This is a genomic window from Actinophytocola xanthii (genome assembly GCF_001921205.1).
GTDB lineage: Bacteria > Actinomycetota > Actinomycetes > Mycobacteriales > Pseudonocardiaceae > Actinophytocola > Actinophytocola xanthii.
The window spans coordinates 1-57,671 of record NZ_MSIE01000030.1 but is presented as its reverse complement, the minus strand read 5'-3'; the positions used below and the strand labels follow the sequence as shown (position 1 = coordinate 57,671).

Annotated in this window: 50 protein-coding genes and 1 pseudogene (1 of these 51 running past the window's edge); 18 read left to right on the top strand and 33 right to left on the bottom strand. The window is 72.4% G+C overall.

What is annotated here, in order from left to right; translation table 11 throughout:
* The 5 genes from BU204_RS17190 to ovoA form a co-directional block, all read left to right on the top strand.
* On the top strand, window positions 1–385 hold the 3' portion of the coding sequence (locus BU204_RS17190) for an erythromycin esterase family protein (RefSeq protein WP_075126700.1). 911 nt of this gene lie to the left of the window's left edge; only the last 385 of its 1,296 coding nucleotides appear in the window; its start codon lies beyond the left edge, outside the window; the stop codon is at window positions 383–385.
* Window positions 382–696: a hypothetical protein gene (locus BU204_RS39155; RefSeq protein ID WP_075126699.1), complete on the top strand. Its 315-nt coding sequence runs from the start codon at window positions 382–384 to the stop codon at window positions 694–696. Before BU204_RS17190 ends, BU204_RS39155 begins: the two co-directional genes overlap by 4 nt.
* Before the next feature lie 46 nt (window positions 697–742).
* Entirely contained in the window at window positions 743–1,141 is a 399-nt protein-coding gene (locus tag BU204_RS17180; RefSeq protein ID WP_233160377.1) for an MmcQ/YjbR family DNA-binding protein, read from the top strand.
* Window positions 1,142–1,425: 284 nt separating this feature from the next.
* Entirely contained in the window at window positions 1,426–4,515 is a 3,090-nt protein-coding gene (locus BU204_RS17175) for a DUF7507 domain-containing protein (RefSeq protein WP_075126698.1), read from the top strand.
* Window positions 4,516–4,741: 226 nt separating this feature from the next.
* Window positions 4,742–7,105: a 5-histidylcysteine sulfoxide synthase gene (gene ovoA / locus BU204_RS17170; protein WP_233160376.1), complete on the top strand. Its 2,364-nt coding sequence runs from the start codon at window positions 4,742–4,744 to the stop codon at window positions 7,103–7,105.
* A gap of 108 nt (window positions 7,106–7,213) precedes the next feature.
* On the opposite strand, the gene BU204_RS17165 is transcribed toward ovoA, so the two are convergent.
* The gene (locus BU204_RS17165) at window positions 7,214–7,732 is read right to left on the bottom strand and encodes a hypothetical protein (RefSeq protein WP_075126696.1); all 519 of its coding nucleotides are present in this window, start codon (window positions 7,730–7,732) and stop codon (window positions 7,214–7,216) included.
* Window positions 7,733–7,889: 157 nt separating this feature from the next.
* Between BU204_RS17165 and BU204_RS17160 the strand changes: the two genes are divergently transcribed.
* Together BU204_RS17160 and BU204_RS17155 are read left to right on the top strand one after the other, a co-directional pair.
* Window positions 7,890–9,809, top strand: coding sequence for a hypothetical protein (locus BU204_RS17160; RefSeq protein WP_075126695.1), 1,920 nt, complete (start codon window positions 7,890–7,892; stop codon window positions 9,807–9,809).
* Window positions 9,809–11,218 carry a pyridoxal phosphate-dependent decarboxylase family protein gene (locus BU204_RS17155; protein WP_075126694.1) on the top strand — a complete coding sequence of 470 codons (1,410 nt, stop codon included), beginning with the start codon at window positions 9,809–9,811 and terminating at the stop codon, window positions 11,216–11,218. The genes BU204_RS17160 and BU204_RS17155 overlap by 1 nt, the downstream gene beginning before the upstream one ends.
* A 12-nt stretch (window positions 11,219–11,230) precedes the next feature.
* Here BU204_RS17155 and BU204_RS17150 read toward each other — a convergent pair whose 3' ends face one another.
* The 10 genes from BU204_RS17150 to BU204_RS17110 form a co-directional block, all read right to left on the bottom strand.
* Window positions 11,231–14,536, bottom strand: coding sequence for a substrate-binding domain-containing protein (locus BU204_RS17150; protein WP_083661386.1), 3,306 nt, complete (start codon window positions 14,534–14,536; stop codon window positions 11,231–11,233).
* Between the two features lie 129 nt (window positions 14,537–14,665).
* Window positions 14,666–15,610 (bottom strand): pectate lyase family protein, encoded by a 945-nt coding sequence (locus BU204_RS17145; protein ID WP_075126692.1) that lies wholly within the window; start codon window positions 15,608–15,610, stop codon window positions 14,666–14,668.
* Window positions 15,611–15,793: 183 nt separating this feature from the next.
* On the bottom strand, window positions 15,794–16,549 hold the full coding sequence (locus BU204_RS40765; protein ID WP_233160384.1) for a pectate lyase family protein: 756 nt from the start codon (window positions 16,547–16,549) through the stop codon (window positions 15,794–15,796).
* Complete coding sequence (locus BU204_RS41320; RefSeq protein ID WP_233160375.1) at window positions 16,444–17,109, bottom strand: hypothetical protein; 666 nt, start codon at window positions 17,107–17,109, stop codon at window positions 16,444–16,446. The genes BU204_RS40765 and BU204_RS41320 overlap by 106 nt, the downstream gene beginning before the upstream one ends.
* Window positions 17,110–17,274: 165 nt before the next feature.
* On the bottom strand, window positions 17,275–18,573 hold the full coding sequence (locus tag BU204_RS17135) for an ABC transporter substrate-binding protein (protein ID WP_075126691.1): 1,299 nt from the start codon (window positions 18,571–18,573) through the stop codon (window positions 17,275–17,277).
* A 6-nt stretch (window positions 18,574–18,579) separates the two neighbouring features.
* Window positions 18,580–20,562, bottom strand: coding sequence for a DUF6807 family protein (locus tag BU204_RS17130; protein WP_075126690.1), 1,983 nt, complete (start codon window positions 20,560–20,562; stop codon window positions 18,580–18,582).
* Window positions 20,559–21,455 (bottom strand): carbohydrate ABC transporter permease, encoded by an 897-nt coding sequence (locus tag BU204_RS17125; protein ID WP_075126689.1) that lies wholly within the window; start codon window positions 21,453–21,455, stop codon window positions 20,559–20,561. The genes BU204_RS17130 and BU204_RS17125 overlap by 4 nt, the downstream gene beginning before the upstream one ends.
* The gene (locus BU204_RS17120; RefSeq protein ID WP_075126688.1) at window positions 21,452–22,369 is read right to left on the bottom strand and encodes a carbohydrate ABC transporter permease; all 918 of its coding nucleotides are present in this window, start codon (window positions 22,367–22,369) and stop codon (window positions 21,452–21,454) included. The genes BU204_RS17125 and BU204_RS17120 overlap by 4 nt, the downstream gene beginning before the upstream one ends.
* 143 nt (window positions 22,370–22,512) lie before the next feature.
* The gene (locus tag BU204_RS17115; protein ID WP_075126687.1) at window positions 22,513–23,802 is read right to left on the bottom strand and encodes a cation:proton antiporter; all 1,290 of its coding nucleotides are present in this window, start codon (window positions 23,800–23,802) and stop codon (window positions 22,513–22,515) included.
* A 72-nt stretch (window positions 23,803–23,874) separates the two neighbouring features.
* Window positions 23,875–25,182 (bottom strand): SGNH/GDSL hydrolase family protein, encoded by a 1,308-nt coding sequence (locus BU204_RS17110; RefSeq protein WP_075126686.1) that lies wholly within the window; start codon window positions 25,180–25,182, stop codon window positions 23,875–23,877.
* A gap of 168 nt (window positions 25,183–25,350) precedes the next feature.
* Between BU204_RS17110 and BU204_RS17105 the strand changes: the two genes are divergently transcribed.
* Entirely contained in the window at window positions 25,351–26,070 is a 720-nt protein-coding gene (locus BU204_RS17105) for a methyltransferase domain-containing protein (protein WP_075126685.1), read from the top strand.
* Window positions 26,071–26,095: 25 nt separating this feature from the next.
* On the opposite strand, the gene BU204_RS17100 is transcribed toward BU204_RS17105, so the two are convergent.
* Genes BU204_RS17100 through BU204_RS17090 form a run of 3 tightly spaced genes read right to left on the bottom strand, consistent with a single transcriptional unit; the run spans window position 26,096 to window position 28,493 of the window.
* A complete protein-coding gene (locus tag BU204_RS17100; protein ID WP_233160374.1) occupies window positions 26,096–27,205 on the bottom strand; it encodes a glycosyltransferase family 9 protein in 1,110 nt (369 codons plus the stop codon).
* The gene (locus BU204_RS17095) at window positions 27,202–27,582 is read right to left on the bottom strand and encodes a VOC family protein (RefSeq protein WP_075126683.1); all 381 of its coding nucleotides are present in this window, start codon (window positions 27,580–27,582) and stop codon (window positions 27,202–27,204) included. Before BU204_RS17095 ends, BU204_RS17100 begins: the two co-directional genes overlap by 4 nt.
* Before the next feature lie 11 nt (window positions 27,583–27,593).
* Window positions 27,594–28,493 (bottom strand): SDR family oxidoreductase, encoded by a 900-nt coding sequence (locus tag BU204_RS17090; RefSeq protein WP_075126682.1) that lies wholly within the window; start codon window positions 28,491–28,493, stop codon window positions 27,594–27,596.
* 186 nt (window positions 28,494–28,679) lie between these two features.
* Here BU204_RS17090 and BU204_RS17085 point away from each other — a divergent pair, with 186 nt between their 5' ends.
* Window positions 28,680–30,722, top strand: a complete 2,043-nt coding sequence (locus BU204_RS17085) for a hypothetical protein (RefSeq protein ID WP_143229549.1) — start codon at window positions 28,680–28,682, stop codon at window positions 30,720–30,722.
* 67 nt (window positions 30,723–30,789) lie between these two features.
* Here the strand turns inward: BU204_RS17085 and BU204_RS17080 are convergent, their stop codons facing one another.
* Window positions 30,790–31,275: a DUF1360 domain-containing protein gene (locus BU204_RS17080; RefSeq protein WP_083661385.1), complete on the bottom strand. Its 486-nt coding sequence runs from the start codon at window positions 31,273–31,275 to the stop codon at window positions 30,790–30,792.
* A gap of 137 nt (window positions 31,276–31,412) precedes the next feature.
* Here BU204_RS17080 and BU204_RS17075 point away from each other — a divergent pair, with 137 nt between their 5' ends.
* On the top strand, window positions 31,413–32,684 hold the full coding sequence (locus BU204_RS17075; protein ID WP_158073474.1) for a cytochrome P450: 1,272 nt from the start codon (window positions 31,413–31,415) through the stop codon (window positions 32,682–32,684).
* Window positions 32,685–32,713: 29 nt separating this feature from the next.
* Here the strand turns inward: BU204_RS17075 and BU204_RS17070 are convergent, their stop codons facing one another.
* From BU204_RS17070 to BU204_RS17055, 4 genes are read right to left on the bottom strand one after another with little or no spacing between them, the layout of a single operon-like run.
* A complete protein-coding gene (locus BU204_RS17070) occupies window positions 32,714–33,208 on the bottom strand; it encodes a nuclear transport factor 2 family protein (RefSeq protein ID WP_075126680.1) in 495 nt (164 codons plus the stop codon).
* 45 nt (window positions 33,209–33,253) lie between these two features.
* Window positions 33,254–34,042, bottom strand: a complete 789-nt coding sequence (locus tag BU204_RS17065; protein ID WP_075126679.1) for an MBL fold metallo-hydrolase — start codon at window positions 34,040–34,042, stop codon at window positions 33,254–33,256.
* Window positions 34,043–34,050: 8 nt separating this feature from the next.
* Entirely contained in the window at window positions 34,051–34,779 is a 729-nt protein-coding gene (locus tag BU204_RS17060) for a catalase family protein (RefSeq protein WP_075126678.1), read from the bottom strand.
* A 4-nt stretch (window positions 34,780–34,783) separates the two neighbouring features.
* Window positions 34,784–35,323 carry a DUF2231 domain-containing protein gene (locus BU204_RS17055; RefSeq protein ID WP_075126677.1) on the bottom strand — a complete coding sequence of 180 codons (540 nt, stop codon included), beginning with the start codon at window positions 35,321–35,323 and terminating at the stop codon, window positions 34,784–34,786.
* Between the two features lie 160 nt (window positions 35,324–35,483).
* Here BU204_RS17055 and BU204_RS17050 point away from each other — a divergent pair, with 160 nt between their 5' ends.
* Entirely contained in the window at window positions 35,484–35,723 is a 240-nt protein-coding gene (locus BU204_RS17050) for a hypothetical protein (RefSeq protein ID WP_075126676.1), read from the top strand.
* Between the two features lie 15 nt (window positions 35,724–35,738).
* Here BU204_RS17050 and BU204_RS17045 read toward each other — a convergent pair whose 3' ends face one another.
* The 8 genes from BU204_RS17045 to BU204_RS17010 form a co-directional block, all read right to left on the bottom strand.
* Window positions 35,739–36,782 (bottom strand): hypothetical protein, encoded by a 1,044-nt coding sequence (locus BU204_RS17045; protein ID WP_075126675.1) that lies wholly within the window; start codon window positions 36,780–36,782, stop codon window positions 35,739–35,741.
* Window positions 36,782–37,090 (bottom strand): hypothetical protein, encoded by a 309-nt coding sequence (locus BU204_RS17040; RefSeq protein ID WP_075126674.1) that lies wholly within the window; start codon window positions 37,088–37,090, stop codon window positions 36,782–36,784. The genes BU204_RS17045 and BU204_RS17040 overlap by 1 nt, the downstream gene beginning before the upstream one ends.
* A gap of 1 nt (window position 37,091) precedes the next feature.
* On the bottom strand, window positions 37,092–37,616 hold the full coding sequence (locus BU204_RS17035) for a YbaB/EbfC family nucleoid-associated protein (RefSeq protein ID WP_233160373.1): 525 nt from the start codon (window positions 37,614–37,616) through the stop codon (window positions 37,092–37,094).
* Complete coding sequence (locus tag BU204_RS17030) at window positions 37,613–38,632, bottom strand: DUF6346 domain-containing protein (protein WP_075126673.1); 1,020 nt, start codon at window positions 38,630–38,632, stop codon at window positions 37,613–37,615. The genes BU204_RS17035 and BU204_RS17030 overlap by 4 nt, the downstream gene beginning before the upstream one ends.
* 21 nt (window positions 38,633–38,653) lie before the next feature.
* The gene (locus BU204_RS17025) at window positions 38,654–39,403 is read right to left on the bottom strand and encodes a GAF and ANTAR domain-containing protein (RefSeq protein ID WP_075126759.1); all 750 of its coding nucleotides are present in this window, start codon (window positions 39,401–39,403) and stop codon (window positions 38,654–38,656) included.
* A gap of 257 nt (window positions 39,404–39,660) precedes the next feature.
* Window positions 39,661–42,171, bottom strand: coding sequence for an NPCBM/NEW2 domain-containing protein (locus BU204_RS17020; protein ID WP_143229548.1), 2,511 nt, complete (start codon window positions 42,169–42,171; stop codon window positions 39,661–39,663).
* 134 nt (window positions 42,172–42,305) lie between these two features.
* Window positions 42,306–43,289 carry an aldo/keto reductase gene (locus BU204_RS17015; RefSeq protein WP_075126671.1) on the bottom strand — a complete coding sequence of 328 codons (984 nt, stop codon included), beginning with the start codon at window positions 43,287–43,289 and terminating at the stop codon, window positions 42,306–42,308.
* Window positions 43,290–43,298: 9 nt separating this feature from the next.
* The gene (locus tag BU204_RS17010; RefSeq protein ID WP_233160372.1) at window positions 43,299–44,501 is read right to left on the bottom strand and encodes a PucR family transcriptional regulator; all 1,203 of its coding nucleotides are present in this window, start codon (window positions 44,499–44,501) and stop codon (window positions 43,299–43,301) included.
* A gap of 199 nt (window positions 44,502–44,700) precedes the next feature.
* Between BU204_RS17010 and BU204_RS17005 the strand changes: the two genes are divergently transcribed.
* A complete protein-coding gene (locus tag BU204_RS17005) occupies window positions 44,701–45,936 on the top strand; it encodes a YncE family protein (RefSeq protein WP_075126757.1) in 1,236 nt (411 codons plus the stop codon).
* Between the two features lie 30 nt (window positions 45,937–45,966).
* Here BU204_RS17005 and BU204_RS17000 read toward each other — a convergent pair whose 3' ends face one another.
* Window positions 45,967–46,602, bottom strand: coding sequence for a nucleotidyl cyclase domain-containing protein (locus BU204_RS17000; RefSeq protein ID WP_075126670.1), 636 nt, complete (start codon window positions 46,600–46,602; stop codon window positions 45,967–45,969).
* A gap of 300 nt (window positions 46,603–46,902) precedes the next feature.
* On the opposite strand from BU204_RS17000, the gene BU204_RS16995 reads away from it, so the two are divergent.
* Both BU204_RS16995 and BU204_RS16990 read left to right on the top strand, forming a co-directional pair.
* The gene (locus BU204_RS16995) at window positions 46,903–48,006 is read left to right on the top strand and encodes a helix-turn-helix domain-containing protein (protein ID WP_075126669.1); all 1,104 of its coding nucleotides are present in this window, start codon (window positions 46,903–46,905) and stop codon (window positions 48,004–48,006) included.
* Window positions 47,978–49,201 carry a hypothetical protein gene (locus BU204_RS16990; RefSeq protein WP_075126668.1) on the top strand — a complete coding sequence of 408 codons (1,224 nt, stop codon included), beginning with the start codon at window positions 47,978–47,980 and terminating at the stop codon, window positions 49,199–49,201. The genes BU204_RS16995 and BU204_RS16990 overlap by 29 nt, the downstream gene beginning before the upstream one ends.
* On the opposite strand, the gene BU204_RS16985 is transcribed toward BU204_RS16990, so the two are convergent.
* The 3 genes from BU204_RS16985 to BU204_RS16975 form a co-directional block, all read right to left on the bottom strand.
* Window positions 49,124–49,579 (bottom strand): GNAT family N-acetyltransferase, encoded by a 456-nt coding sequence (locus BU204_RS16985; RefSeq protein ID WP_143229547.1) that lies wholly within the window; start codon window positions 49,577–49,579, stop codon window positions 49,124–49,126. The genes BU204_RS16990 and BU204_RS16985 overlap by 78 nt on opposite strands.
* A 65-nt stretch (window positions 49,580–49,644) precedes the next feature.
* Window positions 49,645–50,916, bottom strand: a complete 1,272-nt coding sequence (locus BU204_RS16980) for an SGNH/GDSL hydrolase family protein (RefSeq protein ID WP_075126667.1) — start codon at window positions 50,914–50,916, stop codon at window positions 49,645–49,647.
* A 209-nt stretch (window positions 50,917–51,125) separates the two neighbouring features.
* On the bottom strand, window positions 51,126–52,166 hold the full coding sequence (locus BU204_RS16975; protein WP_075126666.1) for a diguanylate cyclase: 1,041 nt from the start codon (window positions 52,164–52,166) through the stop codon (window positions 51,126–51,128).
* Between the two features lie 178 nt (window positions 52,167–52,344).
* Between BU204_RS16975 and BU204_RS16970 the strand changes: the two genes are divergently transcribed.
* The 3 genes from BU204_RS16970 to BU204_RS16960 all read left to right on the top strand — a co-directional run bounded on the left by BU204_RS16970 (window position 52,345) and on the right by BU204_RS16960 (window position 54,612).
* On the top strand, window positions 52,345–52,806 hold the full coding sequence (locus BU204_RS16970) for a helix-turn-helix domain-containing protein (protein WP_075126665.1): 462 nt from the start codon (window positions 52,345–52,347) through the stop codon (window positions 52,804–52,806).
* A 97-nt stretch (window positions 52,807–52,903) separates the two neighbouring features.
* The gene (locus BU204_RS16965) at window positions 52,904–53,458 is read left to right on the top strand and encodes a hypothetical protein (RefSeq protein ID WP_075126664.1); all 555 of its coding nucleotides are present in this window, start codon (window positions 52,904–52,906) and stop codon (window positions 53,456–53,458) included.
* Window positions 53,449–54,612: an MAB_1171c family putative transporter gene (locus BU204_RS16960; RefSeq protein WP_233160371.1), complete on the top strand. Its 1,164-nt coding sequence runs from the start codon at window positions 53,449–53,451 to the stop codon at window positions 54,610–54,612. Before BU204_RS16965 ends, BU204_RS16960 begins: the two co-directional genes overlap by 10 nt.
* A 109-nt stretch (window positions 54,613–54,721) precedes the next feature.
* Here the strand turns inward: BU204_RS16960 and BU204_RS41315 are convergent.
* Window positions 54,722–55,936, bottom strand: a pseudogene (locus BU204_RS41315) (MFS transporter); the annotation flags it as partial.
* Between the two features lie 47 nt (window positions 55,937–55,983).
* Between BU204_RS41315 and BU204_RS41310 the strand changes: the two are divergent.
* Entirely contained in the window at window positions 55,984–56,622 is a 639-nt protein-coding gene (locus BU204_RS41310) for a CGNR zinc finger domain-containing protein (protein ID WP_143229546.1), read from the top strand.
* A 167-nt stretch (window positions 56,623–56,789) separates the two neighbouring features.
* Here BU204_RS41310 and BU204_RS16945 read toward each other — a convergent pair whose 3' ends face one another.
* Window positions 56,790–57,584, bottom strand: a complete 795-nt coding sequence (locus BU204_RS16945) for a DNA-formamidopyrimidine glycosylase family protein (protein ID WP_075126660.1) — start codon at window positions 57,582–57,584, stop codon at window positions 56,790–56,792.
* Window positions 57,585–57,671: the final 87 nt, after the last annotated feature.

The window sequence follows — 57,671 nt, the reverse complement described above, 5'->3', positions numbered from 1 at the left end:
CCAGGTCGCGCTCGTCGGCTTCGGGAGCCACCGCGGCACGGTCCTCGCCGCCGGCGCCTGGGGCGCGCCGGTGCGGGAGCTGCCGGTGCCGCCCGGCCGGCGGGGGTCGGTCGAGGACGTGCTGCACGACGCCGCCCCGGCCCAGGCGCTGCTCACCTTCCCCCGCGGGGACCGGCCGGACCTGCTCGCCGACCGGCTGGACCACCGGGCGATCGGCGTCGTCTATCACCCCGACCGCGAGCCGTGGAGCAACTACGTGCCCACCGTCCTCGGCGACCGCTACGACGCCTTCCTCTGGTTCGACGAGTCCGGGGCGCTGAACCCGCTGCACGCCGGCCGCGAGCCGTTTCGCCCGGCCGTGGGTCGGGCACACCTAGTGCCATGACCGAACTCAGCGCCTTCGTCCTCGAGCGGCTCGACGACGACGAGCGCCGCTTCACCGCCGGCGAGCTGCCGTTCATCGACGAGGCCGAGCGGCGGGGGCGGATCCGGGTGATGCGGACCGACGACGGCGCCGGGCTGCTGGTCGCCGCGGACCCGGTACAGACCCCCGACGAGCGGGTGCCGGTGCCGTTCCCCGAGAAGGCCGAGCTCATCCGGCGGGAGGCGCGCGAAGGGCAGGACGAGGACGTGCTCGGGCTGGTCGCCTCGGTCTACGACGCCCACCCGGACTGGCGCGAGGACTGGCGCCCCTGAGCCACCCCCTTTCCCGGCGACCCCCGTCGTCGGCGAGAATGATCGAGTGGCTGTGGCCGATGCGCGGTTCCTCCGGATCGTGGACGCACTCGCCGAGGTGGAGCGCACCCGGGGGCGGGACTACACGTCCTTCAGCGTCCTCGGCCGGCGGTTCGGCTACCACTGGCCGCGCACGAGCACGACCGGCCTGAAGCAGACCCTGTCCGAGCAGCTCGCGCTCGTCTCCGAGCGGCCGGACGTCTTCGAGGTCCAGTTCACCGCGGGCGGGTTCGGCTGGGTCGTCGTCCACCTGCCCCGGATCGGGGTCGACGAGCTTACCGAGCTGGTCTACGAGGCCTGGCGGCTGTCCGCCCCGGAGTCCCTCGTCGAGCAGCACCCCAATCACCTCGCTCTGCTGTCCACTGCGGACACGCCGACCGCCTCCGGTCCACAAGGGATCTCCTGACCGCACGGAGAGGCGACGCCCGGATCTCCTGGGTCACCGAATTGCCCCCCCGAACGGATCAGCACCACACTTCCGGGTAGGAACTGACCGGCAAGCGCTTTTCCCGACCCTCTTCCCTCTAGGGTCCAAAGTTGTCCTCAAATGCGACAGGTCGGGGAGAGACGTGTTGAGGTGAACAACCGATGAGAAATCCTAGAAACTCGCCGGAAGCCACTGTATTCAACCGGTACCCGCACCGAAGGGCCGCGGCGCGAGCCGCAGCCAGCATTTTACTGACCGCCCTCGTGTTCCTCGCGGTGGGAATACCGGCCGCCGCGGTCGACGACGTCCCCGTCGCGGACCCGGCGGCAGTGCCGGTCGCGAGCTCCTCGCCCGAGGCTCCGGCCGTCGAGGCGGAGCAACCGGAGAATTCCGAAAATACTTCGGAAACGCCGGTGGAAACCCCGTCCGAGCCCGCCGAGGAACCGCAGTCCGAACCGGCCGGTGAACCGGCTGAGGAACCCGCCGAGGAACCGGCTCCCGGTGAGAGCGAGACGGTGACGGGCGAGTCCGGCACCGAGCCGGACACGGACGCCGAGCCGGCCGAGACCGAGGAGTCGGCGCAACCGTCCACCCCGGACTCGAAGGAGCCGGCCGAGGCACCGGCCGCCACCGAGAACAGGCTGGCCGCGAGCGCGGACCTGGCCGTCACGAAGTCCGGCCCGGAGGCCGCCGCCCCCGCGTCGGCGATCACCTGGCAGATCACGGTCACCAACAACGGACCGGAGACCGCGGGGTCGTTCACCCTCGTCGACAACGTTCCCGCCGTCGTGACCGGGGTGGTGAGCACCACGCCGGGCTGTTCGGTCGTGGGCAACGCCGTCACGTGTACCGGCGGTCCACTGGCCTCCGGTCAGCAGGCGACGATCCAGATCACCGGCACGACGCCGGCGAACTTCACGTTCCCCCTGATCAACACGGCCACGGCGAGCGTGGGACCGGGTGACACCGACCCGAACACGGCGAACAACAGCGGCACCGCGATCACCACGACCGCGACGCCCGCGCCCTCGCTCGGCCTGGTCGCCCTTGCCCTGCTGCAGGACACCAACCACGACGACTACGGCACCCTGGGCGAGACGGTCCGCTACACGGTCACCGTGACCAACACGGGCAACGTGACATTGACCAACCTGGAGGTCAGGCACAACGGCGAGGTGATCACCTGTGCCGCCACCGTGCTGCCGGTCCGCCAGGGGACGACCTGCACCGTCCCGAACCACGTGATCACGGCCGAGGACGTGGAGGCGGGCCAGGTCGTGACGACGACGAGAGCGACCGCGACCGCGCCGAACGGCCAGGCCGTGCAGTCGCCGGAGTCGGTGACGAACATCCCCGTCTTCCAGCCCATCCATCGGCTCGGGCTGGTCAAGCGGGCGGCCCTGGTCGACGCCAACGGCAACGGCGTCGCCGACATCGGCGAGGCAATCAACTACTCGTTCACGGTCAACAACTTCGGCAACGTGACGCTGACCGGCCTGCGGGTCGTGGATCCCTCGCTGACCGGGGTGACCTGCCAGCAGGCCTCGATCGTTCCGGGAACCCCGGTTCGCTGCACGTCCGACGCCCCGCACATCACCGACGCCGACGACGTGGCCGAAGGTCAGGTCGTCAACTCGGCATTCGCGCAGGCGGCCGCCCCGGGCGGGGCGGAGGTCGTCTCGCACCCCTCGGCGACGAACACGCCGACGATCTCGGCCACCCCGGGCCTCGCGCTGGACAAGATCGCCGACCTCGACGACGACAACGGCAACGGGCTCGCCGACCTCGGCGAGTTCATCAGGTGGACGTTCGTCGTGGTCAACAACGGCAACGTTCGACTGGTCGACGTGCGGGTCGAGGACCCGACCGCCGGCGTCGTGAACTGCCCGGAGACCGAGCTCGAGCCGCTGCAGCCGACGACGTGTGAGGCCGCGCAGCCGCGCCGGGTGACCGAGGCGGACATCCTCGCCGGCGAGATCACCAACACGGCGGTGGCACACGCCAACACCGACCCCGGTGGGGCTCCGGTCGTGTCGCCGCCCGACTCCACCACCACGCCGACCGCGCCGGCCGCGCCGGCGCTGACGCTGGACAAGGTCGCCACGCTGAACGACCTCAACGACAACGACCTGGCCGACCTGGGCGAGACGATCGACTACTCGTTCGTGATCGTCAACACCGGCAACGTGACGCTGACCAACATCGAGGTCACCGACCCGAAGGTCGGTCCGGTTACCTGTCCGTTGACGATCCTCGCCCCGAGTTCCGCGGTGACCTGCAGCTCGGAGCTGTACACCGTGACCCAGGCCGACATCGACGCCGGCGTCGTCCGCAACACCGCCGTCGCCAGGGGCACACCCCCGCAGGGACCCCCGGTGGAGACCCCGCCGGACAGTGCCGAGGTGCCGGTCGCGGACCCGGGTCTGACGATCACCAAGGACGCGGATCTCAACGACACCGACGGTGACGCGCTCGCCGACGTCGGGGAGACGATCGACTACTCGTTCGTCCTCACCAACACCGGCAACGTGCCGCTGACCAACGTCCAGGTCAACGACCCCAAGGCCGGCGACGTGACCTGCCCGGCCGGCCCGCTGGCCCCCGGCGACTCGGTGACCTGCACGGCCCCGCCGTACACGGTGACCGACGCCGACATCGACGCGGGCGTGGTGCGGAACGTGGCGACCGGCTCCGGCCAGCCGCCGGGTACCGGCCCGCCGATCGTCACCCCGCCGGTGACCGTCGACGTGCCCGTGGACGAGGGCTCCGGCGGCGGCGGTGGCGGCGCGGGCGGCGACCAGCCGAGCCTCGAGCTCATCAAGCGCGCCGACCTGGCCGACCAGGACGGTGACGGGCTGGCCGACGCCGGCGAGGAGGTCACCTACACGTTCGCGGTGACCAACACCGGCGACGTGGAGCTGATCGACATCATCGTCAACGACCCGAAGATCAGCGACATCACCTGCCCGCAGAGCACGCTGGAGCCAGGTGCGTCGATGATCTGCACGGCGCCCGTCTACGTGGTGACCGAGGCCGACGTCGAGTCGGGTCGGGTCTACAACGTGGCGACCGCGACGGGGACCCCCGGCGAGGGTGGCGAACCGGTCGAGTCGCCGCCGTCCTCGGTCAGCATCCCGGTCGACGAGGAGGACGGGGCCAGCGGCGGCGGCCCGAGCACTGCCGGTGGCGGCGGCGCTAGCACCGCCGGCGGGGACGGAGACGGGGACGGCGGCCTCGCCTACACCGGCGTGGGAACGCCGGCCGCGATCCTCGGCTGGGCCCTGCTGTTCATCACGAGCGGCGCCACGCTGCTCGCCGCCTCCCGCCGGACGCGGGTGACCCGAACGAGGTAGCACCGACCCCGTCGGATGATCTGGCGGCCGCGAGGACCCACGTCTCCTCGCGGCCGCCTCTCGTTGTGCGGAGCCCGTCGACCGCAACGCGGGAGATGAACGAGTTTCAGACCGGATGTCACGCTGTCGACAGATTCCGACGCCAGAGATTCCGACGCCGGGAGCCCGCGGGCACTCCGGCGAGAGACACGAGGGCCAGGACATGACGGCTACGGCAGAACCGGCAATGTGGGAAACGAACGCCACCGAGCACGCCGACGAACGGCTGACCGGCAGGCGCGACCCGGGCTGGTGGTTCACCGGCCAACGACCCGACCGCGGAACGTGCCCGGGTGTCGGTCCGGACGGGCGGCTGACCTCGCTGCCCATGCCGGACCTGTCGGTGTGCGGTCGCGACGAGGTCGTCGACTACTTCAACAACTCCTGGACGCTGCAGGAGACCCTGTTCGCGGGCCTGCAGACGTCCGAGGCGTTCTACCGGCCACCGGACCACGGGCTGCGCCACCCGATGATCTTCTACTACGGCCACCCGGCGGCGCTCTACGTCAACAAGCTCCGGGTCAGCGGCCTGCTCGAAGCGCCGGTCGACGCCTATCTCGAGGACGTCCTGGAGACCGGCGTCGACGAGATGTCCTGGGACGACATGTCCAAGAACGAGATGCGCTGGCCCTCCGTCGCCGCCGTGCGGGAGTACCGGGCGACGGTCTACCGGACCATGCTCCAGGTGATCGAGTCGACGCCGTTCGCCCCGGACCTCGGTCGCCCGGTGACCATGGACGACCAGGCCTGGGCGCTGTTCCTCGCGTTCGAGCACGACCGCGTCCACCTCGAGACCAGCTCGGTCCTGATCCGGGAGCTGCCGCGGCGGTTGGTGCGCCAGCCCGAGGAATGGCCGCTGCCGACGCCGATCGGCCGGGTCACCGAGAGCGGACGGCCGTCCACCGAGTCCTATCCGGACAACGACCTGGTCACCATCCCCGCCGGCACCGCCCGGCTGGGAAAGCCGTGGGACTTCCCGTCGTTCGGTTGGGACAACGAGTACGGCACCCGAGAGCAGGAGGTGTCCGAGTTCGACACAGCTCGCTTCCTGGTCAGCAACGGGGAGTTCCACGAGTTCGTCGTGGACGGCGGCTACCGCCGACCTGAGCTGTGGTCGGAGGAGGGCGAGCGCTGGCGCCGGTTCCGCAACGCGAAGTGGCCGCGCTGGTGGGTGCAGGCCGGTCCGACCGGGCTGCACACCTTTCGACTGCGCACCACCTTCGACGAGATCGACATGCCGTGGGACTGGCCGGTCTGCGTGAACTACCACGAGGCGAAGGCGTTCTGCGCCTGGCGGTCCCAGAAGGACGATCGGACCTACCGGCTGCCCACCGAGTTCGAGTTCAACCGGCTGCGTGACCTGCCGGCGAAGCCGACCGCCGACGACGACCGCGTGCTGCGGGCGGCCGGCGACGACCTGCGCGCACGGGGGGTCAACCTGAACCTCGCGTGGGGTTCGGAGAGCCCGGTCGACCACTCCCCCGCCACCGGCCACGGCGTGCACGACGTCGGGGGCAATCTCTGGACGTGGTCGGAGGACGTGGCCAACCCGCTGGAGGGGTTCACCGTCCACCCCTACTACGAGGACTTCTCGGTGCCGTGCTTCGACGGCCAGCACCAGATGATCCTCGGCGGCTGCTTCGTGAGCACCGGCGACCAGGCCAGCATCTGGGCCCGCTACCACTTCCGCCCGCACTTCCTGCAGCAGGCCGGCATTCGGCTGGTCAGCGCCGCCGAACCGGCGGCGAGTGCGGCACCGCCGGCGCAGGCCGCGGCGCCGGACCGGGAGGAGGACCGGTACGAACGGCACGAGGTGCTCGACCGGTACCTGCTGATGCACTTCGGCGACGAGCAGGACACGTTCGGCCGGCCCGACCACCCGCTTGCCGCCGCGCACGGCTACCCAGCCCGGGTGGCCGAGCTCCTGGTGCGGGCCGCCGCACGGGCCGGTACGCCGCTGCACCGGGTGCTGGACGTCGGCAGCTCGGTCGGCGGGGTGGCGTTCGAGATCGCCTCCCGGGTACCCGCCGAGGTCGTCGGGATCGACCGGAGCACCCAGTTCGTCGACACGGCCAACGCGCTCGCCGCCGGGAAGACCGTGCCCTACGAGCGGCCGGAGCAGGCGGAGCGCAGCACCCTGCTGTTCGCCAGGGCCCCGCGCCCGGTCGCCGGCGGCGGTGTCGAGTTCCGCACCGGGGACGCCGCCGCGCTGTCCCCCGAACTCGGCTCGTTCACCGCGGTCGTGCTCGCCAACCTGCTCGACCGGCTCGACGACCCGCTCGGGTGCCTGCGCCAGTTCATCGACTCGACGGCGTTGTTGCGACCGGGCGGCCTGCTGGTCGTCGGCAGCCCGTGGAGCTGGCAGCCGGCCTTCACCGACCGGCAACGGTGGATCGGCGGCGCCGACCAGAGCAGCGAGCAGGCACTGCGCCGACTGCTCACCGAGTCCTTCGACCTGGTAGCCGAGTCGAACGAGGCCGGCGTCATGCGCGACCACCGCCGCCACTACGAGTTCTTCGACGCCGACGTCACGGTATGGCGGAAGTGTTAGGAGATAGCGTTTGATGGTCGCCGAAGCAGGGCGGTGGTGGGCCAAGGCCCACCACCGCCCCGGTTGTCGCGCCGGTTGTCTCGCCGGCTGTCGCGCCGGTTGTCGCCGTCAGGCGGCCGGTGGGCGGGTGCGGTGGCGGTAGAGCAGGGCGGTGATGGCCGCCGGGCGGGGGCGGCGCCAGGAGGCCAGCGCCGAGCGGTCGCACCACGTTCCGTCGAACGGGAAGTGGCCGCTCTCGATCGCCGACAGCAGCGGCTCGGTGTCCGGGTCGCCACCCGTCGCGGCGCCGGTCCGGAACCAGCGCAGGTCGGGCGTGACGTCGATGCCGCCGGTACCGCGGTCCACCACGGTGATCCCGGCGACCCCGCGGGCGCCCCACGGCGTGGCCGACTCGTACAGCGCGACGTGCCATCCGGTGAAGGCGCGGCGGGTGAACCGCCACCACACGGCGTGGGTGGCCCCCGGCGGGAGGAGTACCAGGCGGTCGGTGTCGGCCCGGCCGGGGGCGCCGAGGACGCGCAGCAGCAGACCGCGTTCCTCGTCGCACACCACCGTGCAGGCGCGGTCGCTCGTGCCGTCCGCGCCGCGCTCGCGCAGAACGATCGTCTGTCCGGCCATGTAGATCATCGCTACCAACTCCGGTTTTCTCCGGCTCGACCTGTCCCCCAGGCCAGTCTCCGCCCGCGTCCGGGGCGGGACATGTCCGAGAGTGCCCTGTCCCGCACGGGCCGGGTCCGCACGCAGGAAGACGCGGGCGAGGCTGCCCGCGACGGAGACTGGGGCCATGAGCCAGAACGACGGAGGACGTCGGTGGGGGCGCGAGCTCGCCGCCCGCGCGCGGCGGCTGGCGTGGTCGGCGCGCGACCGAGCCGCCCGCAGGCCGGCACACGGTGAGCTGGACGAGGTGTGCGCGAACCCGCACGCGAACCAGGACGACGTGACCGGCGCCAGGGATCCCGACTTCCTGGCGCTCGGTCTGGGCGGCACCAACATGATGGCGATGCTCTGGACGGTGGCGATGGGCCGCCGCGCCGTCGGCGTGGACATCAGGAGCTGCCCGTCCCTTGGCGTGCACTGGAACATCCGTGAGGAGTTCTACCACCACCTCGGCGTGATCGACGAGCTGATGCTCGAGCGCTACGGCGAGGAGGGCGTGCCCAAGCGCGGAGACGGCCAGGTGTTCCGGTTGGCGGAGAGCCTGTACCGGCCGGACTGGCCGGCCGGACCGGTCGCCGCCGACGACGTGGTCACCGGGTTCCTCGGGTCGATGGGGTTGGAGACCCGCATCGCGGGCACCATCCACCACACCGAGTTCATCGACGACCGGTGGAAGGACGGCAGGCCGAACCGGGTCGTCACCGAGCTCGACGCGCCTGTCCCGCCGACGACGGTCGACCCGGCCCAGCTGAACACCGGCATGTACGACGTGCTGGACGGCCCGTCCACGCTCCAGGCACGCGCCGCGGACGTGCTGATCCTGCTCCGCCGCTACCTCGAGGCCATCGAGGAGATGGACCTGGCGGGCGGCACCGACCAGCCCAGGGTGCGCGTGTTCAGCAGCCACCGCGTGGTGTCCGCGCCCCGCCCGCGCGGGTTACGCCGGCGCCGGTCGGGCGAGAGCCCGGGCTTCGGCACCGCGTCCGACGGACGCACCAGCGTGGCGATCGAGCGGATCCGCGAGCTGGACTACGGCGGAGGGTTCCGCCGGGTGCGGGCGCCGGGCACCGGGGTCATCGACCTCGGCGTGCCCGAGGTGTTCATGGTCGCCCAGGGTTTCGACAGCAGCGACGCGGCCCGGCTCGGGTTCACCCAGCACGACGTGCTCGTCGACCACGAGGACGGCCGGGGTCCGGTCGTCGCGCAGGCCGACTACCTCGCCGGGCTGCTCGACGTGCTCGTCGACGGGCGGCTGCGGCGCCGGATCGCCTCGGCGTTCGACAACGAGGGCACCGAGTACTGGGTCCGCCAGATCGCGGTGGGCCACGAGGGCGACCCCGCGGTGGGCTGGGTGCTGGTCCAGGTACCGGACTTCAAGACGTTCGACCCGGTCCTCGCCGGGATCGTGCCCAGCGGCACCGACCGCGAGTCGGCCGAGTTCGTCGCGGGCTACCACCACCTGCTGCGTGAGTTCTACCTCGAGCAGGCCGGGCACATCCTGGAGATCCCGAAGGAGGAGCTCCAGGGCGTGATGATGACCTACGGCCCCAAGCTGTTCAGCGTGGTGGAGCGGGTCGGCGACGACGCGCTGGTCACCCCCAACGGGGTGGTCGGCGGCGACTCGTTCGGCAACGGCCACTTCATGACCAGCGGTGGGGCGATGACCGGCGCGATCGGCCACGGGTCCCGGCTGCGCCGCTACTGGACCGCGCGGGACGCGGGCGCGAGCCCGGCGCGGGCCATCCGCGAGCTCGCCGACGGCATCAAGGCCGACACCGAGGACTGGCTGCGGTTCAGCGCCCAGGAGTTCAGCCAGGCCGCACCGATCAACTTCGGCGCCGACCGGATCGAGCGCATCTCGGCGGCCAGCGGCAAGGACCCCCGGACGCGGGCCGCGGCGATCGACGCGACCCACCGGCACCGGCACTCGCTGATCCCGCTGGACTCCTCGGACTGGCGGCGGCCGGTGATGTACCCAGGACGGCGCTACGCCTACCCGCTGCCACCGCTGGCCACGTCGCACCCGGCGGCGCGCAGGGCGAGCTGATGCACTATCCGCTCGAGCCGACCCCTGGCCAGGTCGGCTCGATGATGGCCGCCGCCGAGGAGTTCGTCGCCGACTTCCTGGCCGGCGAGCAGGCCGGCGGGCGGGCCTGGATGCACGCCGGGATGCCCCGGCCGACCGGGCTCGCCGACCCGCCGGCCGAGACGCCGGGCGAGCTCGACCACCTGCTGGGCGTCGTCCGCTCGGCGGTGGCCAGGGCCGACGACACGACCTCCCCGCGGTGCTTCGCCTACTTCCCCGGCGGCGGTCTGGTCTCGGCCGCCGTCGCCGAGCTGCTGGCCAGGGTGACCAACCGGTACACCGGGAGCGGGGCGATGGCCGAGGACCTGGTGGCCATGGAGCACGGCGTGATCCGCTGGCTGGCCGCGGAGTTCGGCCTGCCGACCGAGGCCACCGGGCTCACCACGACCGGGTCCTCGACCGGCACCCTGTCCGCGGTCGTCGCGGCCCGCCACCGGGTGCTCGGCGGCCCGGGCCGGCTCGGGACCCTCTACGTCACCGAGCACACCCACCACAGCGTGGCCAAGGCCGCACGGCTGGCCGGGTTCCCCACCGAGCTGGTCCGCACCGTGCCGGTGGACCGGCAGCTGCGGATGGACGCGCGGGCCGTCGCGGAGCTGGTCGCCGCCGACCACGCGGCCGGCCGGCGGCCGTTCCTGCTCGTGGGCACCGCGGGCACCACCAACACCGGCACCGTCGACCCGCTGGCCGAGCTGGCCGCGACCGCCCGCCGGTGGGGTCTGTGGTTCCACGTCGACGCGGCCTACGGCGGCGGCTTCCAGCTCACCGAGCGCGGACGTCGGCGGCTGACCGGGATCGAGGCCGCCGACTCCATCGTGCTCGACCTGCACAAGTCGCTGTTCCTGCCCTACACGACCGGAGTGCTGCTGGTCCGCGACCCGCTGGCGCTGCGCGACTCCCACGCCGCGGACGCGGAGTACCTGCAGGACCTCGAGCTCGACGAGTCGCTGCCCAACTACGCCGACCTCGGCGTCGAGCTGAGCCGCGAGTACCGCGGCCTGCGGGTCTGGCTGCCGCTGCACCTGCACGGCGTGGCCGCGTTCCGGGCCGCGCTGGACGAGAAGCTGGACCTCTCCGAGGCGCTGCACGAGGGGCTGAGCGCCATCCCCGGCGTCGAGACCACCAGGCCGGACCTCACCGTGCACACCTTCCGCGTGGCGGGCGGCGAGGACGCCAACCGCCGGCTGCTGGCAGCCGTGAACGGCTCCGGCCGCGCGCGGATCACCAGCACCCGGATCGGCGGGCGGACCACCCTGCGGATGTGCGTGCTCAACCACCGCACCCGCGAACAGCACGTCGCCGAGGCGGTCGCGGCCGTCCGCGACGCCGTCCCCGACGCCCTCCGAGCCGCCACCCGGGCGGCGGCCTGAGCGGCCCCGGGGTCACCCCCCGGGCCGGTGGTTGGGCGCCCAGGACTCGCGGTAGGACTGCGGGGGCATCCCGGTGAGCTTGCGGAACATCCGGCTGAAGTAGGCCCGGTCGTGGAAGCCCACCCGCCGCGCCACGACCTGGATGCTGTCGTCGCTCTCCCGCAGGCGTTCCTTGGCCCGCTGGATGCGCAGCCGGTTGAGGTACTCCCAGGGCGAGATGCACAGCTCCCGGTGGAAGGTCCGGCTCAGATAGTCCTCGCTCATCCCGGCCGCCTGCGCGACCTGCCTGCGGGTGATCTGGTGGTGGTAGTGCTGGTGCAGGAACGCCACCGCGTGCTTGACCAGCACGCTGCTCCGCTGCGGCCCCGGGTTGCGCGACCGGGAGAGCCGGGCGAGCAGCGCGGCCGTCTCCCCCTCGCTCAGGATTCCCTTGCCGAGCAGCACCGAGCGGCCGTAGGGCTCGGCACGCTGGATGTCCTCGACCGTGATCGTCCGTCCACTGAGGATCAGAACGGGCACGTTGGGCAGCCGCGCGTCGCCGTGCAGCCGGTCGAGCACGTCGAACCCGTCCATGTCCGGCAGCGTCTGGGACACGATGACCAGGCTCGGGACGTCCTCGTCGAGCGCGGCGAGCGCCGTCGCCCCGTCCGAGGCCACCACGACGTGGTGACCGGGGCGGACCTGCGCGACGAGGCGGTGGTAGGTGGCCTGGGTGTCCGGGTCGACGTCGGCGATCACGACCGGGCCGGTCAGCTCGGCCGGTCGCCGCGCGGTGACCAGCTCGTCGAGGTCCCGGCCGGCCGGCGCGCCGAAGACCACGAACGGCACCCGGCGCAGCAGCGGGTGGTCGTGCAGGTACCGCACGACCGGCCAGTCCTCCGGTGCGGCGCCCGGGACGTCCCAGACCACGGCCGCCGGCCGGGTGTCGGCGAGCACGGCCGACAGGTCGTCCCCCACGTGCAGCTGCCGCACCGGACGCTCGCCCAGCGCGCCGAGGCCGGCGGGGGGACCGTCCCCCCCGACGAGGAGCACGCAGTCCGCCGAGTCGGGGACCACCGGCCGCCCCTGGGGGCAGGGCAGCGGGAGCGTCACGTCGACGGTGACCCCGTCCGGTGCGGAGTCGAACCGCAAGGAGCCGTTGTGCAGGGTGATCAGCCGTCTGGTGATCGGCAGGGCGAGCGCGGAGTCCGGCGCGTCGCCACCCCCGGCCCGGCCGGGACCGGTACCGCGCCGGCAGAAGCGGATCCGCAGGTTCGGGGCCAGCACGTCCGCCTCCACGGCCACCGCCCCGGCGCCTCCGGCCAGCCGCTCGGCGCACCCGTAGAGGCTCACCAGGGCCTGCCGCAGCCGGCGGCGGTCGGCCAGGATCAGCGGCAGCCGCCCCGGCAGCGGCTGGCGGGCCACCTCCTCCAGCAACGCCGCGGGGTCCACCAGCTCGGGAGCGAGGTCGAGCGTGTCGATCTCGGCCTTGGACAGGTCGAGCAGGTCGCTGAGCACGCCCAGCTGCTGCTCGACGCTCACCTGGATCTCCTTGAGCTCCTCGACCAGCCGCGGCGGTGCCCCGGTGAGGTGCTCGACCAGCCGCAACGCGTCGTCCACGCGCCGCCGGATGTCCTGTACGGGCGCCCGCAGCTCGTCGTTGACGCTGCTGAGCAGCGTCGACTTCACCCGGTCCGCCTGCTCGGCGAGGTCGCGGGTGGCGCGCACGTCGTCGAACAGCCGGATCTCCTTGATGCTGGCCCCGATCTGGTCGGCCAGCGCGCGGTAGAGAGCACCGGACCGCGGCCCCACCTCGAACAGGCCGAAGCCGAGCAGCTCGGCGCGGACGTAGAGCGGCTCGGCGACCATGCTGTACCGGCGGTCGGTCGGCAGCACGCTCGAGGCTCCCAGCGGTCGGGCCGGGTCGAGGAACAGCTGGCAGCGCGGGACACCCAATGCCGGCAGCTGCCGGTCCAGCACCTCGGTCAGGGCCGAGAGGTCCACCGCCGCGGACAGCGTGTTCCCGAGCTCACGCAGCCGTCTCGAGGTCTGCTCGGCCTGCCAGCGCTCGTACTCCAACAGCCGGCGGCCCACGTCCGCAACGACCAGCCTGGCCCGCGCGAGCAGGCGCTCGGCCCGCACCCGCGACTGCCCGGTGAGATGGCGCATGGCGGACAGGTGCAGGGCGGTCAGCACCCCGTCCCACGCCTCCGCCTCGCGGCTGCTCGCCGCCGACGCGCCGAGCAGCCGCTCGACCTCGGCCAGGAACGCTTGTGCCGGCCCTCGCTCGGCACGGAGCGAGGCGAGGAACCCCGCCGCCAGGGCGCGGCGCCCGGCCGCGGGCACCTGGCCGTCGCCCTCGATGAGCCGCTCCACCTCCGCACGGAGCTCCGCGGGGTGGTCGGCCCCCGGGTCGGGCACGTCCTCCTCGAGGTCGGTCGTCAGCGTGCCCGGACAGCCACAGGACCGCCGGACGACCAGCGTCGAGGCGGGCGAGGGAACCCGGGCCGCCGCCGAGCCCCGCAGGCGGGCGACCAGCGTCTCCACCGCCCGCTCACCGAGCTCGGCGAACGGCATGGACACCGAGGTCAGCGGTGGGTCGACCAGCGTCGCCTCGGGCGAGTCGTTGACCCCGACGACCGCGACGTCCTCCGGGACGCGCACACCGCGCTCGGAGAGCAGGCGTAACGCGTCCGCGGCGAGGAAGTCGCTACAGGCCACCACGGCGTCGAAGTCGCGTCCGGGGCGCAGCGCCCGGGTGTCCAGCAGCACCCGCATCGCCGAGGCGCCGGCCTCCAGGTGGAAGTCGACCGGTGCGGACACCAGCGTGCGGTCCAGCGGGATGCGGTTGCGGGCCAGGGTGTCGGTGTAGGCCCGGTAGCGCTCGACGATGACCGGGTTGGCGACCGTGCCGCGGATGAAGGCGAGCCTGCGACGGCCGTGCACCTCGATGAGGTGGCTGATCGCCGTGCACATCCCGCGGTAGCTGTCCAGGGTGAGCGGGCGGTCCTCGCCCATCGCCCCGTTCAGGCTGACCATCGGGAGCCGGCCGAACTGCCGGCCGAGCCGTTCGGCCCGGGCGTGTGCGACCGGGAGCCCGAGCGTGGACGCCCAGCAGATCAACCCGTCCAGCAGGTCCGGGCCGGCCAGGTCGTACACGCGGTTGCGCGGCCGGTCGGTCGCCCCGACCTCGCCGCCGGGAAAGCAGATCAGGTTGACGTCGTGGCGCCGTGCCGCGTCGAGCGCGCCGGACCAGAGGGTCGCCCCCACACCGAGGTGGATGTTGGCCGTGACCAGACCGATCGTCAGCCGGGATGCCGTCATTATCGCCTCGCTCATCGACAGTGATGAACCGCGCAGTGGACCGGCGACACTCTCTGCAACATAACCTTTACCCGCCGCGCAAGGCAAGAGTGGAGCGACTCCCGCCACGGCGGGTGTGGCGGGAGCCGGTCGAGTGTGGGCAGGTCAGGCGACCTTGCCCACGCCCGCGCCACCTTCGACGATCGACTTGACGCTGCTGGCCGCGTCGAGCGAGTAGGAGTACGGGATGCCGTTCACGCTGCCGCCCGTGGCGCAGGTGCCCGAGTTGACGAAGTGGTTGTTGCGGGCAACCAGCGACCCGGCGGGCGAGCTGCCCTGACCGAGCTCACAGGGAGAGTCGGTGTTCTCGAAGTAGTTGCCCTCCACCAGGACACCAGCCTCTACAGTGGACGCCACACCGTAGTCGCCGACGGCGTCGTAGTAGTTGTTGTACACGTGTACCGGATTGCCGAAGCGCACCCGGGGATGGCGCTGGTTGGTGCCGTCGAACCAGTTGTGGTGGTAGCTGACCCGCAGGTGCCCGCGGTCCTGGCTCGCGTTGCCGTCGCTGTGGCCGAGCAGCATCGCCTTGTCGTGGTTGAAGAACCTGTTCCACGACACGGTGATGTAGTCCGACCCGCGCTTGATGTCGACGGCGCCGTCGTAGCCGTTGGAGAAGTTGTTGTGGTCGATCCAGATCCTGGTTGAGCCGTCCTGGACGTTGACGGCGTCGTCGGCCCAGTCGCGGAAGTTCAGGTTCTGGATGATGACGTTGCTGACGCCGTCGACGTCCACGCCGCCGCCGGTGATGCCGGAGCCGGAGCCCACGCCGATCAGCGTCTTGTTGGACGCGATGTCCTGCATGCCGCTGATCGAGATCATGCCGTTGACCCGGATGACCGCGGCGCCGCTCGCCTGCATCGCGCTGATCAGCGCCGAGGACGACGACACGGTCACCGGTGAGGCGTTGCCGCCACCGGTCGTGCCGGCGCCGAAGCCGGTCGGTGTGCCGACGGCCGCCGCCTGCGGCGCCGACCAGACGGTCAGCGCGGCCGCGGCGGCGACCGCCATGGCCCCGGCCAGTCCTCGTTTCGCGATCGAGCTACGCATGATGCGCCTCCAATTCGTGGGATCCTCGTTGATCCGGCGAGCGACGGTCGACCCGAGTCCTGACAGGAGTTCACATTGGCCGGCCTGCCGCCATCACCCACGTTTCACGGTAGGTAGTCGTGTGTGCACAATCGCGAACACCGCGTGGACTCTTCCGCCTACGCGACGACTGAACGGTTCACCTCAGCCCACACGGCCCGCTCCCGCGTGCCGGTCCACCACCCAGGGCACCCGGTGCGCCGGGTCGATACGACCGTGCAGGCTGGGCTCCCAGCCCACGTCCGTGCCCAGGTCGGGGTCGTGGGTGGCGTTGTAGGCGGCGACGAGGTCGACCGGCACCAGCCGGCGTCCCTCCCGCCACAGGTTGCCCCGCGCGGTGACCGCGGTCCCGCCCCAGTCGTAGAGCAGCTCCCCCGGCTCCACACCCGGCTCGGCCTCGAACACGTTGCGGTCGGCCACGATCCGGGACTCCACACCGACGCCGAGCGCGTAGCTGAGCCCGGCGGGAAGCCGGTAGTGGTTGTTGTAGACGTGGACACGTCCGAACCGGACCCGCGGCAGCCGCTGCTGGGTGCCCTCGTACAGGTTGTGGTGCACGGTCACGTCGAGCCGGCCGCGGTCGGTCGCCGGGTTGTTGGTCGACCCGATGAGCATCGTCTTGTCGTGGTCGGTGAACCGGTTCCATGAGACGGTCAGCAGGCTGGAGCCGGCGGTGATGTCGAGCTCGCCGTCGTGCACCTGGTACGGCCGGCCGAAGTAGGCCGGCTGCCCGGAGTCCGGGTTGTCGCCGTCGGTGAACGTGTTGTGGTCGACCCAGACGTGGGTCGACCCGGTCACCGACAGGTTGTCGTAGGCCGAGTTCCACTCGCCGTTGGTCCCGTCGGTCGGGTCCCAGGCCGGGAAGCAGTCCGCCGCGTCGACGAAGGTGAGGTTGCGGATGATGACGTTGTCAGCGTTCGACACCCGCAGGTTAAGTCCTTTGAGGACGGTCGGCGGCCGAGGCCGACGATCGTGGTGTCCGATCCGACCCGGACGGTGATCCGGGCGGCCTGGTTCGCCGCGGAGGCCGCCCTCGCGTCCTCGAGCGGACCGGCCGGCTCGGTGTCCCGGCCCCACACGGCGGGGTCGTAGGCGGCAAGGTAGGCCGGCAGGCTGTACCCGTCGGCGGCGTAGTCCGCGCAGTCGAGCCGTCGGCCCGCGTCGTCGGTGTTCCCGTCGACCAGCCCGCGGACGTGGACGATCCGGGGCGCCGGCGCCGCCAGGGCGGCCACCAACTCCGCGCGGGTGTCGACCACGTGCACGTTGCCCGGCGGTGCCGCCGACCCCCCGGTGGTGCCGGCGCCCTCGGCCGCCCACCCGTCGTCCGGTCCGAGCACCTGGCGCCCGAGCGGAGCTCCGTGTCCAGCGGCGGCGCTCGCCACCGGCAGCGCCGCGGCCGGCAGTGTGGCGGTCACCGCGGCGACAGCGGCCAGCGCCGCCACGCCTAACAGTCGTCTCACTGGTCCGCGTCCCCGGACTTTCTCCCTGTTGGTCACCTTGGGCTGGGACGGTGCGGTTCCGGCACGTACCTGTGGCTGGATTGCGTCACGTTCCCCTGAGGTGACGGTTGCGTAGGTTGACAGAAGGTGTCTCATCGCGTGACCTCCTGGTGCTCGGTCAGGGGGTCAGCCGCCGTTGCGCTGCTCGTAGCCCGCCTGCGCGTCGGTGAGCTTGTCGGCCATCTGGTCCAGGAACTCCTTCGCGGACATCTCGCCGAGCAGGACCTTCTGGAACAGCGGCTCGGCGTCGGTCTTGGTGATCGCGTTGAACTCGGGCAGGTAGTACGGCAGCTGGACCAGCCTGGTCTCGGGGTCGTTGAGCACGCTCGTCGCCTCGGTGATGTGCGCGAGGCCCTCCAGGTCGGCTGCCTCGGTGTTGGCCGGCAGGACGCCGGTCTCCGCCGCCCAGTGGCCGTTCATCTCCTTGCCGGCGGCGAACTCGGCGAACCTGAACGCCGCGTCCTTCTGCTCGCCGGAGGCGAACACGCCGAGCCCGGAGACCGGGTGGGAGGTGACCGTGCGGGAGCCGTTCTCGGCCGGCGGCACGAACATCGCACCGACCTTGTCCTCCCCGAGCGTCTTCACGTGGTCGGTGTAGGAGCCCAGGTTGTGCTGCATGATGCCGATGTTGCCGCCGTCGAACTGGGCGACCATCTTCACGTAGTCGTTGGTGACGTCGGCCTCGGGCGTGTACTTCCGGTACAGGCCGGCGATCTTCTCCAGCGCCGCGACGTTGCGGGGGTCGTTGACCGTCGACCGGCCGGAGGAGTCGAACATCTCGTCGATGCCGGACTGGCCGTAGAGCACCTCGAGCAGCTGCGAGATCGAGCCGGCGCCGCCGCGGATCGTGTAGCCGTAGCGGTTGTTCCCGGTGTCGGTCAGCTTCTCGACGGCGGCGTAGAACTCGTCCCAGCTGGCCGGCGGGGAGATGTCCGCCTCGGCGAACCAGTCGGCGCGGTACCAGAACACGCCCATGTTCGTCGACATCGGGACGAAGTAGAGCTTCTCGTCGGGCACCGTCGCCCGCACCGACTCGACGACCTGCTCGCTGAGCTTCCCGTCCAGGGAGCTGTTCGCGATGCGCTCGTCCATCGGCTCCAGGGCCTGCCGGGCGACCAGGTTCGCGAGCATGGCGGTGCTGACCCCGCCCACGTCCGGCAACCCGTCCCCGGCGATGGCGGTGTCGTACTTCTGCTGGGCCTGGGCGATGGGGATGCCGACGTACTTCACCTTGATGTCGGGGTTGTCCCGCTCGAACTCGTCGATGATGTGCTCCCACACCGGGGTGCGGGCGGGGCCGCCGTTGTCGTCCCAGAACGTGATCGTCGTGGTGCCGTCGGAGCCCGAGTCACCTCCGCACCCGGCCAGCGCCAGGCACGATGTCACCACGAGCGCACCGGCCGTCAACCATCGTCGTGAGGCCATGGCCGTCTACCTTTCTGTCGTTCTGTCGATCAGGGCCGCCGACGCCGCACGGTCGAGCCGACCGTCGACGATGACCGTTATCACGCGCCTGGTCAGGGCACCGGTGACGACGAGGGGCTGCTCCCAGGCGAGAGCCGGGCCGATCCCGGGGTACTCGCGCACCCGGACGAACCAGGGGTCGGCGGAGCCGTGCTGGGCGAGTACCAGGGTCCAGTCCTGCCCGTCCGGGTTCGTGCCGCACATCGCCACCCAGGGCGCACGGCGCTCGTTGACCTGCTCCTCGCCCTCTCCGTGCTGGGTGAACACGGTTCGACGGGTCGCCGAACCGGGAGCGCGCCAGAAGAACCCGCCGTACCCCGCGCCTGGCCGCCCCTTCGTCGCCGAGCTGCGGATGGCGAGTGGGCCCTCGCCGAGGTGGGTGAGGGTGAAGGCCACGTCCAGGACCCACCCGGTGCCGTCCAGGACGCAGGACCTGATCGAGCGCTCCTCGGCCAGGACCGGGAGCCCGTCGGGGTCGAGCCACTCCAGGTGCTCGACCAGGCCGTCGGCCTCCCGTCGGGCGAACCGCAGGTGGCGTTGGGTGCCGTGGTCGCGGCGCCAGGTGGGGCCCTGCCCGGCGACGTAGGTCCGGCCGCCCCAGAAGTTGTTGCCGCACACGTCGGCTATCGCGACGCCGACCCCGAGATGGTGCACGTGGTCGGGCGGTGCCAGCTCGCTCACCTGCGCCCCGGCCAGCGTCCGCACCGGGTGCAGGTAGGGCCGGGGCGAGACGGTCTCGGGGAGGTCCACCCGCCAGCGGTAGCTGGCCACGTCCCGGTCGCCGGCCCGCAGGACCTGCTCGGCCGGCGCCCACGGGACGTCGAGCTCGGAGTAGAGCGCGAGCGCCCGGGCGCTGCGCGCGGTCAGCTCCTCGATCCCGGGGAGCACCCGACCCACCACCCGGCGCCGCGCGTCGCGGCGCAGCTCCTGGTGCCCCACCGGGATCGGCCGCGGGTCCGGCGCCAGCCGCACCGCTTCGAGGACCTGCATGAAGGCGCCGGTACGCGCCAGCGGCGCCAGCAGCTGGGCGTCGGCGCGGACGTGGTCGACGAGGTTCTCCAGCAGGTCGGTCCGGCCGTGCGAGCTGACCGAGGCGCTCGCGCCGTTCGGCGTGACCGTCACCTCGTCCCGCGTGTACACCAGCTCGGCCCGACCCGCCTCGCCGTGCACCACCAGGTAGGGCTCGGTGCGCCTGGGCGCGCAGAGCGTGACGGCGACCGTGACGACGAGCCCGTTGGCCAGGCGCAGCCGCAGGCAGGAGGTGTCGTCGGACTCGATCGCGTTGGCCCGGTAGAGCTCCACGTCAACCTCGGCCACTGCGCCGAGCTGCTCCGCCTCGGCCACCGCGAGCGCGGTGGCGACCGCGTGCGCGAACGGGTTGGTCAGGGCGCCGTCGGTGACGGCGACTCCGTCCAGCCGCCGCCGTCCGGCCCAGGGCGCCCGCTCGAAGTAGGCGGCCGGCCGCTCCCACGCGCCGGCCACGCCGATCCCGGCCACCCTGCCCAGCTGCCCGCCGGCGATCTGCTTGCGCAGGAAGGGGATCGCGTCCGAGCCGAGGGTCTGGAAGCCGACCTGGCAGGCCAGGCCGGTGTCCCGGACGGCGGTCGCGATCAGCTCGAAGTCGGCCAGGGTGGCTGCGGGCGGCTTCTCCAACAGCAGGTGCGAGCCGGCGTGCAACGCGGCCAGCGCCAGCTCCCGGTGGGTGTGGATGGGCGTCACGAGCACGGTGATCTCCGCACCGGTGCGCTCGATCAGCCGGGGAAGGTCGGCGGACTGGTCGGGCTCGCCCAACCCGACGAGCTCGGCGTCGTCCACCGGCGCCACGTCGCACACCCCGACCAGCTCGACCAGGCCCGCCACGGTGAGCCTGCGCAGGTTGTCCAGGTGCCACCGACCGTGGCCCCGGGCTCCCGCGAGCACCACCCGAACAGGATCCGCGCCCCCGCTCATCCCTTCACCGCCCCTGCTGACAGGCCCTGGACGAGGTAGCGCTGGACGATCGCGAACACCAGGACGACCGGCACCGCGGCCACCACCCCTCCGGCCGCCAGCGCACCGAAGTCGACGCTGAACTCGCCGAGGGTGAAGGCGAGGCCGACGGGGATCGTGTACTTCTCCTGCTCGCTCACGAACATCAGCGCGAACAGGAAGTTGTTCCAGCTGTGGATGAACGCGAACGAGCCGACCGCCACCAGCGCCGGGCGCAGCATCGGCAGGACGACGACCAGGAACCCCCGCAGCCGCGAGCAACCGTCCACCCAGGCGGCCTCCTCCAGCTCCACCGGAACGTTGCGGATGAAGCCGGAGAGCAGGATCAGCGAGAGCGGGAGCTGGAACACCGTCTCCGCGATCACCAGGCTCCACAGGCTGTTCACCAGGTCGAGGCTGCGGAACACCTCGAACAGCGGGATCAGCATCATCGCGCCCGGGATGAACTGCGTGCAGAGCATCGCGACCATGAACGCCGTCCGCCCCCGGAACCGGTAGCGGGCGAGCGCGTAGCCGCCGGCCAACGCGATCATGGTGGTGCTCACCAGCGCGGCGACGCCGACCTTGAGGCTGTTGGCGAAGAAGACTCCGAACCCGAGGCCGTTCCACACCGTCTCGAAGTTCTCCAGCGAGACCGGCCACGGCAGCAACGAGGTCGAGCCGCGCGGCCGGACGGCGAAGACCAGCATCCAGTAGAAGGGGACCAGCGTGAACAGCAGGTAGAGCCCCAGCGGCAGGTAGATCTGCCATCTGGCCACCCGTAACGCCCGGTTGGGCCGGGCCGGTGCCGGCTGGTCGGGCGCCGGCCGCGCCGCCGGATCGGCCGGGGGCAGCGTGCTCAGGTCCGTGCTCATGTTCGGGCTCCGAACTTGCTCAGCCGAAGGTAGGCGACGGAGAAGAAGGTCAGGATCAGGAAGCCGGCGGTGGTGAGCGCGGACCCGTAGCCGAACTCCTGGGACTGCACCGCGGTGGAGGCCACGTAGAGCGGCAACGTCGTGGTCTGGTGGGCGGGCCCACCGCCGGTGAGGGTGTAGAGGAGGTCGACGTTGTTGAACTCCCAGACCGCGCGCAGCAGCGTGGACAGGATGATCGCGTCCTTCAGGTGCGGCAGCGTCACGTGGTAGAAGCGCCGGACCCGGCTCGCACCGTCGACCGAGGCCGCTTCGTAGAGGTCCCTGGGGATCGACTGCAGGTCGGCGAGCAGCAGGATCGCGAAGAACGGCACCCCGCGCCACAGCTCGGCCAGCACGGCCGCGGCGAAGACGGTGTCCGGGTTGGCCAGCGGCGCCGCGCCGTAGTCCATCAGCCCGAGGTCGGCCAGGTAGCGGGACAGACCGGTGGTCGGGTTGTAGAGCAGCACCCAGATCCCGGTCGTCAGCACGCCGGAGACCGCCCATGGGGAGAACACCATCGCCCGCGCGGCGGCGCGGCCGACGAAGGTCTCGTTGACGATCAGGGCCAGCGCGAGGCCGAGCACCAGCTGCAGCGAGACCTCGACGAGGACCCACCGCGCGGTGAACCCGAGGCTCTGCCAGAACAGCGGGTCCGCCGTGAGCATCCGGGTGAAGTTGTCCAGCCCGGCGAACCCGTTCTCCCACGGCTTGCTGATGTTGTAGTGCTGCAGGCTGTAGTAGACGACGCTGGCCATCGGGTAGACCAGGAACGCCAGCATCGCGAGCACCGCGGGTGCGATGAGCAGGTACGGCGTCCGCGACCCCCGGCCGCGAACACGCTCACGGGGTCGCGTCCCCACCTCGCCGACCGCCATGACCCATCGCCCCTTCTGTCGGCGCTGACCTGGGGACACTTGTCGCACCGAGGGACACGTTAGGCAGGAATCCGTGGACAATTGCGGACGGCGCGTGGACTATCCCGTCCCCCGCCCGCGTCGGGAGGACGGTCGCGAACGGCTCAGAGCGTGACGTCGGCCGGGCGGTCCGCGTCCTTCTCCTCGGCCAGGTCCTCCCGCTTCCGGTCGAGCAGCCGCATGACGGGGGTGGCCGTGATCCCGTGCAGCACGACCGAGCCGACTATCACCAGTCCGACGATCCGCCAGATCGTCTGCTCGTCGGCGAAGTCGCCGGCGCCGACCCCGTAGGCGACGTAGAACACCGAGCCGACACCGCGGACGCCGAACACCGAGATCGCGGTGCGCTCGCGGGGGCCGACCCCGCCGCCGACCAGTCCCAGCAGGCTCGCGACCGGACGCACGACCACCAGGATCAGCGCCGCCACCAGGATGTCGCGCCAACTGGTCCCGGCGAACAGGCCGGTGGCCGCGGCCCCGCCGAGCAGGAAGATCACCAGCACGGTCAGCATCCGCTCGATCTGCTCGACGTACTGGTGCAGCACCCGGTGGTAGCCGTGGGCCCGCTCACCGGCCCGGATCGTGCACGCGCAGACGAACACCGCGACGAAGCCGTAACCCTCGGCGGCCTCGGCCGCACCGTAGGCGAGGAACGTCGCCGCCAGCGCGACGAAACCCTCGGCGTGCTCGGCCAGCCGGAACCGCTCCGAGGGCGCGGCGAAGAACAGCTTGCGCAGCCCCCAGCCGATCAGCAGTCCAATCAGGACACCCGCACCGAGGCGCCAGACCACGTCCACCGCGAGCCAGTGCGGCAACCAGCCCGCCGGGGCGACGCCGACCAGGCTCATCGCGACGGCCGCGTAGGTGAACGGGAAGGCGAGCCCGTCGTTGAGCCCGGCCTCGGAGGTGAGCGCGAACCGCACCTCGTCCTCGTCGGACTCGGGTTGCTCGGCCGGCTCGGCCACCTGCACCTCGGTCGCCAGCACCGGGTCGGTCGGCGCGAGCGCGGCCGCGAGCAGGACCGCCGCGGCGAGTCCGAGCCCGAGCAGCCACCACCCCAACAGCGCCACGACGACGATGGTGAGCGGCATGGTGATCCCGAGCAGCCGCCACGTCGTCCCCCAGCGCCGCCATCCCACCGGGCGGTTCAGCGCGAGCCCCGCGCCCATCAACGAGATGATCACGCACAGCTCGGTCAGGTGCAGCACGAACGAGGCGTTGTGCACGGGGTCCGGCGTGGGCAGGGGGTCGATCACCGTGAATGCCAGGGCACCCACCCCGAGGAACACCATCGGCATCGACACCGGCGCCCGCCCGAGGAGCCGCGGCAGCAGCGCGGCCCCGAGCGTCGCCGTGCCGGCAGCCGCGTACACAACCGCCGCTAAGTCCGCCACCAAGACGCAATACCCGAGGCTGACCGGCGCAAACGTGACGAACGGCGCAGCCGCTGCCGGCGGGCCCCGTGCTCAGCGGAACAGCCGCGCCGGGACCGTGTCGGCCAGCACCTGGTACCCCTTCGGGTTGAGGTGCAGGTGGTCGCCCACATCGAGGGCCGGGAGGAGCCGTCCGGGGTCGGCCGGGTCCCTGGTCGCCGCGTCGAAGTCGATCACCGCGTCGAACCTGCCGCTGGTGCGGATCCACCGGTTCACGGTCTCCCTGGCCGCCGCGCGGTGCCCGGCCGGGTCGTCGTAGCCGGTGTGGCCGCCGAACGGGAGCAGGGTGGCGCCGAAGACCGGGATGTCCTGGGCGTGGGCCCGCACGACGATCTGCTCGTACGCCGCGATCAGGTCGGCCGCCACCTGCCGCTGCGCTGCCTCGGTCGGCTCGGCGGTGCCGAGGTCGTTCACGCCCTCGAACACGAGCAGCCAGCGGACCCCGGTCTGGGCGAACACGTCGCGGTCGAGCCGGGCGAGCGCGTTCGGACCGAGGCCGTCGTTGAGCACCCGGTTGCCGCCGGCGGCCTGGTTCAGCACGGCGACGTGGGCGGTGCGACGGTCGGCCTGCAACCGGTCGACCAGCTGGTCGGGCCACCGGTCGTTGCCGTTGGTCGTCGAGCCGCGGCCGTCGGTCAGCGAGTCGCCCAGCATGACCACGGCCTTCCTGGCCGGTCGCCGGTCCCAGACCTCGACTCCGCTGAGGAAGTACCAGTGGTCGGTCGGGGTCGCCCCGGGCAGGTCCTCGGCGGTGACGTGGTTGCCGGCCAGCAGGTGGGAGGTCGTCCGCGAGCCGGGGTGGGAGGTGATCTCGTTCGAGGCCTGTCCCCGTGCCAGGTAGAGCGTGACCGTGAGGTTGGTCCGCGCCGGCACGGAGAAGGCCAGCGGGTCGGACACCACCTGGGCACCGACCGGGACGACGGTCGACGCGCGCCCGCTGAACGTCACCGGCCGGGCGGTGCCGGCCTGGATCCCGCTGACACCCGCCTGCCCGCCGGCGGGCAGCGCGACCGAGACCGCGGTGACCGGCAGGGCGCTGCCGCCGAAGGCGTTGGACAGCCGCAGCCGCAGGCGCTCGCCGCCCACCGAGACGCGCACGGTCTGGCGGAGCGTGGCGTCGGCCATGACCAGGCCGTCCTGGGTGAACGGCGGCGGGGGCATGTTGCCCGGCTCGGTCAGCTGGGGCATCGAGGTCCAGGTGTGCACCCAGTGCCCGCGGCCGTGGGAGCCGGCGGCGGGCGGGGCGGGGGAGGTCGGGCCCGGGACCGCCTGCGCGGCCAGGGCCACCCCGGCCGTGAGGACGACCGCGGCGAGGAGGGTGAGGAACGGTCGACCACGCATGTCCGTGTCCTTTCGACCGGTACTTGTTCCGAAAATTACGATCTATTGTCGGTACTACCGTAGAGGAATTCCGACAATTCCGGGAGCCACCCCGGCCTGGTTTCGAGATCGCCTTCACCGGAAACCATGCAGGCGACACGGCACGCCCCCGAACAGGACGGACCTCGGATGCTCTCACCCGCCCAACCGATCTCGCCCGAGCGCCACGAGCGCATCGACGCACACCTGAGCCGCGTCGTGCGCGACGCGCTCGCCCACGACGACCGCACCCGCGACCTCGACGTGCGGGCCGAGTTCCGCGGCGGCGTCGCGCACCTCACCGGTGCCGTGACCGGACCCGAGCAGGTGGACCTGGTCCGGGAGTTCGTCGGGCAGTTCGCCGGGGTGCTCGCCGTGTGGGACCGCATCGAGGTCGACGGGCGCGCCCCGGTCGCCGTAGACATCGGCTGCGGGGGCAGCAAGCAGTACCCCGGCAACGTGGGGTTCGACCGGCGCCGCACCGGCGCGGTGAACGTGCTGGCCGACCTGGGCCAGGGCATCCCGCTGCGGGACGGCTCGGTCGACCGCGTGTTCGCCGTGCACGTGCTCGAGCACCTGGTCGACTTCCTGCCGCTGGTCGACGAGTGCCACCGCGTGCTGCGCCCCGGTGGCGTGCTGCACGTGCTCTCGCCGTGGTGGCGCTACGTCAACGCGGTCGCCGACCCGACCCACGTCCGGCTGCTCGACGTGCAGACGTTCAAGGGCATCTGCGCCCGCCCCGACAGCGATCTCAAGTGGACTGCCAGGCACGCGGGCTGCGACGGGGCGAGCGTGTTCGCGGACCTGACCCCGCTACCTCCCGGCTCGGCCGGGCCGAGCCAGGAGGAGCTGGGCCGCTTCTTCGACTGAGGCTCAGAGGAGGCTCAGAGGAGGCTCAGGGCAGCAGGTCGCCCACCTCGCGCGCGGCCTGCTCGACCGTCACGTCCGCGACGAAGGAGACGTCGTGGGGGCAGCGCGGGACCTCCTCGTGCACGCAGTCCACGCCGCAGACCGGGCAGGCCGCGGTCCAGGACATCAGCACTCGGTGGTGGTACCGCCCGAGCGAGCCGGCGTTGATCGCGTTGCCCATCCAGAAGACGCCGACAGTCGGCGTGCCGACCGCCTCGGCGAGGTGGCGGGGACCGCTGTCGTTGGCGAGCAGCACGCCCGCCCGGGCCAACACCCCACAGAGCCCGGGCAGGCTCAGGTCGGTCAGCGGGCGTACCGAGCCCTCGGGCGCACGCGCCAGGGCCAGGCTGGTCACCTCGGCCACGACCTGCTGTTCGTCGGGGGTGCCGAGCACGACGACGCCGGCACCCCGGCCGGCGAACGTCGCGGCGACCTCGGCGAACCGCTCGGCCGGCCAGCGCCGTCGCGGGTCGGTCGCCCCCGGGTGCAGGGCGACCAGCGGTCGCGGCAGCCCGGCCAGTGCCGGCTCGGCGGCGGCCAGGTCCCGCTCGGTGACCGCGATCCGCGGTACGACGGTCACCGGCGGCGCGCCGGCGAGCCCGACGATCTCGAGCGCCCGCATCACCTCGTTCTGGTAGTACCGGTAGGGCAGCCACCGGGAGAGCAGCGCCGAGTCCTCGGTCCGCGCCCCCACCGTCCACTTCGGTCCGAGTGCGAGCAGGAACGGGTTGGACCAGCGGCCGCCCCCGTGCAGCTGCACCCCGAGGTCGGGCGGCTCGCCGACGCGACCGACGAACTCACGGCGGGCCGCCTCCTCGACGCCCTCGTCCCGGGGACCGCGCGGCTCGTGCACCCCCTTCGCCGGCGGCAGCGGAACGACCCGGTCCACCGGCCCGGGCCGGTCCGCCAGCAGCCGGCTGTTGCCCGGCGCACCGAGCAGCACGATCTCGGCTTCCGCGTACCGCGCCCGGAGCGCCTCGAGGGCGGGCATGACGAACAGCAGGTCGCCCAGCCCTCCCCCGCGCAGCACCGCGAGCCGGCGCACCGGGGACCAGGCGGGCTCGATCGGGCCGATCCCCCGTTGGTGCGCCGTCACCCGCGCAGCCATAAGCAGAAGGGATGACCGGCCGGGTCGAGGCAGACCCGAACGTGGTCCTGCGGCTGGAAATCGGCGACCACGGCGCCCGTGCGGACCGCGTGCTCGCGCGCGGCGTCGAGGTCGTCCACCTCGATGTCCAGGTGCGCCATCATCCGCTGGGCACCGTCCTCGGTGGGCCAGACCGGGCGCACGTAGTCCGGTTCGGTCTGGAACGACAGCCGCGCGGCGCCCTCCGGCGAGCGCAGCGTCACCCAGTCCGGCTCGTCCTCCTCGGCCTCCCAGCCCAGCAGCCGCCGGTAGAAGTCGGCCAGCTCAGCGGCGTTCGGGGCGTCGAGCACCGGGCCGGTGAGGGTTAACCTCGGTGTCCCGTTCACATGCCCTCCCGTCAGGTCAGCAGCTGGCCGCCGGTCACGCCGAGCACCTCGCCGGTGATGTAGCTCGACTCCTGCGAGGCGAAGAACACGTAGGGCGGAGCGAGCTCGGCCGGCTGCGCGGCCCGCCCGAGCGGCACCTGGCCACCGAACGACTCGACCTTCTCCTTGGGCATCGTCGCCGGGATCAGCGGCGTCCACACTGGACCCGGGGCGACCGAGTTCACCCGTATGCCCTTGCCCACCAGGTCCGCCGACAGGGCCTTGCTGAAGTTCACGATGGCGGCCTTGGTCGAGGCGTAGTCCATCAGCTCGGGCGAGGGCTGGAACGCCTGGATCGAGGAGGTGGTGATGATGCTCGAGCCCGGGCGCATGTGCGGGACGGCCGCCTTGCACAGCCAGAACATGGCGTAGATGTTGGTCTTGAAGACGCGGTCCAACTGCTCGGTGCTGATGCCGAGCAGCCCCTCGTCCTGCGACATCTGGTAAGCGGCGTTGTTCACCAGGACGTCGATCCGGCCGAACTCCGCCACCGCCCGCTCGACGATGTGTCCACAGTGCTGCTCGTCGCGCAGGTCGCCGGGAACCAGCACGGCGGTGCGGCCCGCGTCCCGGACCAGCTGCGCGGTGCGCTCGGCGTCCTCCTGCTCCTCCTCGAGGTAGGACAGCAGCACGTCCGCGCCCTCGCGGGCGAACGCGAGGGCGACCGCCCGGCCGATGCCGGAGTCGCCGCCGGTGATGATCGCCTTGCGGTCGGCGAGGCGGTCGCTGCCGCGGTAGGTCTTCTCGCCGTAGTCGGGCTCGGGCGTCATCGCGCTCCCGGTTCCCGGATGCCCCTGCTCCTGTCCACGCTGCTCGTCCGGGCGCGGGTACTGGTCCCGTGGGTCGCGCTGCGTGTACTGGTCGTCGGCCATGTTGATCCCCTCTTGTCGTGACTGCTCGCGGCAGTGTTCCCGCTCGACGGCGGTACAACCCCGACGTTCGGGGGGAGACGTTCGGCGGAGCGAGAATGCGCCGCCCGGAGGCGGTTGATGCGAGAAATCTTCGGCTACTCATGACCTGCCAGCCGAGGCTCGCCGCACGGGGACGGGAGAGATGTGATGGGAAATCCGGAAGAACGGACCGGGCACCCGCTCGGGTTGACCAGGAAGGTGCTGCTCGGTGCCGCGCTGACCACGGTCGGCATGGGCTTCGCCACCGGGGTGGCGGCGGCGGACCCGGTGCCGACCGCGGAGGTCCCCGCCGAGTCGCGACCGGCGCCGGCCACCGACGTTCGCTCGATGACCGACGCCGAGCTCGGCGCCGAGCTGGGACGGGTCAGCGGCAAGGACTCGCTGCGCACGCAGGAGATCGTCACCGAGATGAAGCAGCGGGGACACCAGTTCTGGGAGGCCGCCCCGCCGACCCGCGGTGTCGGCGTCTCCGGTGCGGTGCCGGTGCGGCCGGGGGCGTCGGTGACCGGGACGCTGGGCTACGACGCGAACAAGGGCAGCTGGGTGACCAGCGGCGGCGTGCGCGTCGGCAGGCCCGGGGCGCCGCAGTTCACCGGGATCACGCCGAAGCCCGACGGGCTCAACGCCGAGGCGAACGCGAATGCCCGGCTGGGTCGGCACGGAGAGCTCTCCTCCAAGTTCACCCTCAACATCTCCCCCGATCTCTCGGTGAGCGGGAGCTACCGGGCCAAGGGCACGGTGACCACGCCGGACGGGCGCAGCTACGAGATGGAGGTGACCGTCGAGCGACGCGCGGACGGCTCGTGGCACCTCGACCTGCCCGACGGCGTCACCACCGGCACGCCGCTGCCCGGTGGTGGGAGCGTGGAGACCACGCAGCCGGCCGATCCGACCGAGGAGGCCGGCCAGCCCGAGGTGAAGGGCCCGGCCCCCACGTCGCCGAAGCCGAACGAGTCCTGGTTCGACTGGGGTGCGGGGGTGAGCGTGGACAGGGAGTTCCTGCCGGCACCCCTGCCGCCGCCGACGCAGGAGGAGGTCGACGCCGCCAGGGAGGGCTACGCCAGGGAGCGCGACGCGCAACGGCAGCGCACGGAGAGCTGGATGGCGCAGAACCGCCCGGAGGCCGTGCGGCGGGAGGCGCAGCAGCGGGCCGACGACGCCGCGGCCGCGGCCGAGGCCGCCCGCCGTGCGGCACTGCCCGACCGCGACCACGACGGCCGCCCCGACGCGGAGGAGCCCACCTGGAACCAGAACGACACCGACCCCGCCAGCGACGACGTGGGCGACGGCCCCGAGGGCGGCGAGGGCTACGGCAGTGACCGGGTGCAGAACCCGCCCCCCGCCAGCCCGCCGGCGAGCGACGACCCCGCCGCCGACTTCGACCAGGACGGCCGCCCCGACCAGCAGGACCCCACCTGGAACCAGAACGACACCGACCCCGCCAGCAGCGACCTGGGTGACGGCCCGGAGAGCGGTGCCGACTACAGCGCAGCCGCACCCGAAGGCGGCGCCGGCGACAACGGCTCGACCGGCGGCGGCTACTCGCTGGGCACCGACACCGACGGCTCCGGCAACAGCGGCTCCACCAACAGCGGCTCCGGCAACAGCGGTGCCTCCACCAACAGCGGTGCCTCCACCAACGCCGGTGGCAGCACCGACTCAGGCAACACCAACAACGGCAACACCAACACCGGCGCCTCCACCGACACCGGCGCCTCCACCGACACCGGCGCCTCCACCGACACCGGCGGCTCGGCCGACTCGGGCTCCACCGACAACAGCGGCTCCACCGACACCGGCGGCTCGGCCGACTCGGGCTCCACCGACAACAGCGGCTCCACCGACAGCGGCGGCACCGACTCGGGGCTCGGCGGTAACGCCGACAGCGGCACCACCGGCGGGCAGTCCACGGACAACGGGACCGGCGGCGCCCACTCCGCCGACGCCGACGCCGACGGCGACGGCCTGAGCGGTGCCGCGGACTCCACGCCCAATCAGAACGACACCGACCCCGCGAGCACCGACGTCGGCGACGGTCCCGAAGGCGGCGCCGGCTACAGCGGCTCGACCGACAGCGGCTCGACCGACAGCGGCACCCCAGACAACGGCACCGGCGCCGGCTACGGCGGCTCGACGGACGCCGGCGGCTACGGCAGCGACCCCGGCGCCGGGGACTGCACCTGCTTCTGAACCCCCTCCACCCGCGGCCGCGGTCGGCAGTCGTCGACCGCGGCCGTGGCGTGTCGGCGGGTGGTGCTCACTCCTCCGCGGCCTGGTGCGCGCGGTGCTTCGCGCCGTCGTAGACGAACTGGAGCAGGTCGGAGGTCGCGACAGCGGTGAGCGCGGTGGTCACCAGGCGGGTGACCCGCGGGGCCACGACCATGCCGGCGGTGAACCCGCTCGCCACCCAGACGCCGAGGCAGAACGGGCAGGTGAGCAGTTCGCCGATCGTGTGGCGAACTCCCTCGCCCCGCGCCGACTCGTTGACCTCCGACGCCCCCGTCGCCTCCTCGCGCGAGGTGAACGGCGCCCGGAGCGGGCTGGTCACCTCCTGCTTGCTCAGCAACCGGCTCGCCTTGTGCGTCGCCGTGCCGAGCAGGACGGTGTCCTGCACGCTGAACCGCTCCGGCAGCCGCACCCCCTTCGCCCGCCCGACCGCGGTCAGCAGGCCCAGCACCGCCGAGTAGGTGCCGAGCACCGCCGAGTGTTTGACCAACGCCGGGCGAGATGTCCGCTTCGTCATGGCACCGTCTACCCGCGCGCGGGCCGACTATGCGTGCGTCACCAAGGTGGTGCGGACTCGAGCCCGCCTCGGGCCGCAATGTGGATCTCAATCGGGCGAGATTGCCCGCCGCCGCGGGGCTGCCGTTGCATCGCCTGGTGAGCAGCCGAAAGGGTAAGCCCGGCGGACAGCTGCGGACGCTGGTCGAGCTGACGCGCACCCCGCACCAGGCACTGTTGAACCTGCCGCAGCGGTTCGGGACGGTCTCCACGCTGGGCGCCGGCCGGATGCGGTACGTGTTCCTGCTCGGCCCGCAGGCCAACGACTTCGTGCTGTCCAACTCCGAGCTGTTCAGCTGGGGGAAGTCGTTCGAGGCGCTGATGGTCGTCAACGGCGGCACGGCGCTGCTGCTCAGCGACGGCGAACAGCACCGGCGGCGCCGCCAGGTCCTCGTGCCCAAGTTCGCCCACGGCGAGGTGACCGGGTACACCGACCAGATGCGCGCGGCCGCGGACTCGGTCATCGACGAGTGGCGCCCGGGCCAACGCCTCGACATGTCGGTCGAGATCCGCAAGATGGTGCGGCGCGGCACGATCGCCACCCTGTTCGGCCCCCGGCTCACCGCCGACGAGGCGTGGCTCGGCGCCCTGATCGACCGCGCGCTGGTCGTCGTGGACCGTCCCCAGCCGGTGCAGAGCCTGCAACGCCTCGGGATGCCGTCCTGGCGGCGCGCGGTGTCGGCGCGGCGGGAGGTGGCGGAACGGGTGGTCGCCGAGGTCGCCCACCGCCGCGGCTGCCCCGAGGAGGCCGGTGACGTGCTCAGCCTCCTGCTGGCCAGGTCCGACCTCACCGAGACCGAGATCATCGACCAGGTGATCAGCGTGACCGCGGCGAGCTACGTCACCAGCAGCGCCGCGATGAGCTGGGTCGCCAACGCACTGCTCGCCGACCGGGAGGTCTGGCGCCGGTCCGCCGACAGCGTGCCCGGCTCCGGCTGGCGCTACCTCGACGGCGTGGTCTCCGAGTCGCTGCGCATGCACCCGCCGGTGGCGCTGCTGCCCAGGGTCGTGGTCAAGCCGTTCACCTACCAGGGCCTGCGCATCCCGCCCGGCAACCGCGTGCTGATCAGCCCGTACGTCACCCACCGGACAGCCGAGCTCTGGCCCGACCCGCACCGCTTCGACCCGCACCGCTGGGACCCGGAAGGGCCCGCGTACCGCAAGCCGGGCCGCCACGAGTACCTCCCCTTCGGCGGCGGGCCGCACCGCTGCCTCGGCGCGGGGTTCGCGGTCGCCGAGCTGACCGTGATCGTCGAGCAGCTCCTCCGCCGCACCACGCTCACCCTCGACGCGGTCGACGCCAGACCCGTCGGCCTGGCCGACATGCGCCCCCGCTCAGGCCCGCACGCCACGGTCACCGCCCTCGCCTGAGGACGTCGGCGGCCCGCCGCGGCGAAAGGTCAGCCTTCCGCGGCGGCTGCCGGGGCACTCGCCCAGCGGTTCGCGGTGAGACGGAAGCTGGGCAGGTCCTCCAGCGAGAGCATCGCCTCGTAGGTGCGTTGGTAGCCGGTGTGGCTGATGCGCCAGCGGCCGTCCTCGCCACGGCGGTAGCGGTCCTCGTAGAACGCGGCGCCGGCGATCACGACGCGGTGCGCGGTCGCGATCACCGTGTCCTCGAAGCGCCACCGGCCGCTCGCCTCGTCGCCGGCAATGTCGATCTCCGGCTGGCCCGCGCTGTGCACAGTGATCATGTCGGGGCCGAGCTTGTCCCGCAGGAAGTCCAGAATGGCGTCCCGCCCGGTGAACACGAGCGGCTCGCCGTACGCGGCCGTGCCGTAGGCGGCGGTGGCGTCGGTGGCCAGCACGTCGGCCAGCTCGACCCAGTTCTTGGTGTCGACGCAGCGGAGGTAGCGGTACTTGAGGCGCTTGATCTCTTCCAGGGCGACGAGGTCCATCGTCCCAGCTTCCGCCGGTCCGGGGTCGAGCACAAGAACGTGTTCTTATTCGATCTTGAGTGTCTCGCCGCGGTGCAGGAGCCGCACCCGCGCCGCCGGCCTGCGGCGGTCGACCTCGACGAGGAAGTTGGAGATCGGCGAGTGGAACAGGCCGTAGTCGTCGTAGTGCACGGGCACCGCGGTGGACGGGCCGAGCAGCTCGATGAGGTCCACGCCCTGCTTCTCGTCCATCGACAGCAGCATGCCCAGCACCCGGGTCCCCCCGAGGTGCACCACGGCGAGGTCCAGAACCGGGAACCGCTCGCGGACCAGGGTGAGGTCGGCGTGCATGATCGTGTCCCCGCTGACGTAGATCCGCAGCAGCGTGGCGTCGGGCGCGGCGCGGTACTCCAGGACGCTGCCCATCACCTCGGGCAGGAGCGTGTTGAGCGGGCCCGCCGTGTGCCGCGCCGGCACGGCCGTCACCCGAAGGCTCTCCTCGCCGTCGCTGAAGGTCTCGGTCGCCCACGTGCTCAGTCCGAGGGACTCCCGGAAGCCGCCACGGGACAGCGCCCGCGCGGCGTGCTGGGTGGTCACGATCGGCACGTCGCGGTCCAGCTCCCGCCGCGCGACCCGGTCGAAGTGGTCTCCGTGCAGGTGCGAGAGCACGACCGCGGTGAGCGGGGGAAGGTCGGCCGGTCTCATCGCCGGCTCCGTGCGGCGGCGGGAGAACAGCCCCTGCCCGAAGTAGGACCACTGACCCTGGTGCATGAAGTTGGGGTCGGTGAGCACGGTGAACCGGCCCAGCCGCAGCAGGGTGGTCGCGGTTCCGATGAACGAGAGCTCGGCAGCCATTCCGGTGGCTACCCGCGCGCGTCGGTGATACTCCCCGGGGCTCCCCCGTTCGCCGGGTGCGGTGCTCCGCGGCGGGAACCGCGGTAGATCGGGTCGCGCAGCCGGTTGAGCCAGCCCGCCGGGGCGATCCCGCGAACGGTGTTGCCGACCACATCGAACCGCGGGTCCTCCCGGCTCGGCTCGCCGAGCTCGAGCAGGGCGACCTGCCGCCACGGCCCGGTGACCGGGGCGAGGAGCACCTCCATGGTCAGCGGCCGGGCCGCCACCGCGCCTGGGAGGGTCGCCATCCGGGCCGGCAGGCCGGGGTGGGGACCGCGACCGACGGCCGCGAGGACACACGTGCTGTCGCCGACCCGGTAGGGCAGCAGCGAGCCGAAGGTGGCCGTGGCGAAGTTCCGCCGCGGCACGAGCAGGTGACGCAGGACCACCGCCTGCCCGGTCGTGGACAGGGCGAGGTCCAACTGCCCCTCGTCGTCGAACACCCGAACGGCGAGCCCGAGAACGTCGGGCCAGGCCCGTGGGGTCGAGGTCGCCTTGGACAGGCGCACCAGCGCGCGGCGCGGCCCGGGCCGGTCGAGCAGCGGCGCGCCGGTGGGCGGGCCAGCGAGCACGGTGAACGTCGCTTCGAACACCGCACCGTCCGGGTGGAGGAGGCGGTCGCGGCGAAGCCGGGCGCCGACCTCGGCCAGACGGGCGACGACACGGTCGATCCCGCGTCGCGGTGTGGCAGCGACCACGCCGCTACGCCTGGTCGGTGCTGGTCGGCGCTTCCCACCGGTGCACGCCGGCGCCCTGGGCGTAGGACAGGTGTCCGCCGAGAGCACCGCCCGCGCTGAGGACGAGCAGCCCGAGCGTGCTCCACACCGCACCGGCGGTGTGGTGGCCCTGACGCCGGCACACGTAGGAACCGGCGAACAGCCCGCTCGCGGCCGTGTTCGCGGCCAGGTGCAGCAGGCCGACGCGCCGCTGGTCCGCGGTCAGCTCGCCGAAGTCCGCGAGCCCCGCCACGGCGGTGGGCGGCACCGCGGCGAGACCGAGGGCGACGAGCTGCCGCGCGGGCTCCCGGCGACCGACGGCGTCGAAGGCGGCGGCGCTCAGCCACGCGCCGATCGGCAGCGTCACCAGCAGCGGGTGCACCGGGTGGCCAAGCCAGGACCCGCGCAGCAGCCCGTCCAGCTTGCTGTCGCGCAGGACCCGCCGGACGGTGCCGGCCAGGGCGCCGGCCGGGCCGTCGACGGCCTTGACCGACTCGGCGGCACGCAGGATCTTCCGCAGGTTCATGCCCCGCGTGTACCCGTCCTCGCCCGGTCGAACCTGCGCGATCCAACCGGGCGCTGGTCATCCCGGCCGCAGGCGGTCCGGCCAATCGGTGGTGCCGACCGGACCCGCGCCGATGTCACGATCGATGTACTCAGGGTAACCAGTGGAAGGGGTGCGCTCCATGGTCCGCAGAATCGCCCTCGTCGGCGCCGCGGTACTCGGCTTCACCGCGATCCTGCCCGCCACCTCGGTGCAGGCCATCCCGAAGTGCCGCTCCGGGTACAACTGCCTCTACCAGTGGTACGCCGACCCCGCGCACACGACCTTCGTCGGCTTCCTGTCGATCGACTGCGAGGGCAACACCGAGAGCTCCGGCGGTCGCTCCCAGCACCTCCACTTCACCGAGTCCCCCTGCGGCTGACCGGTCGGGCCGCCGCTACTTCTGCTCGGCGACCTCCTGCTGGGCCTGCTCGTAGCTCTCGTCCCAGTTGGCGCCTTCCTTGAAGGCCTCGGCGGCGCCGGTGCGACCGAGCGAGGCCGGCTTGACCGTGTCGGCGAACCCGTCGCGGCCACGCGGGGCCATGATGTTGTCGGCCTGTTGGGCGAGGTTCTCCAGGTTGCTGTTGCCGAAGGTGAGGCGGCCGCGGATCGCGTTGTTGGCGCTGGCGATCCCGTTCTCGATCTGGTTCAGCGCGGGCCGGTTGGCGCCGATCGCCTGGCCGGCCTTGCTGGCCTTCTTGCCGATTGCGAGCGACGCCTTGGCCAGTGCGTCCGAGGCCCCCTTCAGGTTGTCGAACTTGCGGATGGCCAGCGAGAGCTTCATCAGCAGCTTGCGGATCTTGCCGGCGATCTTGAGGGCGGTCGCGGCCCCCCTGGCCACCGCCCAGCCGGTGAAGGCGGCGACCGAGGCACCGAAGCTGGCCCAGCTCGTGGCCAGCGCGGTGACCGCGGCGATGATGAACTCGGCCACGACGTCGGCGACGATGTCCCGGATGATCCCGCGAACCGAGGCGACCAGGATGCCGGAGCCCCGGATGCCGGTCGACACCGCCTCCGCGGCCCCCTCCAGCGCCTTGATCTGCTCGGCGACCTGGGCCGCGGCCTGGCGGTAGGCGTCGCCGGACTCGCCCTTCCAGGTCGCGGTCTGGCTGGTGGCCATCTGGGCGTAGTCGTTGCCGACCTTGCCGCAGGCCTTGGCCACCTCACCCCAGGTCGCGGCCACGACGTTGATCGCGCCCGGGTCGCCGGCGAGGTCGTCGAGCGGTTCCTTGAGAAACGAGACGTGCTCGATCAGCCAGCCGATGCCGGCCCCGACCAGCGTGCCAAGCGGGTTGGAGACGAAGCCGAGCACGTCCAGCCCGAGCGCGACACCGTCGAACGCCCAGTCGCTGGGGTTGTTGAAGTCCTGCGCGCACTTCCAGACCGTGTCGACGATCCGCGCGCCGTCGGTCGCGTTGTCGGCGGTGACCTCGAGTCCCACTACTCCCCCTTCAGCGCCTGGTCGAACAGGGTCGCGTGGTGCTCGTCGGTCTCCCGGGTCGAGTCCGCGCAGTCACGCAGCGCGTCGGCGATGTCCGGCAGTGCCGACGCCAGCTCGGCGATCAGGTCGCCCATGTTGGCGATCGACGTGCGGGCGTGCCCGCTGAACGCCTGGCCGATGACGCCGTAGGTCTCGATCCCCAGGTCGACCCCCGCACCCCGCTCACCGGCCTTGGTGAGCTCACCGGCCAGCCCTTCCACCGCGCCGGCGTGCGCGATGACGTCGGCGGGCACCATCTCGAAGCTCATCTCATCCCCTCCACACGGAGTCGAACGGCTCGTCCGGATCGTCGTCGGTGTCGGCCCGCCGCGGCCGCGGCGTCGGCGGACCCGCGGGCGGCGGCTCGTGGCGCAGGGGGGACTCCGGCCCCGGCGGCGCCTCCGCGGCCGGATCCGCGGCCGGATCCTCGGGCTCCTCCCGGGCGGCGACGGTGATCTGGTCGCGGAGGAAGTCCATCGCCGAGGAATCGCCGATCAGTGGGTGCAGGGTCTCCTGCATCTGCTCGGCGACCGCGGTCTGCGCCGTGCGGATCGTCTCGGTGATCAGCTCGGCGAGCTGGTTGGGGCCGTACTGCATGGCCTGGGGGGTCAGGCTCAGCCGCTCCAGCCGGCCACCCGGCGCCATCTCCACCGAGACCGACCGATCCGGGCTGGACACCTGGGCCCGCAGCTGCTTGAGCCGCGTCTGGGTCTCCTCGGCCCGTTGCTGGATCTCCCCCACCCGGCGCATGTAGTCGGCCAAACGGCGCTCGCCGGGCCCCAGGTCCCCGTTCATGTCCCGTTAGACGGAGGAACCGGACGGGCGGTTCCCCGCTCGGCCATCAGCTGGTCGACCATCCCCTGCGCGGACTGCCGTGTTCGAAGCATGATCACCAGCAGCGCCACCAGGAACAGTGCGTCCCGGGCGCCGGCCAGCACCACGTATGCCGGGGCGTCGGCCGGGAGGGCCCGGACCGCGCTCACCACGGCCCAGCCGGCCAGCGCCGCCACCACGGCGGCCGGAACCCAGCTCGTGCCGCCCGTCCTCGGCCGCCTGGCCTCCAGGTAGGGCTGTCCGTGGCGCAGGACCCGTGCGGCATCGCGGTGCACGGCCGACGCGACCAGCCCGGCCAGCACGGCGAACCCGGCCCCCACCCCGGTGACCAGGCCAGCGGGCGGGGCGACCAGCCACGCCCGCTCGAGCTCGGGCCACGGCGAGACGAACGCGCTGAGCCGCCGCGGCGCGTCGAACAGCGGGACCGACGCGAGGACCTCGAGCAGCCCGGCGCCCAGACCGGCCCAGGCGAACAGCCGCAGCCGCCGCACCCGCCGGGTCACCGGGGTGGCGGCGACCTCCGCCCCGGTCACCGGCCAGGGGTCCGGGCGTTCGCCCCGCCGGGCGGGACGTACCCGCACGAGCGAGCCGAGCGCCCCGAGGGTGAACCACAGGGTCAGCAGGGCCATTGCCACGGCCGCGACGTGCCCGGCGAGGAACCAGCGGGCGCTGTCGTTGCGCCCCGGTTCCCGGCCGGACTCGAACACCGGGACGTCCCGCTCGTCCGGGGCGAGCTGTCCGGGCGGGAACACCACGCGTTCGGTCCCGCCGCCGGTCCAGCGCACCTCCGCGCTACAGCCGAACGAGACACCAAGGCCCCACCGGCCGACCGGCCCGTACTCGGCGCACGAGGTCACCGTCGCGGTGCCCGTCCTCGTCGCGTCCGGCGAGCCCACCAGCACGTCGGCCATCCGCAGCACGGTGGCGAGCAGCAGGAAGGCGACCACGGCGGCCGGGAACAAGGCGAGCGCGCGCACCGGCGCACCTTACCGAGCCGCTCAGTCGAGGCTGGCGGTCACCGACTCCGCGACCTCGCGCAGCTTGACGTTCAGCTCCTGGGAGGTCCGGCGCAGCAGGTCGAACGCCTCCTCCGGGCTGACCCCGCGCCGGGCCATCAGGATGCCCTTGGCCTGCCCGATGGCGTCGCGGCTGTCGAGCGCCTCCCGCAGCTGCGCCTCGCGCAGCTCCCCCTTGGTCACGGCCTGGGTGGTGGCCACCGCGAGGGACGCGTGGGTGGCCAGGAGCAGCAGCACGTCCCGGTCCTGCTGCGGGATCCCCCGGGGGCGTCGCGAGTAGACGTTGAGCGCGCCGGAGAGCTGTGGGCTCGTCGCCTCCGGGAGCAACGCCGTGGACACCAGCGAACGGAAGCCGAGCGCCGCGGCGGCCGGACCGAACCGCGGCCACCGGGGGTCCTCGCCGAGGTCGTCGCTGGCCGCCATGGCGGGCCCCGCCGGGCGCGCCGCCTCCACGCACGCGCCCTCGCCGAAGCGGTACTGCAGTTGGTCGAGGTCGCTCGCCACCTGGTCGGTCTCCACCGGGGTGTGGAAGGCACCGTCCTCGCTGCGCAGCGTGACGCTCACCAGATCCGCACCGGGAACTATCTCACGGGTGGCGTACACCACCCGTTCCAACACGTCCCCCACTGAGCCCGAGTCCAACAAGGATCTGGTCAAGGCCACGAACTGCCCGGCAAGCTGTCCGGTCGCTTCGCTCAAGCCGCACTCCCATGCGCCGAGAAACAGGGATATCGGGACCCGTCGACGCTGGCTGCTCAACACGCGGAACCTTGTAGCCCACAACATTAGCCCAACGGTCCTAGGGCACGTCCCCACAGCCCGCGGTCGCGGTCTTCGCGCCCAGCCCGCCGCTGGCGGCGTTGTCGGACAGGCCAAGTACGACCCGGTACGAGGCCTGCCCTCCGCCTTGCCAGCGACGACCTGGATCACGAAGCCCATCGACCGGGACTGTGCGGACGCGCCCTAGCCGGTCGGTGAGCCTCGGGCGTTCACTCCTCGGCGGCGCGGACGTTGTCGATGTGGACGCGGTCGCCGCCGTTGAGGAACACCCACAGGGCACGGATCTGGGTGAGGTCGAGCTGCACCCCGGCCGGGCACTCGATCTCGGCGAACGCCGCCGAGACGGTGCGGCTGGCCCCGGCGCCGGTCCACGCCCAACGCCCGCCCTGGCACCAGCTCAGGTCGGGTCCCACCTGCACGGCGATCTCCCCGGTGGTGCCGCTGGTCGCGCCGCCCCGGACGTCGAACCGCAGGGCGGAGAAGCCCGACAGGTCCAGCGGCTCGGGCAGCACCCGGCCGAACCAGTTGCCCGACAGCGGCGTGTCCACCTGCAGCCCGTACTCGCCGTCGGTGTGGAAGGCGCTGGACCTGGCCATCGTGCCCCCGTCCCCGGGGTTGGCGATCGTCCAGTCCTCGGTGCCCGACTCGAACGAGACCAGGGTCCGCTCGACGGGCAGTACGGGGTCGTCCGGGGAAACGTCGCCACAGGTCAGGACCGGCGCTGCCCAGTCGGCGCTGTCGTTGACGACGGTGCCGTCCGGCGCCGGGCCACTACCGGTGGCCACCAGGCGCAGCCAGGTCGCCCCGGTGAGGTCGGCCACCAACGTCCGCGGGGCCTGTCCGGCGAGCACGTTCTCGGCCGAGGCCACCACCTCGTCGTCGGCGAGCACCGTGAACGCGGCCGGCACCGCGGCCGTGGCCGCGTCGTCGAGGCCGACGTCGGTGGTGAGCGAGGAGCACCGCCCGCCGAGGTAGTAGACGATCTCGCTGGGGGCCGCGGTACCGAGCCCTCGGGTGTGGACGCGGCCGCCGATGGTGATCAGCGAGCCATCCCCCTCCGCCGCGCCGCCGACGCTCAGGTCGACCTCCACCGGACCCCGCGCGCCCGCGGCGCGGACCGGCTCGAGGGTGCCGAGGTGGCGCCGGCCGTCCGGCGGCGCCGTGACCACCGTGGTCACCAGCTCACTCGTGGTCGAGCCCGGGGTGTGGTGCGGTCCCCACATGTAGTCGGCGGTGACGGTGATCGGGTGGGCCCCGGCCGCCGTGCCCTCGGGCGCGGTGACCGTCCAGGTCGTCGACAGCGACGCGTCCGGCGCCAGCTCGGACTGGTCGGCGGGCGAGGTGGTTACCACCGACCAGCCCTGGGGCGCCCGCACGGAGACCTCGACGTGGTGGATCGGGCCGGCGCCGCGGTTGGTCGCGGTCGTGGTGAGCGTGCCGCCCTCGGCGCCGGGGACCAGCGTGCCCAGCGCCGCACCCGCGGTCACCAGCGGCGCGGTCGACCCGGGGTCGTCGAGGGCGCGCACCCGGTACACGACGGTGCCGTGCGCCGGCACCGCGGCCGAGATCGTCGTCCCGGCCTGCCGAACCTGTCCGGTCCACACGTCCCGCAGCTGGTAGGCGCCCGCCGCGGGCAGGCCCGTCGCCGAGGCCTCGACGTCCACGGTGGCCAGCGCGTCGGTCGAGTTGTACAGCGCTATCGCCCGGTCCCCGTCGGCCAGCGGCTTGTCCAGGACCATGAGCCCGTCCCGGTCCTCGAGCACGGCGGCCTGAACGCCGAGCCGGTCCTGGTCGATCGCGACGACCTCCCGGTTGCCCAGGATCGCCAGGGTATCGGGACTCGCCGTGCGCAGGTCGGTTCCGATGAGCAGCGGCGCGGCCATCATCGCCCACATGCTCAGGTGGGTCCGGTACTCGGTGGCGGTCATCCCCCCGTTGCCGATCTCCAGCATGTCCGGGTCGTTCCAGTTCCCCGGCCCGGCATAGGGATGCAGCGGTGCGTTCTGGGCGATGATCGAGCGCAGGCTCGGCCAGTTGTCGCTGATGTCGCCGGTGGTCCGCCACAGGTCGCCCACGTCGTGCGCCCACTCCCATGGCCGGGACTGACCCCACTCGCAGATCGCGTAGACGATCGGGCGACCGGTGCGGTCCAGGGCCTCGCGCATGGCCGTGTAGCGGCGGACGAAGTCCGCCTGCGAACCGTCGGACTGGTTGTGGCAGTTGTCGTACTTCAGGTAGTCGACACCCCAGTCCGCCCAGGTCTGCGCGTCGATGTCCTCCTTGCCGAGGCTGCCGGGGTAGCCGGCGCAGGTCCTGGTGCCGGCGTCGCCGTAGATGCCGAGCTTGAGGCCCTTGCCGTGGACGTAGTCGGCGAGTCCGGCGATCCCGTTGGGAAACTTGACCGGGTCGGGCACCAGCCGCCCGTCCGGGCCCCGCTCGCGCATCGACCAACAGTCGTCGATGTTGACGTACTCATAGCCCAGCTCGGCGAGCCCGGAGGAGACCAGCACGTCCGCGGTCTCCCTGATCAGCGCCTCGCTGACGTCGCAGCCGAACGCGTTCCAGTTGTTGAACCCCATCGGCGGGGTCGGCGCGAGCGTCTCGGCGGACGCTCCCGCAGCGACGGGAGCGGACACGGCCGGCGGGGCCGCCGCCAGGACACCGCCAAGGAGGGTCAGGGCGGCTCCCACGGCAAGGGAAAGGCGTGTGGGACAACGCATCGAGCGCACCTCCACCGGCGGCGACGATGACGCGACGGGGCGACGTCACCGACTCAAACACCGAACCGGTTCAGCGTCAATTGCTGTGCGCTACTTATCTTTTTCAGTGCGTAACCACCGCCGCGCTGAACCGTTCACCACCGGTCGTGGACGTGTTCCCGGATCCGCTCGTCGTAGAGGCGGCGCAACGCGGCCTGGGTCTGGGCCGACAGCGGAGCCAGGTCGGCGGCTGCCGCGTTGGCCCTGGCCTGCCCGGCGTCGCGGGCGCCGGGGATGACCACGCTCACGCCGGGCTGGTCGAGCACCCAGCGCAGGGCCAGGGCGGCGGTCCCGGCCTCGCCGGCGAGGCCGGTCACCTCGCGGGCCGCGGAGACACCGACCTCGAACGGAACCCCGGAGAAGGTCTCGCCGACGTCGAACGCCTCCCCGTGCCGGTTGTAGGTGCGGTGGTCGTCGGCGCCGAACGTGGTGTTCTCGTCGTAGCGCCCGGACAGCAGCCCGCTGGCCAGCGGAACCCGCGCGATGATGCCGACGCCGGCCTGCTGGGCCGCCGGCAGCACCCGCTCCAGCGGCTTGCGGCGGAACACGTTGAGGATGATCTGCACGCTCGCGACGCCGGGCCGGGCGATCGCGGTCAGCGCCTCGGCACAGGTCTCCACCGACACGCCGTAGGCGGCCAGGGCACCCTCGTCGACCAGCTCGTCGAGCGCGTCGAACACCTCGTCGGTCGAGAACACCGGCGTGGGCGGGCAGTGCAGCTGGACCAGGTCGAGCCGGTCGACGCCGAGGTTGGCCCGGCTGCGGTCGGTCCAGGCGCGCAGGTTCTCCCGGGTGAAGGCCTCCGGCACGTGCGGGTCGGCGCGCCGACCGCACTTGGTCGCCACGACCACCCCGGCGTCCGGGCGCTCGGCGAGGAAGCGGCCGATCAGCCGCTCGCTGCGCCCGTCCCCGTAGACGTCGGCGGTGTCGAGGAAGGTGACCCCGGAGTCGACCGCGGCATGCAGCACGGCCAAGGCGTCCGCCTCGTCGACCCTGCCCCAGTCGGCCCCCAGCTGCCAGCAGCCGAGCCCGACGACGGAGACCTCACGGCCGGTGCGGCCGAGCACACGATGTTCCACGGTCGGACCCTACGTGCCCGGTGTCGCCGAGCTCCCGTCGGCCCAGGTGTGCAGGGCCCACCACCAGCACAGGGTGCGCAGGACGGTGGCGCCCTCGCCGGGCTCGAGCGGTAGGCCGGTCAGGTGGGTCAGCCGACCCAACCGGTACCGGACCGTGTTGGGGTGCACGTGCAGGGCGGCCGCGGTCTGGTCGACCCGCTGACCGTGGTCGAGGTAGGTGCGGGCGGTGCGCACCAGCTCGCGGTGGAACTCGTCGCCGCGGTCGAGCGCACCGAGGTAGGCGTCGACGAGCAGCCCGGCGAGCACCGGCTGCGCGGCGAGGGCGGTCTCCCCGGCCAGCTCGGTCAGCGCGTGGACTCCGCGCAGTCCGCGCCGTGCGGCCTCCCCCACGGCGGTCAGGCACAGCTCGTAGCGCGAGCGGATCCCGGGCAGGCGAGTGGCCGGGGCGGTGACCAGCAGCTCGCCGTCCAGCGGGGTGTCGGCCGCCGGTGGGCGGGGCGCCAGGCCGGCGAGCCGCCCCTCGACCAGGCCGAAGATCCCGCCACAGCCGGCGAGCCGCTGCTCGAGCGAGCGCGCGCGCACGGGGTCGGAGACGTCGGAGAGCACGCAGTGGTACCGCTCGCCGGCACGCAGCCCGGCCCGGCCGAGGTCCTCCTCGCCCAGCTCGCCGACCTCGCCGTTGAGCACGCGGCGCAGTACCTGGGTGTGGGCGTCGCGCGCGGTGCGCGAGAGCTCGAGGACCGCCCGGTGGTGCCCGCTGATCACGTGCCGTTCCAGCGCGCCGGCGAAGCGGGAGAACGCGACGAAGGCGTCCAGCATCTCCGCCGGCGCCACGCCCGCCGTCCGCCCCCGGGCGAGGGCGATGTCCACGGCCCGAATGCGTCCGGCGTGGACCCCGCGCAGCAGCGCCTCGATCGGCACGCCCTGCGCGGCCCGGTCCGCGCCCAGTGCCTCGGCCGCCGCGAAGACGCGGTCGCCCGGCTCCTCCGGCCGCCCGACCAGAGCGAGGCCGGCGGCGACCATCACCGCGATGTGGCGCCGGTTCTCCGCCTCCGGCAGCCGGGCGATGTCCGGGGAGGCCGCACGCGCCGCCGCGACCACCTCCTCGACCACGGACGGGTCGGCCGTCATGGTCGCGAGCACCTCGCCGAGCGTTCCCGGTCCGCCGGTCATCACCACCGCCTCCGCCAGCCGTTGCCAGGACGTGTGCACGCCTTCCCTTGCCGACCCTAGGGAACCGCTCGGCCGGCCCGCTCGCGCCACCCGTGCCGCTGACCGGAAACCGTTGTGCACCATGCACAAGCGGCCGGACTGGCGTTGGCGACCGGTTCCTACCGCGGTCCCGCGGAGCACTGGTTTGCTGTGAGCTACCGCACGGTAACAACCAGCGCCGTGATTGGAGATCGACACGATGAAGTGGCATCCCCGAAACCTCGTGGCCGCGGTCGTCGCCGCGGCCTCGGTCGTCACACTGGCCGGCCCCACCTCGGCCGCGGAACCCGCCGCGCTGCGGGAGGTACTGATCGTCGGCAACAACTGGGAGGGCACTGCCGACGTGCTCGCCTCGACACCCGACCTGCGCCGCATCGGCCGGCTGAACGTCATCCCCGACAAGGACCAGCGGCTGCTCGAGATCTACCTCAACCCGATCCGCCTCGCCTACTTCCTGGGCATCCGGGAGACCGTCGGCGAGGGTCACGACCAGTTCGTCGACGACATGTACACGACCCCGGACGGGAGCGCCCTGGTGGTGTCCCGGCCCAGCTTCGCCGACGTGGTCTCGATCGACCTCGCCGACGGCGGGGTGAACTGGCGCTTCCCGGTGTCCGGCTTCCGCGCCGACCACATGGCCGTCTCCCCCGACGGCAGGCGGGTGGCGGTGTCCGCGTCGACGTCGAACACCGTGCACGTGCTCGACATCGTCACCGGCCGCGAGCTGGGCTCGTTCGCGACCGGCGACAAGCCGCACGAGAACACCTTCGTCGGCGGCGGGCGGTACCTGTGGAACTCCTCGATCGGTGAGGTGAACACCGCCCTCGACGACCCCGCACTGGACTGGACCAAGGGCGACCGGCGCATCACCGTCGCCGACGCCACCACGTTCCGCCAGGTACGGGTGATCGACATGCGCCAGCGGCTGGACGCGTTCGGCCGCTCGGACCTGTCCGACGCGGTGCGCCCGGTGGCGTTCTCGCCGGACGAGTCGAAGCTGTACTTCCAGGTGTCGTTCTACAACGGCTTCCTCGAGTACGACGTCGCCACCGACCGGATCACCCGGGACAAGACACTCCCGAAGAACCCGGCGACGACCGAGGACCGGACGAAGTGGATCAACGACTCCCGCCACCACGGCCTGTCGATGAGCCCGTCCGGGGACAAGCTCTGCGTCGCGGGCACGATGGACGACTACGCCACGGTCGTCGACCGCGCCACGCTCCGGGAGGGCCCGCTGGTGACCGCCATCAAGCCGTACTGGGCGACGGTCAGCGGCGACGGGCGTGCCTGTGTGGTGTCCGAGAGCGGCTCCGACCGGGTCACCTCGATCGACTTCGCCACCGGCAACAAGATCGCCTCGGTGCCGGTGGGCGACCACCCGCAGCGGGTGCGGCTCGGCCACGTCCCCCAGGGCTGGACGGGCACGAACTGAGGCAGGACCGACAGCGAACAGCGGCGCCCGTCAGGACACCCGGTCGATCCGGGACAGCGTGCCGGCCACGGGCTGTGCCTCGGCCGGCACCTGGACCCAGCCCAGGTAGTCCTGGCGGGCGACCTCCACCCGGACCAGCTGCTCGAAGGTCCGGGCGTCGATCCGCTCGTAGCCGTGCCGCACGACCGAGCGGTACACGAGGTCGGAGACCACCAGCACGAGCGGCCCGTCGGCCCGCTGCAGCCGGCTCTTGAGCTCGGCGTCGTCCAGCAGCCGCACGGCGATGTCGACGTCCTCGCCGTAGACACCCCGGCCGTCGAAGTGGACCGTCCCGGTGTGGAGGGCCGCGCGCAGCCGGAAGGCGCGGTCGGGGTGGGCCCTGGCGTGCCAGGACAACAGGTCGTTCAACCGGGGGGTGAAGGTGTCGAGCAGCCGGGTGATCGGCACCTGGTCGGAGAAGTGGAGCAGGGCGAGCGCTCCGTCGCCGCGGTCGACGAACGGATCGCGGAGGTAGTCCGGCACGCCCGTGACCCGGAGCGCGTCCTCGAACGCGTCGTACATGTCGTTGCGGAGCCGTGCCCGCGCGATGTTGGTCCTATTCGTGGATCCCTCGATGTCCACTGCCACGATGATCCGGTGCCGCGGCAGGATGGGCCAGGTGGTCATGACCGACTCGCCGGGCGCTCATGTGCGGAGGACCGAGTAGGCCCGGAGGGCCGCGGTCCCGCGTCGGAACAGGTCTCGTCGGTGTCGGTGCGGCGCCACGATCTTCATCTGCTGCTCCCAACCTTGATCCGAGGCGGATATTCAGCTACATTCAGCCATGTTCGCTGAAGTTGTGAACTTTTCTTGAGTTCAGAGTAGAGCGGCAAGAGCCCGGAATCAATAGAGCGGGAGACGCGCCGTGGTCAAGCAACAGAAGAATTCAGATGCGTTCACTGAAGTTTTCCTGGAAGATGTGCTCCCGTGAACTCGGCTGAGGACCCGGCCGTCCAGCTCGCGCGGCGACTCCGCTCGCTGCGGGTACACACCTGGCCCCACCGCCGGATCACCCAGGCCCAGCTCGCCGAGGCGCTCCGGGCGAGCGTCCCGCTGATCTCGTCCTGGGAGAACACGAAGAAGCCCACCGTCCCGCCCCGCGCGCGGCTCGCGGCCTACGCCAGGTTCTTCGCCACCGAGCGCTCGCTCGCCAGCACCCCGTACCGGGTGCCCGACGAGCTCGACGAGCAGGAACATGCCCGCGCAGAGGAGTTGCTGGAGGAGCTGCTGAAGTTCAGCACGGCCGCGCTGAACAAGCCGGACGAGGACGTGCCGACAACCGCCGAGTCGCCGCTGGGTGGCGGCATCTGGCGGTTTCAGCCCGGGCAGGACGTCACGATCGTCTGCTCGGAGCTGCCACGCGCCTACCTGGACCGGATGCCCTACACCGATCCCGAGGCGCCGGACTACGTCGCCCTCTACCGCCTCGCCGACCTGGACGCGCTGCTGGAGCTGTTCGGCCACGTGCGTGCGGCGAACCCGCGCAACGAGGTCCGGTTCCGCACCCCGGCCGAGATCAAGGCAGACGACCTCACCACCCACCTCGTCCTGCTCGGCGGGGTGGACTGGAACCGCATCACCGGCGAGCTGCTGCGCCGCGAGGACCTGCCGGTGCGTCAGCAGCCGCGGCCGACCGACGCCGAGCCGGCGGGCTTCGAGGTCGACGACGGAGACGGACCGCACCGGTTCGCACCGGTCCTGAGCACCGTCGAGGGTCGTGAGGTTCTCGACGAGGACGTAGGACATTTCTACCGTGCTCCCAACCCGTTCAACGCCAAGCGCACGGTCACCATCTGCAACGGCATGTACCAGCGCGGCACCTACGGCGCCGTCCGCGCGCTGACCGACGCGAAGTTCCGCGACCGCAACGACGAGTACCTGCGGACCAGGTTCGGCGAGCGGCGGACCTTCAGCGTGCTCTGCCGGGTTCCCGTCGTGAACCACCAAGTCATCACTCCGGACTGGACCATTCCGGAGATCCGCCTACACGAGTGGCCACCAGATGATCGAGAGCACGAGCGCGGTCGATGACCTCGAGACGCGCTCCAGGTACCACCACGAGTCGCACCGCACGCTGATCAGCACCGTGCGGGCGGGGGCCGGCGTCGCGCGCGACGTGGACGCGATCATCGTGCCCACGGCCCGGCCCGCACCGGCGATGCGCCACGCGATCGGGCTGGCCTCCCGGCTCGGCTGCACGCTGGTGGCGCTGTGCAGCAAGTCCTCCTCCGCGCGCGAGGTCGTCGCGCTCGCCGACGGGGTGGCCTCGGTGGTGGCGATCGACGTCCGCGGACCGCTGCGCGAGCTCGTGCCGCGGTTCGAGACCTGCTTCCTCATGGAGAACACCCGGTTCGAACGGCGCACCGACACCAGCCTCAAACGCAACCTGGGGCTGCTGCTGTCCCACCTGATGGGGTGGCGGCGGGTCGTGTTCCTCGACGACGACATCACGGTTCTCCGCGCCCAGGACCTGCGCGTCGCGGCGGGGCTGACCGACACGCATGCCGCGGTCGGGCTCAACGTGGTCGGCTATCCGGACAACTCCGTGGTCTGCCATGCCTACCGCGAGGCGGGCGGCCCCCAGAAGACGTTCATCGGCGGGGGCGCGCTCGCGGTCGGCGCGCGGTCGATGACCTCGTTCTTCCCCAATATCTACAACGAGGACTGGTTCTTCCTGCTGGACGACGAGGGCCTGCGCAGGTCCGCCGTCGCCGGGGAGGTGCGCCAGGCGCCGTACGACCCGTTCGCGACCCGTCAGCGGGCGGCGAAGGAGGAGCTCGGCGACCTCCTCGCCGAGGGCCTGTTCGCGTTGCTCGACGACGGGCGCACCACGAGGGACGCGACCCACCGGTTCTGGCGCGGGTTCCTGGTGACCCGGTTCCGGTTCATCAACGACGTGCTGGCGATGGTCGACTCGACGGTCCGCGACGGGGACCGGCGCAGGCGGATGCTGACCGCGCTCCGGGCGGCCAGGGCGCAGTGCGAGTCGATCCGCGCCGACCAGTGTGTGCGGTACCTGGCCGCCTGGCGGTCCGACCGCGTGCGGTGGCGCCAGCACCTGGACGAGCTCCGGGCACGCAAGGGACCCGAGGTCCGGGGCCTGGAGAAGCTGCTGTCCTACCTGGGGATCGCCCACGAGGCCTGGCACTCACGGCCTACCGGCCAGGGCCTTCACGAGAATGCGGCAGATCTCGGCCTCGCGCCGGCCGCGTCCGTCGGTCAGTGAGTAGCAGCGGATCGGCGGGTGCGGCCAGTCCCGGTAGCCGAGCCGCTGGTAGAGCCGGCCCGCCCGGATGTTGCCGAGCTCGACGGCCAGCGCCACGGCCCGGTGGCCCCGGCGACCGAGCTCGCGTTCCGCGGCGGCCACGAGCGCGGTACCCGTGCCGCGGGCCCGGTGGTCGACATGGACCTCGAGGTGGGTCAGCAACGGCGTGCCCGGCAGGAAGATCTGGAGCTCCGGCTCCTCGGCCCGCTCCCACCACAGGTACACGTCGCCGACCGGACGCCGCCGATGCCACGCGACGAGCAGCATTCCTCGGCCGTCGGCCTGACGTGCCAGGCGGTCGGCGAAGAACGCCCCCTGGCCCAGCTCGGCCACCAGCACCGGCAGGTCCGCGGGTTCGGCCGCGCTGATGCGCCGACTCCGCTCGGATACTCCTTTATGGACGGTCAGCGGAACAGGCGGCCGGGGACGGTGGCCGCCATCCTGGCCATACCGGCGTCGTTGGGGTGCAGGTGGTCGCCGCTGTCGTAGGCCGGGGCGAGGCGCTCGGGATCGGCCGGGTCGGCCACCGCCGCGGCGAAGTCGATCACCGCGTCGTACTCGCCTCCGGTGCGGATCCAGTCGTTGACCTCGGCCCACTTGGCCAGGTTCTCCTCGCTGGAGAACCCGGGCGTGCCCTCGAACGGCAGGATCGTGCCCCCGTAGACCCGCAGCCCCGCCTCGTGCGCGCGGGCGATGATCTGCCGGTGGGCCGCGATGATCTCCCGCGCGCTCACGGTCTCCGAGATGGGTGCGACGCTCCCGGGGTGGCCCAGGTCGTTCACACCGAGCAGCACGACCAGGTGCCGGGCTCCCGGCTGGGAGAGTACGTCCCGGTCGAACCGGCGCAGCGCGCTCTGGCCGAAGAACACCGCGAAGTTCTCCGCCTCGCTGCCCGGCGGCGGGTTGGGGTCGTGCAGCAGCCGGTTGCCGGCCACCCCCAGGTTGAGCGTGCCGAGACCGCGCACGCGCTCGGCGAGCAGGTCGGGCCAGCGGTTGTTGGCGTTCTGCTCGCTGGAGAAGCCGTTGGTGATCGAGTCGCCGAACGCGACCACCGCGGCGGCGCCCCGGGCGCTCGTGTGCACGGCGACCCCGGACAGGAAGTACCACTGGGTCACGGTGCGGACCGGTGCGACCGACTCGTCGTCGGTGACGTTGCCGTCGGCGACCGCGTTCTCCTGCAGGGCGAAGCTGTGCAGGGTGGTCACCGGGGTGTGCTCGGGCAGGTGGATGCTCACCACGAGGTCCGCCCGGGCTGGCACGGCGAGCGGTACCGGGTCGCTGAGCATCGGCGCACCGGCCGGGATCGTCACCGCCGGCTCGCCGGAGAAGGTGACCCGGCGGTCGGTGGCCGGCACGATGTCGGTGCCCGAGGTGCCCGCCCGCCGGGCGAGGTGAACCTCGCCCAACCGCAGCGGTTCGGTCCCGAACTCGTTGGTCAGCCGCAGGCGCACCCGGTCGCCGGGCAGGCTCAGGTGGACCACCTGGCGGATCGTCTGGTCGTCCAGCACCGGGGTGGCCGTCACCGGCGCGGCGGTGGGCACGCTCGCCCAACTGCCCACCCAACTCCCCCGCGCGGGCGGGCTCCCGCGGTCACCGGTCGCGATCCCGGCGCAGAGCAGGAGCAGCGCGGTGACCAGGAGCGCGAGGAACCGGGTGCGTTCTCGCCCGTGCGGCATGGCATCTCCTCGATGGGTGTCAGCCAGGCGGGCGGCGCCGGATTCCGCTGTCGTTCGAGGCTGCCCTGCCCGAAACTTCCGCAAGATTTCCGAACCTGTTGCGCCCGTCAGCGTACAAGTCGGGAAATGTCCGGCGGAAGAGCCCGCGGCGCCGGGTGCGGCCTACGTGAGCGCGTGGCGGTGGACTGCCCCCGCCCACCGCCACGCACTCACGCCCCTGCCGCCCCTGTGGAGCTGATCCTTCCCGCCCACTCCATGGCGGGAAGGAGCCTGTCGAGCAGCTCACGCGCGGCCAGCGTGAGCGAGCAGCAGACCACGACGTCCCCGTCGCGGTCGCAGGCGACCAGTCCGGCCCGCTCGAGCCGGTCCAGCACGGCGTCCAGCGAGCCGCCGGTCACGGCCATGTCCCGGTAGGGCATGGGGCCGCAGGACAGCGCCGCGAGCACGTCCAGCTCGTCCTCGCCGGGCAGCATCCGCAGCAGCGAACGCAGCTGCGCGGCGAGCACCGTCGCGTAGTCCGGCGGGTCCTCCCGCGGCACCAGCCGGCGCGGCGACTCCTGGCCCCACTCCGCGGACAGCTCGGCCAGGAACCGCCCCCCGCCCCCGCCGTTGGGCAGGATCGAGGGCAGCGCGCGAACGCCGAACGGACTCGTGCCGCTGCCGACCGCGGCGCTGGCGAGCCGGTCGCGCCCGGTCTGCTTGGCCCGGCGCAGCGCCCCGTCCGCCGCCTGGAACAGGGCGGTCAGGTCGTGGTCCGGGCCGTGGTCGCGGGCGGCCAGGCCGACGGAGGCGGTGAGGCCCCTGATCGTGGCGGTGCCGCCCCGGGCCGAGGGAACGGCGACGGCGACCGCGCGGATCTGGGCCAGCATCCGGCTCGCGACCCGCTCCCCCTGCTCGCGGTCGGTGGCCGGCAGCAGCACGAGGAACTCGTCGCCGCCGTACCCGCCGTACCGGCCCACGACGTCCATCTGACGCACCGCACCCCGCACCACCGAGGCGACCGCCCGCAGCACAACGTCCCCGGCCAGATGCCCGTGGACGTTGTTGACCTCGCGGAACCCGTCGAGGTCGAGCATCAGCAGGACCGCGGGGCGGTCACCGACCTGCTCGAGGATCTCCACGGCCGCCTCGTCCCATGCCCAGCGGTCCAGGAGACCGGTCAGCCGGTCTGTCGTGCGGAAACCAAGGACCTGGCCGCAGGCAGTGCAACACGGAGCCTCGGTGGTCTGGTCCGCTGTGGCGGGCCGCATCGCGGGGCCTCCCCGAGATTTACCCTTGTACGCCGGAAGGATGAGAGTACCTTTCACGTGAGTGGATGCCCTGTGCGAAAGCGTAGACTGACCGACGGTCCAGTTTCAACTGAAGAAAATGACCGCGAGCGTTCTGTCCTGCCCCTGGGTAGAAAGCAGCGCGGTGGGGAGGCCACCGATGGTTGAGCAGGCGCCCCGGCGAGGGCGGAGCCTGGCCGACAAGCTGAACCACTTGTTCGCCAGCACGACCCCGCGGAGCGGTCAGGAGTACAGCAACGAACAGGTCGCCGCGGCCATCGTCGCCAGCGGCGTGACCATCTCGCAGAGCTACATCTGGCAGCTCCGCAAGGGCAAGAAGGACAACCCCACCTTCAAGCACCTGCAGGCCCTCGCCGCGTTCTTCGGCGTCCCGGTCTCCTACTTCTTCGACGACGAGGTGACCGACCGCGTCGACCAGCAGCTCGAGGAGCTCCGGGCCGAACAGGAGCGACTCAACGAGATCATGGGCAGCAGCGACGCCCAGCTGATGGCGCTGCGCGCCGGGGAGCTGTCGCCGGCGGGCCGCCGCCAGGTGATGGACCTGCTCGACGTCGTGCACCGGTTGGAGCAGGCCGAGCGCGGCACTGCGCCAGAGGGGTGAAACGAGAAGACTCACCTTCGTGAGGTCCTGACGGCAACCGCCGGCCCTCTGGAAAACTGCTGACCCACAGATGCGGGTGAGTCGGGGAGGTGTAGAGGTGCGCGAACGCGAGCTGCGTCGACGATGCCGGAAGCTGCTCAACGAGCTGGACATCCGCCCACCGCTGGACGTGCACGAGCTGTGTCGGCGGGTCGGGCAGCAACGGGGGAAGCCGATCCGGCCCCTCGCCCACCCGATCCCGGTACCGGGACCGTTCGGCGCCTGGATCTCCACCCAGTCGGCCGACTACATCCTGTACCAGCAGGAGACGAGCAAGGCCCACCAGGGCCACATCATCCTGCACGAGCTCGGGCACATCCTGGCCGGCCACCGCAGCGACGAGGACGACGACGGCCTGCTCGGCCAGCTCTACCCCGGCGTGGAACCGGACTCCCTGCGCGGGCAGTACCCCGACCTGGCCCCCGACGCGGTCCGCCGTGCGCTGCGCCGGACCTCCTACGACTCCGACCACGAACGGGAAGCGGAGACCGTGGCCACGATCATCCTCGAGTGGGCGTCGGTGCTCGACTCGGTCGGTCCGCCGGCGTCCTCCTCCGACGCCGCGGCCCAACGGATGGGGACCGCGTTGACGGACAGGTTGGGGTGGCTGTGACCTACACCGCCTTCGACATCGTCCACGGGATCGCCTCCTTCGGCGCGCTGGTCTGGATGCTGTACCTGGTCGCCCGCTCCCCCGGCGACGTGCGCCGCTGGGCCGTCGCCGGATTGCTCGCCGGCTGGTCGATCGCCTACCCGTTCGGCATCGCGGCCAGCGCAGGCGCGGTCTTCCTCGGCGTGGACCCGATGACCGCGCGCTACCTCCAGCACGCGTTCCTGCTGCTCGCGGCGTTCAGCCTGGTCTGCTTCTTCCAGTTCTCCGCGCTCGAGGCGGACCTGGCCCGCACCCGGGCGGTGCGGGAGGCCATCGGCCTGGTCCTCGCGCTGACCGTGATGACGATCGCCAACGCCGCCATCCCCGACGACCTCCGGGTCGCGGCGGCGACCGTGACCTCGACCCCGGGCGAGGGACCGGTCGGCGTGCACAGCATCGCCGCCTTCTACGTGGCGGCCAACAGCTACCTGCTCTACGCCTTCGCCGCGGCCGGCCTGTGGACCCGCCGCTACGCCCGCGGCGCCGAGCCGCGGCTGCGCCGGGGGCTGCGGGTGGCCGCGGTCGGTCTGGCGTCGATCTCGCTGGCCGGAGCGACGTTCGTGGTGTCCAACGTGAGCCGCTGGGCCGGCACCCCCGCGCCGCCGCCGGTCGTGGCGACCAGCATCTTCCTCCTACTGCTCGGGATCGTGCTGTTCCTCGCGGGCATGCTGTACCCGACCCTGGTGACCCGCCTCGCCGCGCTGCGCGTCTGGGCACGGCACCGCCGCGCCTACCGGCAACTTCGTCCTCTGTGGACCATGCTGAACGAGCGGTTCCCGCAGGACGCGCTGAACCGGGTGCCAGCGAGCCCCTGGCGGGACGCGCTGAGCCTGCGCGGGGTGCACCGCCGCTACTACCGCCGGGTCATCGAGTGCCGGGACGGGTTGGTCCGGATCAGCCCCTACCTCGCGAGCATGGGCGTCGAGCCGGCCGACCTGGCGGTCCCGGAGCGCCTGGCGACCCAGCTCACCGGTGCGCTGCGCGCCCACGCGGAGGGGAAGACGGTGCCGCCGCAGGCGATCCCGATCGCGCTTCCCCAGGAGGACAGCCTGGACGCCGACGTCGACCGCCTGGTCGAGCTGTCCCACGCGGTCGCGCGGACCGGCGGCTCCTGACGCCCAGACCGGCCAGGGCGACGGCCGCGGCACAGAGGAACCCGGTCCGGAAGGTGCCGGGGTCGGTCGCGGTCACCAGCGGGGCGACGACGGCCAGGCCCAGCGCCGTGCCGACCTGGGCCGCGGAGTTCAGCACCCCGGCGGCCACCCCCTGGTGCTCGGCAGCCACCGACTCCGTACCGGTGTTGGTCGCGGCCACCGAGGCCACGCCGAGGCCGGCACCGGTGACCGCGAACGCGCCGAGCAGCACGGCCACCGGCGAGCCGACCCCCGGCACGGTCACCAGCGCCGCGGCCCCGACGGCGACCGCGGTGAAGCCGGCCGCGAGCGAGAACTGGGCGCCGAACCGCCGCAGCGCCGCGGGACCGGCGAACGAACCGGCGATCACCGCGAGGTTGAACGCCGGGAACAGCAGCGACGCGGCCAGCGGCGGAAACCGCAGCACCTGCTGGACGTAGAGCGCGGACAGGTACATGGCCGGGGTGGTGCTCGCGGTGAGCAGCAGCCCGGCGAGCGCGGCGCCGCGGAACGGGGCCACACCGGCCAGCCACGGCGGGAGGACCGGCTCGGGCACCTGGCGCAGGTGCCACCCGACCGCCGCCGCCGCACCCGCCGCGAGCAGCAGCGGGACCCAGGCGGTCGGGCTGGTGACGCCGTGCTCGCCGCTCTCGGTCAGGCCGTGCACCAGCAGGCCGAGCGCGGCGGTGACCAGGAGTGCGCCGCGCCAGTCCAGCCGCACCCCGGGCCGGCGCTCGCCGACGGGCAGGACGCGGGTGGTGACGGCCAACACGGCCACGGCGATCGGCACGTTCACCCAGAACACCGCCCGCCAGCCGAGATACTCGGTGAGCACGCCGCCGAGCACCCAGCCGCTCGCGCCACCGCCCGCGGCCGCGGCTGTCCACCAGCCGACCGCACGGCGTCGCGCGGGACCGGGCTCGGTCGACGCGCTGAGCAGCGCGAGCGCCGCGGGAGCCAGCAGTGCCGCCCCCAACCCCTGGACCGCGCGGGCCGCGACCAGCACCGCCGGCGACCAGGCCGCCGCGCACGCCCCCGACGAGGCGCCGAACACGGCGAGGCCGAGGCAGAACGCCCGCCGCGCGCCGAGCAGGTCGGCGACCCGGCCGGCGGGGACGAGCAGCGCGCCCAGCACGAGCGTGTAACCGGTGACCACCCAGGACATCCCCGCCTGGTCGAGGTCGAGCGAGGAGCCGACCGCTGGCAGGGCGGTGGTCACGATCGTCACGTCGAGCACCACGACGAACTGCGCGACGCAGATCACCGCCAGGCCGGCACCGCGAGTGTTTCCACCAAAACGGTCCATGGAGGTAACCCAAGCACAGCCGCCGGTTACTGGTAAAGTCGTGGTTGGTGGAAACATCCCGACCCGCAGGCGTCCGTGAGCTGCCGATCGTGGGCGGTCACCTCGCGCTCGACTTCGCCAACACGGTGGACGACCCGGAGGGACCGGCCCGCTTCGACCACGTCGCGACCTACCCCGGCCTGCTGGAGTGGTCGGTCCGGGTGCACACGGTCTCGGCCACCGACGCCGAGCGGCTGGCGGCGCTCCCCGACCCGGCGGACGCGCTGGCCCGCGCGCACACGCTGCGTTCGGCGCTCGGCGCCCTGTTCGCCGCAGTGACCGACGGTGCCCCGCCCGAGCCCCGGCACTGGGCCGCGCTGCGCGGGTTCGCCGCCGAGGCGGTGGCCAACGCAGAGCTCGTACCGGAGGGCTCGGGGTACACGCTGGGCTGGCCCCGGCCGCGGCGGCCGGAGTCGGTGCTCTGGCCGGTCGCGCACGCGGCCGTCGAGCTGCTCACCGCCGCGGACCTGGCACGGGTCAAGCGGTGCGCCGGATGTCCCTGGGTGTTCCTCGACCACTCCAGGAACTCCAGCCGGCGGTGGTGCGCGATGAACGACTGCGGAACCCACGCCAAGATCCGCCGGTACGTGGCGCGGCGCGCTGCGCGGCGCGACCAGCCGGCCGCGGGCGCGGACACCGGCGGGTGAGGTCTGGGGCGCGTCCGCACAGTCCCGGTCGATGGGCTTCGTGATCCAGGTCGTCGCTGGCAAGGCGGAGGGCAGGCCTCGTACCGGGTCGTACTCGGCCTGTCCGACAACGCCGCCAGCGGCGAGCTGGGCGCGAAGACCGCGATCGAGGGCTGTGCGGACGTGCCCTAGCCCTGGGGCGCCGGTCCCGGCTGGCAGTGCGGGCAGTAGTAGGTGATGCGTTCCCGCGCCCGCGGCCCCTGGTCGGCCTTGCGCACGCGGCCCCCGCAGCGCAGGCAGCCCTCGCGCTGCCGGCCGTAGACCCAGGTCTCCCGGCCCCGCCGCGGGTCACCGGTCGTGTTGCGGACCGGCCGCAGGGCGTTGCGAAGCAGCAACCGCCGCGCGAGGTCGACTGTCCTGTCCGGGTCCACGGCCGACACCGGAACCCACGGCGACACCCCGAGCAGGAAGCACATCTCGACCTTGAACACGTTGCCCACTCCGGCCATGAGCCGCTGGTCGAGCAGCGCGTCCCCCAGCTCGCGCTCGGGGTCGGCGGTCAGCCCGCGCACGGCCCGCGCGTGGTGCTCGTCGGACCAGTCGGGGTCGAGGAGGTCCGGCCCGAGGTGGTCGACGAGCCGGTGCTCCTCGGGGGTCCGCACCAGGGCCATCTCCAGGAGCAGGTTGCCGAGGGCGTACTTGTCCGACGTGGCGAGGACGGCTCGCGTGCGGTGCGAGATCGGCGGGCGGCGGGTGTGGATGCGCCAGGAGCCGTCCATGCCGAGGTGGCAGTGCAGGCTGATGTCCCCACCGAACCGCAGGAACAGGTGCTTGCCGACCGGGCGCGCCCCCTCGAACACCCGACCGGTGAGGTCGGCGGTCGCGAGCCGGGGATGGCGCAGCTCCGCGCGCCGTAGGACGGCGCCGCCGAGCGCGCTGGCCAGCCTCTGCGCGGTCGCGTAGACGGTGTCTCCCTCGGGCACGCCGCCAGCCTAGGCGGAGGTGGACGGCAGGGCTTCCTGCCCTGGGTGGGGGTGGTATCGGCAGCTGGTCGCCGGGGTGTCCAGGGG

Coding starts and splice junctions, on each gene's coding strand:
- BU204_RS39155 (WP_075126699.1), top strand. CDS start 382: ATGACCGAACTCAGCGCCTTCGTCCTCGAGCGGCTCGACGACGACGAG.
- BU204_RS17080 (WP_083661385.1), bottom strand. CDS start 31,275: ATGACGAAGCGGACATCTCGCCCGGCGTTGGTCAAACACTCGGCGGTG.
- BU204_RS16975 (WP_075126666.1), bottom strand. CDS start 52,166: ATGCGGCCCGCCACAGCGGACCAGACCACCGAGGCTCCGTGTTGCACT.
- BU204_RS17065 (WP_075126679.1), bottom strand. CDS start 34,042: ATGGCTGCCGAGCTCTCGTTCATCGGAACCGCGACCACCCTGCTGCGG.
- BU204_RS16970 (WP_075126665.1), top strand. CDS start 52,345: ATGGTTGAGCAGGCGCCCCGGCGAGGGCGGAGCCTGGCCGACAAGCTG.
- BU204_RS17125 (WP_075126689.1), bottom strand. CDS start 21,455: ATGAGCACGGACCTGAGCACGCTGCCCCCGGCCGATCCGGCGGCGCGG.
- BU204_RS17120 (WP_075126688.1), bottom strand. CDS start 22,369: ATGGCGGTCGGCGAGGTGGGGACGCGACCCCGTGAGCGTGTTCGCGGC.
- BU204_RS17105 (WP_075126685.1), top strand. CDS start 25,351: ATGCTCTCACCCGCCCAACCGATCTCGCCCGAGCGCCACGAGCGCATC.
- BU204_RS16980 (WP_075126667.1), bottom strand. CDS start 50,916: ATGCCGCACGGGCGAGAACGCACCCGGTTCCTCGCGCTCCTGGTCACC.
- BU204_RS17160 (WP_075126695.1), top strand. CDS start 7,890: ATGAGCCAGAACGACGGAGGACGTCGGTGGGGGCGCGAGCTCGCCGCC.
- BU204_RS17000 (WP_075126670.1), bottom strand. CDS start 46,602: ATGACCACCTGGCCCATCCTGCCGCGGCACCGGATCATCGTGGCAGTG.
- BU204_RS17035 (WP_233160373.1), bottom strand. CDS start 37,616: ATGAACGGGGACCTGGGGCCCGGCGAGCGCCGTTTGGCCGACTACATG.
- BU204_RS17070 (WP_075126680.1), bottom strand. CDS start 33,208: ATGGACCTCGTCGCCCTGGAAGAGATCAAGCGCCTCAAGTACCGCTAC.
- BU204_RS17145 (WP_075126692.1), bottom strand. CDS start 15,610: ATGCGTAGCTCGATCGCGAAACGAGGACTGGCCGGGGCCATGGCGGTC.
- BU204_RS17165 (WP_075126696.1), bottom strand. CDS start 7,732: ATGATCTACATGGCCGGACAGACGATCGTTCTGCGCGAGCGCGGCGCG.
- BU204_RS17020 (WP_143229548.1), bottom strand. CDS start 42,171: ATGCGTTGTCCCACACGCCTTTCCCTTGCCGTGGGAGCCGCCCTGACC.
- BU204_RS17050 (WP_075126676.1), top strand. CDS start 35,484: ATGGTCCGCAGAATCGCCCTCGTCGGCGCCGCGGTACTCGGCTTCACC.
- BU204_RS17005 (WP_075126757.1), top strand. CDS start 44,701: ATGAAGTGGCATCCCCGAAACCTCGTGGCCGCGGTCGTCGCCGCGGCC.
- ovoA (WP_233160376.1), top strand. CDS start 4,742: ATGTGGGAAACGAACGCCACCGAGCACGCCGACGAACGGCTGACCGGC.
- BU204_RS17090 (WP_075126682.1), bottom strand. CDS start 28,493: ATGGCCGACGACCAGTACACGCAGCGCGACCCACGGGACCAGTACCCG.
- BU204_RS17085 (WP_143229549.1), top strand. CDS start 28,680: ATGGGAAATCCGGAAGAACGGACCGGGCACCCGCTCGGGTTGACCAGG.
- BU204_RS17040 (WP_075126674.1), bottom strand. CDS start 37,090: ATGAGCTTCGAGATGGTGCCCGCCGACGTCATCGCGCACGCCGGCGCG.
- BU204_RS17135 (WP_075126691.1), bottom strand. CDS start 18,573: ATGGCCTCACGACGATGGTTGACGGCCGGTGCGCTCGTGGTGACATCG.
- BU204_RS17150 (WP_083661386.1), bottom strand. CDS start 14,536: ATGAGCGAGGCGATAATGACGGCATCCCGGCTGACGATCGGTCTGGTC.
- BU204_RS17055 (WP_075126677.1), bottom strand. CDS start 35,323: ATGAACCTGCGGAAGATCCTGCGTGCCGCCGAGTCGGTCAAGGCCGTC.
- BU204_RS17130 (WP_075126690.1), bottom strand. CDS start 20,562: ATGAGCGGGGGCGCGGATCCTGTTCGGGTGGTGCTCGCGGGAGCCCGG.
- BU204_RS17155 (WP_075126694.1), top strand. CDS start 9,809: ATGCACTATCCGCTCGAGCCGACCCCTGGCCAGGTCGGCTCGATGATG.
- BU204_RS17110 (WP_075126686.1), bottom strand. CDS start 25,182: ATGCGTGGTCGACCGTTCCTCACCCTCCTCGCCGCGGTCGTCCTCACG.
- BU204_RS16990 (WP_075126668.1), top strand. CDS start 47,978: ATGATCGAGAGCACGAGCGCGGTCGATGACCTCGAGACGCGCTCCAGG.